Source organism: Colwellia psychrerythraea (genome assembly GCF_000764225.1).
Taxonomy (GTDB): domain Bacteria; phylum Pseudomonadota; class Gammaproteobacteria; order Enterobacterales; family Alteromonadaceae; genus Colwellia; species Colwellia psychrerythraea_D.
Map to the genome: position 1 here is coordinate 1 of NZ_JQED01000029.1, position 57,671 is coordinate 57,671.

Here is a 57,671-nt window from a genome sequence, read left to right on the forward strand (position 1 = left end):
TCACCCGTCCGCCGCTCGTCATCTTCTAGCAAGCTAGAAATGTTACCGCTCGACTTGCATGTGTTAAGCCTGCCGCCAGCGTTCAATCTGAGCCATGATCAAACTCTTCAATTAAAAATCGTTTGTGATGTACCGCTTACCGAAGTAAACAAGTAACATTTGCTCAATGAATTCTGTCGTGATATTTATCCGAAGATAAATATCGCATTACATATATAAGTATATATTTATCTGTGTGACATCATCATTAAGCGTTTTTTGCTTCCAAAGGAAACTAAGTAAAACAACTGTAATGTGAGTGTCCACACAAATTGCATGATAACTAATTGTTAAAGAAAACGTTTCGATTGAAACGTTAGGTAAGAGTCGCATTCGCTCTTAACCTTGGCTACTTTAAGTAGCGTCATTCGCTGCTCTCGCCCCGAACTGGATGCGTATAATACGCTGCAAAATCTTGATGTCAACGTTTAATTAATTTAATTTGAAAAATTAATTTCTCTTATTAATAATTAGACATTAACCTTATTAATCAACCTTAATAAAGCAGTGATTAACTCATCAAAACGTCCACTTGGTTAAGGTTTTTGCCTTAGCCCCTTGGAACTGGAGCGGATTGTAGAGAGTTTTTAGTTTTGATCAAGTGTTTTTTCACGCAATCTACAATTATTTGTTTGATCGATTAATTATCAAACAAAAACATTCTCTCAAAAGTGAGGTTCAGTTAAATGAAGTCGGAAAAATTATTTATAAGTCTAACGAAAATACTACATACAAAGGCCACCATCTATTTCTATGACACGACCGGTGAAAAATTCGTTTTCGAAAATATATTTTGCCGTGTGAGCAATTTCTTCAGCCTCACCTAAACGCCCAACTGGTTTCATTTTCTCCAACCTATCCCGCATTTCTGGTTTCATGGCATCAGTCATAGCGGTGCGTATTACCCCAGGAGCAATAGCACCAACACGAATACCATGACGACCGAGCTCCCTTGCCCAAGTTGTTGTCATTGCTACAACACCAGCTTTTGCTGCGGCATAGTTAGTTTGTCCTATATTACCGCCACGAGCTATTGAAGACATATTAATAATAACGCCTTCTTTGCTCCCTTCTATCATATGTACAGCTGCTTCTCTACCGCATAAAAAGACCCCTGTTAAATTGACATCGATAACTGATTGGAAGTTTTGTAAAGACATTTTTTTACTGACAACACCATCTTTTGCCTTAACAAACATTCCATCACGTAATATACCCGCATTATTCACTAAACCATCAATACCATTAAAATCTTCATTAATTTGTTGAAATACTTTTTCAACTTCCTCTTCTTTACTTACATTTGCAAGGTAGTAATTTACTTTAATGCTTTCAAAGCCTGCAGATATGACTTGCTCAACACTTTCTTTCAGTTGCTGCTCATTTAAATCGATCAACGCAATATTTGCCCCCGATTTTGCAAAACTAATAGCCATAGTCAAACCTAAACCTTGACCCCCACCTGTAATTACAATCGTTTTATCTTTTAATTTCATTATTCTCTACTTCTTGTTTATCAAATATATTAAGAATACCGAATAGATCTTCTCTACTGGTTATATTACCTAGACATTTTTATAAAATTAGCTTTTAAATGGCCATCTCTATTTAAGTTGACTATCTAACGATACTTTCATCGTCAAAGTTGCCCTTTAGTTATTATAAAAATACTAATCTCTCTATCTGTTTTTAACCATTTAAGTTTCATGTTGCGCTATAGGATTAATAAAACATTCAAATTTTTGAAATTTAGGAGAGTTTAGCTAGAGGATGAGACGCTTTTGACCAAGATGACTCAAAAAACCAATTAAGTACGTTACTATCAATCGCTCCAATTGATGGATATTGCCACTGAGGCCGATTATCTTTATCGATTAGTAATGCTCTAACGCCTTCTGAAAACTCACCAAAGTATCCACATTTAACCGCTAAGTCTAATTCCATACGAAAACAATCTGCTAAGGCCATACCTTTGCCTTTATTTAATTGTATAAAGGCTAATTGTGCACTTAAAGCACTGCCATTTTTCAATGATTTCTGCGCTCTATTAAACCACTTATCTTCTGTTTGAACACCTAAGATCGCAGCCAAAATTTCAGTTAAGTCTTCATTATTTGTCAAGGTACCAATTAAAGGTTGATGTTCTTTTAACACAGACACAGGTAATTTATTCACAGAGTTTTGCTCAAACTCTTGTAGTAATTGTGAAGTTTTATCGTGATTTAACGGGATTGTTTCTCCCCAGTTAATCATTTTAAGTTGGGTTAGTAAGTTGTCTTTGTGTTGTTGCTCAACAAAGTAATCTGCGAGTTGACAATATTTAGCATCCGCCGCATTAATAGATGCCCCTGTTAATGCCAAAAACAAACCACAACCTGACGGCATTTTATTAAGAAAATAACTGGCACCAACATCAGGAAACAAACCAATACTTATTTCTGGCATAGCTATACGCGAACTTTCGGTGACAACACGATGACTTGCACCTACAAGCATACCTAATCCGCCCCCCATAACAATACCACTTCCCCATACTATAAAAGGTTTGTTAAACGTATGAATTAAAAAATCTAACTGGTATTCTTGTGTAAAGTATCTTTCAATTTCTGGCGCAAACTTATTGTCTTCATTTAGTTTATCCGCAATATTTCCTGTACTGACATTCTTTGTCAATGCACTGTTTTTCATTGCACTGTATAAATGAACAATATCCCCACCAGCACAAAATGCTTTATCACCTTCGCCCTGCAAAAATACTGCAGCGATGTCTTGTTGTTGCTGCCAAGCGACTAATTTGGGATAAAGTAGAGCTACCATATCGCTACTTAATGCATTAAGTGATTTAGGTGAGTTAAGGGTAATTAGCCCAATTTTCTTTCCATTATCACAATCAACTTCTTGAAAAATAACTACATCAATCATAATTTTCCCGTATCGAATTCTATTTTATTGTTAAAATAGCCACACTGTTTAAGTTATCAAACAAATTTATCCGTATTTATAATCAATTATTAGCTCTCTATTTAGTCGATCATCATTCGTGGAAATATTTAATACTAAACAGTTCTTGGCAATCAGCTACTGATTTTGGATATAACAAACTTATCAATAACTTCTAGCCTAATGAAACACCTTGCTCTCACCGGTTAAAGTTGTTCAATGTTAAGTTATCGACATCGAATTAACGAAAAAAGTACCCATTGACGTTAATCAATGAGTACTTTTGATACTTAAATTGAATGATAAAGTGAGTAAAATTAATAACTACAGCATTTCTAATGCGATTGCTGTCGCTTCACCACCACCAATACAAAGAGAAGCAACACCTTTAGATAACCCTTTATTTTTCAATGCATGAATTAAAGTTACCATAATGCGCGCGCCACTAGCACCTAATGGGTGACCTAAAGCACAAGCACCACCATTAACATTAACTTTCTCAATATCTAATGACAGGTTTTTAACTGCTAACATAGTTACCATGGCAAACGCTTCGTTGATTTCAAATAAATCAACATCAGCTGTTGTCCAACCAGCTTTGTCTAGCAATTTATTCATCGCACCAACTGGTGCGATAGTAAATTCTGCAGGAGCTTGTGCGTGAGTGGCATGAGCAACAACTTTACACAGAGGTGATAAACCGCGTTTTTCAGCTTCTGATAATTTCATCATTACCAGAGCTGCTGCACCGTCTGAAATTGAGCTCGAGTTGGCTGCGGTAATGGTTCCGTCTTTCTTAAATGCTGCACGTAAAGATGGAATTTTGTCTGGGCGAGCATTACCTGGCTGCTCATCGGTATCAATAACGGTTTCTTTACGTCGATTCACTACAGTAATAGGTGCAATTTCATTTTTAAAAGCACCGGATTCAATCGCTTGATTTGCACGACTTAATGAACGAATAGCAAATTCATCCATTGCTTCACGAGAAAAACTAGCTTCATCAGCCGTATCTTGGGCAAAACATCCCATAGATATACCGTCATACGCATTTTCTAGACCGTCTTGCATCATGTGATCGATCACTTGACCATGCCCCATGCGTAAACCTGTTCTTACTTTTGGCAAAATATAAGGTGCATTACTCATGCTTTCCATTCCACCAGCAATAGCAACATCGATAGAGCCTGCAAGTAATGCATCATGTGCTTGCATCGCGGCTTTCATGCCTGAGCCACATACTTTATTGATTGTGGTACACACTGTTGATAAAGATAAATCAGCAGCAATGGCTGCTTGCCTTGCAGGTGCTTGTTTTAAGCCAGCTGGCAAAACACACCCCATAATAAGTTCATCAACTTGATCGCTGGCTAGATCAGCTTCGTGTATAGCAGCTTTTATTGCGGTAGCACCTAAATCAGGTGTCGTTACCGGGGACAAACAACCACCAAAGCCCCCCATAGGTGTTCTAACAGCGGAAACAATAACAATAGGATCTGATAATGACATTGAACTCTCCAGTTTCTAAATGATAATAAGTTTAAATAAATTCGAAAAAATTGATAGCTTAGCCTAACCTAACACTTAAGTTTACGTCAACGTAACTTTAGTAGTAGCCCTAGCTAATACTAATCACGTTTATCGTGGAATAGTTATTAATTGTTTTTATTGAATAGAAATAATTAAGGAAACTAACGAATATCAGACTAGCTCAAAACTTACCCTTTACGTTAACGTAAACTTATTATAAGATAAATCAATAAATAGTTTTAAGATGAGAAACACGAGTAAAAAATGACCCAAAAAATTAGCCAAGCTAAATACTCTATTAGCGACTTATCAAAAGAATTTGATATCACTACACGCAGCATTCGTTTTTATGAAGATCAAGGGCTAATCTTTCCTGCACGTAAAGGACAGACAAGAATTTACAATCAAAGAGATAAAGTTCGATTGAAGTTGATTCTTCGTGGTAAACGACTTGGTTTTTCACTAGCAGAAACTGGCCGTTTGTTTGAACTATATGATGTTGATAAAACCAGTGCCACACAGTTAAATACCATAATGACTTTAATTAATGAAAAGAAAAATGATTTAAAGCAACAACTTGAAGATATAAATGCAATATTAATTGAACTAAATGATTTAGAGGATAATTGTAAAACTACCCTCAAAACACTCGAAAATACTTAATCGCAACAAACGTTTTATAAAATACAACTAAACCCATTTAATCGTTACTAACTCAGCACTGCCATGCGGGAATGAGTTTCACTAAAAGGATAAAGCATGATTTCAAAATTCAGCTCACTTAACTATAACTTAGGCGAAACCGTGGACATGATCCGCGAGACTGTCAACGCTTTCGCCCGTGATGAAATTGCTCCGCGAGCAGAACAAATAGATATTGATAATGAATTCCCTGCTGATCTATGGAAAAAATTTGGCGAAATGGGCCTTTTAGGTATGACCGTTGAAGAAGAATATGGCGGATCAGGTTTAGGTTACTTAGAGCATATTGTTGCTATGCAAGAAATCAGCAGAGCTTCAGCATCTGTCGGTTTAAGTTATGGTGCTATGTCAAACTTATGTCTAAACCAACTACGTAAAAATGGCTCCCATGAGCAAAAATTAAAATACTTACCAAAACTTTGTACTGGCGAGCATGTTGGTGCACTTGCTATGAGTGAACCAAATGCCGGATCAGATGTTGTAAGTATGAAACTTCGCGCTGATAAAAAAGGTGATAAGTATATTCTTAACGGCAACAAAATGTGGATAACCAATGGTCCAGATGCTGATGTTTATGTCATTTATGCTAAAACAGATATCAGTGCGGGTTCAAAAGGTATTACTGCTTTTATAGTTGAGCGTGATTTCCCTGGTTTTTCTCGCCATCAGAAACTAGACAAGTTAGGTATGCGTGGTTCAAATACTTGTGAGTTAGTTTTTCAAGACTGTGAAGTACCAGCTGAAAATATTTTAGGCGCTGAAGGAAAAGGTGTTCGGGTATTAATGTCAGGATTAGATTACGAGCGTGTCGTTTTATCAGGTGGCTCTCTAGGCATCATGGATGCTTGCATGGATTTAGTTGTACCTTACATACACGACAGAAAACAATTTGGTCAATCCATTGGTGAATTTCAATTAGTACAAGGTAAAGTAGCTGATATGTATACTCAAATGAATGCTGCTAAATCTTACGCTTATATGGTTGCCCAAGCCTGTGACCGCGGCGAAACCACTCGAAAAGATTCTGCCGCCGTTATTCTTTATGCTGCGGAATTAGCGACTAAAATGGCTCTTGATACAATCCAATTACTTGGGGGGAATGGTTATATCAATGAATTCCCAGCGGGTCGTTTGTTACGTGACGCTAAGCTGTATGAAATAGGTGCTGGTACGTCCGAAATTCGTCGCATGCTAATTGGCCGTGAATTATTCAACGAATCTAACTAGTCATTCATCTAGTTGCTGTACCGTCTAATTAATTCGTAAAAAGTTTTCATTGATTATCATCAATGCCGTGCTTTTCCTTTTATTAAATCGTACAGCTTAAAGTTGAATCATGACTAATTCAGTGACAAAAAAAGTAACTTCTGTAGTAAGTAATTAAACAAATATTGAGTTAACCAGTAATTGTTTAGTTTGCCGCGGTTTAATTCAAATACAAGGCAAAAAAAGCAAAGTTGACGATAGTCAATGAGCATTTTTAGACGCAGTAGTTGAGTTAAATCGCAATAAAATAAATGATTACTATCAAATAAAAGGCTCTCTCTCGTGGCAAAAATAATAAGTAAGATAAACACTCGCAGCCAAGGTTTCTTAGACAATGCTGCACATATGCAAACTCAAGTTGATGATTTACGTGAAAAGCTCAGTGAAATCAAACTTGGTGGTGGCGAACGCTCTCGTGAGCGACACATAGGGCGTGGTAAGTTATTACCGCGAGACAGAGTAAATGCCTTACTTGATGATGGTTCAGCTTTTTTAGAATTTTCTCAACTTGCTGCCTATAAAGTTTATGAGGATAACGTACCTAGTGCCGGTATTATTACTGGTATAGGCCGCGTATCTGGGCAAGAGTGTGTTATCGTTGCCAATGATGCCACGGTTAAAGGTGGAACTTATTATCCACTAACGGTGAAAAAGCATCTTAGAGCGCAATCTATTGCGCAAGAGAACAACTTACCTTGTATATATTTAGTTGACTCTGGAGGCGCAAACTTACCTAATCAAGACGATGTATTTCCAGATAAAGAACACTTTGGTCGGATATTTTTCAACCAAGCAAATATGTCAGCCAACAACATTCCTCAAGTTGCTGTTGTTATGGGCTCATGTACTGCCGGTGGCGCATATGTTCCAGCAATGGCTGATGAGTCAATTATTGTTAAAGAGCAAGGTACTATATTTTTAGCTGGTCCACCTTTAGTTAAAGCCGCTACAGGTGAAGTTGTTAGTGCAGAAGATCTTGGTGGTGCAGATGTACATTGCCGTACTTCAGGTGTAACCGATCACTATGCGCAAAATGATAATCATGCGCTTGAAATAGCACGTTCTGCCGTTAAAAACTTGAACCGAGTAAAACCGGTAACAATAGACTTCAAAGAAGTTGTTGAGCCCGCCTACCCAAGTGACGATATCTACGGCATTATCCCTAAAGATACTCGTCAACCATTTGACGTGCGTGAAATTATTGCACGTATTGTTGATGGCAGTGATTTTAATGAATTTAAAGCACTTTATGGCAATACATTAGTTTGCGGATTTGCCAGTATTTTTGGCTACCCCGTTGGCATTGTTGCCAATAATGGTGTGTTATTTGGTGAGTCTGCTGAAAAAGGCGCTCACTTTATACAACTATGTGCACAACGAAAAATACCCTTAGTATTTCTGCAAAACATTACCGGATTCATGGTTGGTAAACAATACGAATCAGGCGGCATAGCAAAACATGGTGCCAAAATGGTTACCGCTGTTGCTACGGCACAAGTGCCTAAATTTACCATTTTAATTGGTGGCAGCTTTGGTGCCGGTAATTATGGTATGTGTGGTCGAGCCTATGACCCTCGTTTTTTATTCATGTGGCCAAATTCACGTATATCCGTGATGGGTGGCGAACAAGCTGCAGGCGTTCTGGCACAAGTAACACGTGATAAAAAAGAAAAACTAGGGGAAAGTTGGAGCGAAGCCGACGAACAAAAATTTAAGCAACCAATCATCGATAATTATGAACACCAAGGTCACCCTTATTACGCCTCAGCCCGTTTATGGGATGATGGCATAATCGACCCTGCGGATACTAGACAAGTATTAGGTTTAGCTATTTCAGCTTCATTAAACAAAACAATTGAAGAGACCAAATTTGGCATCTTCCGTATGTAACCGTACTTAATTACAGAAATAACAAGAGTAAAGCGGACTTATTATGAATACCAATAACGACACGGTTTTGTTAGAAGTTGATGAGCAAGGTATTGCCACAGTTACTTTGAACAATCCAGAGAAACACAATGCTTTTGATGATGGCGTCATTAAACAATTAACTGATATTTTTAATGATATTAGTAATCGAGATAATGTAAGCATTATGATTTTAGCTTCAAACGGCAAAAGTTTTAGTGCCGGTGCTGACTTAGGTTGGATGAAACGTATGGCAAGTTACTCCTATGAAGATAACTTGAAAGACGCCAACGCCTTAGCGCAAATGTTAAAAGCATTAAACTTTATGCCACAAACAACTATAGCCAAAATTCAAGGCGCCGCTTTTGGTGGCGCAGTTGGTTTAGCAAGTTGTTGCGACATTGTAATCGCAAGTACTAAAGCAAGTTTTTGCCTTAGTGAAGTAAAATTAGGCTTAATACCTGCAACTATTAGTCCTTACGTTGTTGATGCTATAGGCTTAAAAGCCAGTCGCCGTTACTTTCAAACGGCCGAACGTTTCTTTAGCGATAAAGCACAATTACTTGGCTTGGTAGATGAGGTCGTCGCACCTGAGCTGTTAGCTGAAGAGGTCAATACTATGATCACCAAGTTATTAGCAAATGGCAGTCAAGCAAGACGACAAGCCAAAAAACTAAGCCAAGATGTTGCCTTTCAAACCATTGACGATAACTTACTCAAAGACACCAGTGAGCGTATAGCAGCTATTCGCGTGTCAACTGAAGGACAAGAAGGTTTAACGGCCTTTTTCGAAAAACGAACACCTAATTGGTAAAAGTAATTATCAATGTTTCAGTTGCTCAGTGATATTAAGTGATACTAAAAGAATAAAAGGATATACAAATGTTCAGTAAAATTTTAATTGCCAACCGTGGTGAAATTGCCTGCCGTATTATTAAAACAGCCAAAAAAATGGGTGTATTAACCGTTGCCGTTTATTCCGATGCCGACAAAGACGCATTGCATGTGCATATGGCCGATGAAGCCGTTTACATTGGCCCTTCACCATCACGCGAAAGTTATTTATTAGGTGATAAAGTCATTGCTGCGGCTAAACAAACTGGTGCTCAAGCCATCCACCCCGGTTATGGCTTTTTATCTGAAAATGCTGACTTTTGTCGTAACTGTGCCGCTGAAAATATCACTTTTATTGGACCGCCTGTTGCCGCTATTGAAGCGATGGGCTCAAAATCAGCAGCTAAAAACATTATGGAAGAAGCTGATGTGCCATTAGTGCCCGGCTACCATGGAGATGATCAATCACGCGATATCATTAAAAAAGCTGCTGATGACATGGGTTATCCTGTCCTGTTAAAAGCTACCGCTGGCGGCGGTGGTAAAGGCATGCGCCAAGTATGGAGTGAAGGTGAATTCGATGAAGGTTTTGCCGCTGCAAAACGTGAAGCGATGTCATCATTTGGTGATGACACTATGTTAGTTGAAAAATACTTAACACAGCCTCGACATGTTGAGATTCAAGTATTTTGTGATAATCACGAGAATGCAGTGTATTTATTTGAACGTGATTGTTCAGTACAGCGCCGCCATCAAAAGGTCATTGAAGAAGCTCCGGCTTTTAGCATGAGCGAAGAGTTACGCGCTAAGATGGGAGAGTCGGCCATCAAATCAGCCCAAGCTATAGGCTATCAAGGTGCTGGAACCGTAGAGTTTTTACTTGATATTGACGGCTCTTTCTATTTCATGGAAATGAACACCCGCTTACAAGTTGAACATCCCGTGACGGAAATGATCAGTGGACAAGATTTAGTGGAATGGCAATTGCGTGTCGCCGCGGGTGAAAACCTCCCTAAAACACAAGAACAACTAGTGCTCAATGGACATGCCTTCGAAGCTCGTATTTATGCCGAAGATGCAAGTAACGACTTCTTACCGGCAACCGGAAAACTGAGCCTATTAAAAACACCTCTTGAGAGTGAACATGTACGTATAGATACAGGTGTTCGTCAAGGCGATGACGTTAGTGTCTATTATGATCCAATGATTGCTAAATTAATTGTCTGGGATGAAAGTCGTGAAAAAGCGCTACAACGCTTAGCAAAAGCATTAAGTGAATACCGTATTAATGGCGTAACAACCAACATTGATTTTCTTTACAACCTAGCAACTTCAGCACCTTTTCAAAATGCTGACATTGATACCGGATTTATTGAGAAAAATCATGATTTAATTTTTCATAACGATGATAAACCACTGGTCAACGAACTGCCAATCGCCGCTTTATTTCTTGTTCTATCTAAAAAAAGCAACGCAAAACAGCAAGCACAGCAAAGTAACGACCCGTACTCTCCTTGGTTTAGGGCTAATGCGTGGCGCTTAAATGAAGCAAATTTACATACGTTAGTATTGGCACACAATGATACAGAATACACAGTAACGGTTGAACAAAAACGCCAAGCCAATGATGCCTATTATTCAATTAACGTAAATGGTGAAAAGTTTGATTGCCAAGGTGAGATATTAACGACACCACATAATGATGACACTATCGTTGCAACGATTAACGGACACCGTAGCCAAACGACCTTTAATCACTTTGAAAATAGCATTAGTTTATATAGAGCTAATGGCGTATTTAACTTTACCCATATACAGCCAGACTGTGGCCAGCATAGTGAAGATGATAGTCATGGTGGTTTAGCTGCACCAATGAATGGCACTATGGTGAGTGTGTTAGTTAACTCTGGTGAACAGGTGAGTAAAGACCAACCATTGTTAATTATGGAAGCGATGAAGATGGAACATACGATCAAAGCGCCAGCAAACGGTACTATTGATGAAGTGTTTTTCCAAGTGGGCGACATGGTCGATGGTGGCGCTGAGTTATTAGCATTCTCGGCTCAAGAAAATAGCAGTGAAGGATCGAATTAATCATGTTATCAAACACATTACCACAACAAGTAAAAATTGTTGAAGTTGGTCCTAGAGACGGTTTACAAAATGAAGCGATCGCAGTTAGTGCTAGTGATAAAATTCAGCTAATAGAAAAACTCAGCGATGCTGGCATTAGTTATATTGAAAGTGGCAGCTTTGTTTCACCTAAATGGGTGCCACAAATGGCAACATCTACTGAAGTATTTGAAAAACTTACTCGCGATCAGACTGTAACCTATGCAGCTTTAACACCTAACATGCGGGGTTTTGAAGCAGCATTGGCTGTCAATGCTGATGAAGTTGCTATCTTTGGCGCGGCTTCTGAAAGCTTTAGCCAAAAAAACATCAACTGCTCTATTGAAGAAAGCCTTGAGCGCTTTGCCCCTATTATGGCAGCAGCTAAAAATGCGAATATCAAAGTTCGTGGTTATGTTTCTTGTGTACTCGGCTGCCCTTATGAAGGTGATATAGATCCAGAACAAGTCGCAATAGTTGCAGAGAAACTTTTTGCTATGGGTTGTTATGAAATTTCCTTAGGTGACACCGTCGGTGTGGGTAATCCTGCAAGCGTAACAAAGATGATACAAGCCGTTAGTGCCCGTGTACCAACAGATAAACTAGCGGTGCACTTTCATGATACCTATGGACAAGCGTTAACCAATATTTACGCTGCGTTGCAATTGGGTGTCAAGGTGGTCGATAGTGCTATTGCAGGTTTAGGGGGTTGTCCTTATGCTAAAGGTGCATCAGGTAATGTTGCCACTGAAGATGTTGTATATATGCTTAATGGTTTAGGTATAAATACTAATATCGACTTTAAAAAGTTACTGCAAGCAGGTTGGTTCATTAGTAATAAATTAGGTAAAGCACCTATTTCTAAAGTATCCAATGCTTATTTAGCAAAAGTTTCAGAAGAATAGTAATTTCTTCGCATGGAGAGAATGAAGGTAAAGTCAATTATTATAATAATTCATTATATTATTACGTCTTTCTCTCTGTTAATTTTTTATAAAATATCAAACCAAGTGAGGAGAATAATATGGCAGGATTTGACAAAGTAGTGTCAAGCTATGAGGAAGCCATGGCTGGACTAACAGATAACATGACCGTTATCGCAGGTGGTTTTGGTTTATGTGGTATCCCAGAAAACTTGATCAGTGAAATCAAACGCAAAGGTACCAAAGGTTTAACCTTAGTTTCTAATAATTGTGGTGTCGATGATTTTGGTTTAGGTGTTTTATTATCTGATCGACAAATAAAGAAAATTGTTGCTTCATATGTTGGTGAAAATGCTGAATTTGAACGTCAAATGATGGCTGGAGAATTAGAAGTTGAGCTTACACCACAAGGTACGCTTGCCGAAAAGATGCGTGCTGGAGGTGCTGGTATTCCTGCTTTTTACACAGCAACAGGTGTTGGTACGCCAGTAGCTGAAGGTAAAGACGAACGAACATTTAATGGTCGTGACTATATTTTAGAAGAGTCCATAACCGGTGATTTCGCCATTGTCAAAGCGTGGAAAGCTGATAGATATGGTAATTTAGTGTTTAGAAAAACCGCACGAAACTTTAATCCTATGGCGGCGACTGCAGGTAAAATCACGGTTGTTGAAGTAGAAGAAATAGTTGAAGTTGGTGAGCTAGATCCCGACCAAATTCATACACCAGGTATTTATGTTGATCGCCTAATTTTAGGCACTTTCGAAAAACGTATAGAACAGCGCACTGTTCGTGCATCTTCAGCACAAGGAGCAAAATAATGGCATTATCAAGAGAACAAATAGCTCAACGTGTTGCGCAAGAGTTAAAAGACGGTTACTACGTTAATCTAGGTATAGGTATCCCTACCCTAGTGGCAAACTATGTACCAAAAGGCATTGAAGTGATGTTGCAATCAGAAAATGGCTTACTTGGAATGGGACAATTTCCAACTGAAGAAAACATAGATGCCGACCTTATTAATGCAGGCAAACAAACTGTCACTATGGCAACGGGCGCATCTGTCTTTGACTCAGCAGAGTCATTTGCCATGATACGAGGCGGCCATGTAGATTTAACTGTGCTTGGTGCATTTGAAGTGGACGTAAATGGGAATATAGCATCATATATGATCCCAGGAAAATTAATCAAAGGCATGGGTGGCGCTATGGATTTAGTCGCTGGCGCAGATAATATTATTGTCACCATGACGCATGCTTCTAAACATGGCGTATCAAAACTACTTAATAGCTGCTCATTACCGTTAACCGGTAAAGGTTGCATTAAAAAAGTGTTAACTGATTTAGCTTTCATCGAAATTAAAGAAGGTAAATTTCATTTATTAGAACGCGCTCCAGGTGTTTCAGTAGAAGAAATCATTAAGCTAACTGAAGGTGAACTTATTGTGGCTGGTGATATTCCCGAGATGAAAGTTTAAACACAAACACCATTTATTTTCAATTTAAATATAAAGTTATAATTTAGTACATTAGTTGCAACTTCCTACTACTTTAGTTGCAATTAAACTGATATTTAGCGATACTTATTTTTGACAAAGAAAAGGCAAGGCACGCGAAAACGTGTTACGCAAAACCACCGGTCTAAGGGTAAAGTTTAATTATTTAAACTTTACCTATGACAGCGGAGTCACCTCGTTAATAGGTACATCCCGTGGTTTTTTCTTTTATTAACTCCATTATTAAGGTTTATAAAATGAAAAAATTATTAATAGCTTCAACCATCACAGCTTTAACAATAACATCTGCACTAACGACACCAAAAGCACAAGCTGCTGACATTGCGACAAGTATATGTGAGTACGTGGCAGCTGATGACAAGAAACGCATGCGTTCATTTTTAAAGACTAATAAACTAAAAATTCGTCGTATTTTCGACAATATTCAGTGTAATGGTAAGAACTTATTAGAGTTTGCATCAACCTCTGGCTCAGTAAAAACTGGTTCTTTGATGATTTCAAAATTACCAAAGAAAGTAGTTTCTGCTAATCTAGCTGTTCTTCAAACTGGATCGCAACCATTGATAGATGCTGCCAACGCTCGCGTTAGCAGTTAAAATAATTATTTAAAGTAGATGTTAATACCTTTTAGCAATAAAAACGGATGAGTAAAAGCGATACTATTTAATAATTCTATGTCATTTTAAAAAAGCCAGCTTTGCTGGCTTTTTTTTGTCCAAAATATATTAGATATATTGGTAATTATGAATTAACTTCCTAGCGAAGTACCTCAAAAGCACTTACACTTAAGTCATTGACCTTGATTAATAAATAGCGCAGTTCACACTGTTAAAAATAAAAATATTATTAGTTATGACACTAAAAAAAAATTACTTAAATAGTAAAAATGCTCTGGTACTTACTGGCGGCGGCGCTCGCGCAGCCTATCAAGTTGGTGTTTTGTCAGCCATCTCTAAATTTATCCCTAGAAATCATGGCATCCCATTTTCAATCCTGTCTGGTACTTCTGCTGGTGCTATTAATACTACCTCATTAGCTTGTTATGCATCCTGCTTTCAATTAGGTGTAAAAAAATTAGAGTGGGCTTGGAAAAATTTCAATATATCAAGTATCTATCATAGTGATCCAGTTAACGTATTTAGTCATATAAGCCAAGGTATGTTAGCAAGTTTCCAAGCTGACTATGCTAACAAGAGCCCCCGCAGTTTGCTCAACAATGCTCCGCTTCGAGCACTTCTAAACCAAATTCTCGATTTTAACCGTATAGATAACAATATTACACGTGGCTACTTGTCTGCCGTGTCCATTACCGCATCAAGTTATAGTAATGGAGATTCCATTAGCTTTTATCAATCAGATGGCTTAGCCCTACCTTGGTCACGTGTTAAAAGGCGTGGTGAACTGTGCCAACTAAACACTGAACACTTGATGGCTTCTGCTGCCATTCCAATGGTATTTCCTTCGGTGAAGATTAAAAATCAACATTTTGGTGATGGCTCAGTACATCAACTTTCTCCTTTGAGTCCAGCGATTCATTTAGGGGCAAAAAAAATATTTGTCATTGGGGTAGATCAACCTAAAGAATTGAAAAAGACACGGGAAGATATGCCTCATCCGCCAAGTTCTGCAACTATTGCTGGTCATCTACTCGATTCTATTTTTTCTGACACTATGCACAGCGATCTCGAGCGCATGGCACGAATAAACGACACACTTAAATTAATATCAGCTCAAAATAGAAAAGAAAACGAAGGATTACAGCACATCGACAGTTTTGTCATTAATCCCAGTCATGATTTTAACGAAATTGCCGCACAGTATTATTACGATTTACCATTAACTCTACGTATACTTTTACGTAGCGCCGGCATAGGGAATAATTCTGAATCGAGTATTATTAGCTACATATTATTCGAAAAGAACTTTTGTGGTGAGTTAATCAAGTTAGGTTTCGCTGATGCAATGGAGCAAGAACAAACTATTCGAAAATTTCTTAATATTTGATCAGCCTGAGTTGAAACTTTAACCGGCAATCTTGCCATTACTCGCAGTGGCACCTTAAGGACAATCCGTGTGCTACCGAGTAGATTGTCCTATCTTTCCTTTGCTTTTTCGAACGAATAGTAATGTAAAAAATATATAAATTAAGGTATTACTTACCTTCTTGTAAATAATGCTCTGCCTTTTCAACGCCTCTAGGTTTACCACGAATAATCAGAGTATCTTGAGATTGTAAAAGCGTACTTTGCTCTGGGGATTCACATTCAATTTCACCTCGGCGTAAAGCAATGACATTGACTTTCATTTTTCCAAGATTTAAAGAATCAATGCTTTTGCCACAACCAAAGGAGTCATCATTAATCAAAATCGCATGAGCAAATTCAATTCGATCCATGGCTTGAGGACTCATGTCCGTGTGTTCTCCCTGAAAAAAACCATGCAAGTGATTGTAATGATTTTTTCGTTCTTTTTGTACTCGACGCATTATACGAGAAAATGGCACTCCCGTAAGAGACAATACTTGCGAAACTAACATTAAACTGCCCTCTAAGCTTTCCGGCACAACCTCATTGGCCCCCGCAGTTTGTAACACATCAAGCTGATCATCATTACGAGTTCTCACCAAAATAGGCACATTTTCATTCATACTTCTTATTTTTTGAATCACTTCAAGCGACTGTTTATCATCACCAAAAGCAATGACAACTAACTTAGCTTTTGATAAATGCGCAGCATTAAGTACTTCAGTTTGTCTAGAGGAGCCAAAAAGTACTTTCTCACCTGCTTCTCTCGCTTTTTGAGTGCGAAGTGGGTCAACATCAATAGCAACAAAATCAATTTCATCTTGTTTCAAAAAACGGCTGACAGTTTGACCAACACGTCCAAAACCACAAATGACCACATGATTGTCTAATACTTTATTTTCAGGTAATTGTGATAGTTCGAGCGAGTCAGCTGACTTTTCTCGACTAAAAAATAGTGCCCAAGACCTAGCGTTGTTGATCATAAATGGTGTAATTGCCATACTAATAACCCCAGCACCCAATAGCATAGAAGCAACATCTGTTGGCAATATTTGACTTTGATTTGCTAAAGCAATTAATACAAAACCAAATTCCCCCATTTGCGCCAACATTAAACCTGATGCCCACGCATCTTTACTGGCTTCGCCTGCTTTGATTGCCAAGGTTTTAATGACTATAATTTTGACTAACATAAAGCAGAGCATTAAGCCTAATAAGCTAAAGGGTGATGAAATCAATAAACTCACGTCGAGTTTCATGCCTACCGTAATGAAAAACAACCCGAGCAAGATATCTCGATAAGGCCTAATATCAGCTTCAAGTTGATGCTTGTATTCACTTTCACTCAACATCATGCCAGCAAGAAATGCACCTAACGCCATTGATAAACCAAACCATTGAGTAAAAGCAGCAGCGAGTAAAGTGACCAGTAAAGTTGTTAAAACAAAGAGCTCATCAGTTCGCACTTGTGCAATGATGTTAAATATTTTAGGCAGTAACCACTTGCCAATAAGTAACAATAATGCAACGACCACGACTCCTTTCACCATCGCGAGCATTAACGCCCATGCCATAGAGCTTTGACTATCCATCGCCAACATAGGAATAATAATTAATAACGGGACAACGGCAACATCTTGAAAGAGTAAAATGGCGACTGAAATTTGACCTGACTTTCGTTTCATGGCTCCCGTTTCACTTAACTGCCTGATAACAATAGCGGTAGAAGACAAGGCTAGTATGCTACCAACAACAAAAGCCTCAGAGAAGCTTAAACCAAAAATAAGCCCCGCAATAATGAAGACAAGCAACGAGATCCCAACTTGCAAACTGCCAACGGATACCACTAAGTGTCGCATAGCCATCAATCGGGGTAATGAGAATTCAAGTCCTAAGGTAAAGAGTAAAAAAACAATACCCAATTCGGCAAAGTGATCATAATCGACTTGGTCATGAACTATGTTTAAACCGTGTTGACCAACAATCATTCCTGCGATTAAATAAGCTAAAATAGCCGGCAAATTCAGTCGACGAAATAACCATACAACAAAGACAGCACAGGTTAAAATCGCAAGTATTTCTAGATAACCGCTCACAAAACTTCCTTTAATTTACTTTGATAACATATAGGTGCAGTCAATAACACTGCTAGTACTTGAGTGATTGCCAAGCGGCAAGATATTGCCGTCAACTCCAGAACTCAAGTGTGTAGTTAGTAATAACTCATAGTTTACCTAGCCTTAAAGTATATTAGCAATAACAAAAAACTACCTAACCAATAGTTAATATATTTCATTTAGAAAATGACGCGAATTAATCAATTAACAACTAACAATTATTTAAGTGGTACGCTTTTTGCTTTTATCATTATAGATAAAAAAATACCGTCAATTTATGCTCTTAGCGCAATACTGCTTTGTCGATTGGCGTGACAAAATAAAGTTTATGAGGTTGTTGTATGCAAACATTAAACGTACTTGATAATAGGTTTTCTCCTTTCAATACCTATAGTACATTAAGCACAGATACACTTGTTGCTGAAACTTTTACTGACACCGTTTTTGATAAACGTCAAATGTTAGCACTGATGACTCAACTGCAAACAACTCTAGATATTGATGAACTACTTAATATATTTGCAATAGAAGCAACTCGTTTTGTCGATTTTTCGGGGCTATATTTTAAAAGCCAGAGTTTGAATACAGTGCTTCCGGGCAGTAGAAAAGCTAAAAAAGAGCAACGTTTTGAGTTAAAAGTCGATAATAGCTTTATTGGTACACTCAGCTACGGTATTAACAGCCCTATTAGTTTGATCAACTTTAAAGTTTTAGAACAACTTCATCAATGCCTGTTGTATCCCCTTAAAAATGCTATTGCTTATCATGCAGCGATACAACTTGCTATGCAAGATGGTTTAACAGGCCTAGGAAATCGTCGATATTTTGACGAACAATTGAAACGATCAATGCATAATGCTAATCGGCACCATAGCTTAGTCGGTTTAGTTTTAGGTGACTTAAATAAGTTTAAAGCGATTAACGATACTTATGGTCATATTGCTGGCGATAATGTTTTACAAGAATTCGCTAATGTTTTACGTCTATGCACTCGTGACTCAGACAGTTTGTTTAGATTTGGTGGTGATGAGTTTGCCATTATCGTCGAGAATGCTAACGACACGGCTTTAACCATTATTGAGAATAGGATAAATCTTGCATTAGCTGATAATGCTCAATTGAATAAATACCAACTAGGTTGCAGCATCGGATCAACGTTTATGAATAGAGCCGATAATGAACTAAGTTTTTTTGAGCGTGCCGATGAAATACTCTACCGTAGAAAAATGCAAGTATCTGCTCACTTAAGTGTTGTATAAACTAATAAAATAGAAAGTACAGCAAGAAGTCATTACGACTTTATAGCAACGAGTGTTTTAAAAGCCTCTTTGCGCTCTTGTGGGCTAGCGTTAACCAATAAACGACAAAAACGGATCGTTTGGGCGAATGTTTTATCATTTACCTCGCCATTACCCAAATGTTGTAAAACAGCGGTAACATAGTATTCATCTAATAAAAATATCTTCGCATAGTGATTAATTGCTTCAGTTAAGGAGGGGTATATCACATCGTCAAAACTGAATGTCTTTACTTCAATTGTTTCGAGAGTAGCCTCTTCCAATTCAATACCATTTACGACAAGTGGCCAGCTTAAAAAACTTACTCGAGTCTTTGCCACTTCATACATAAACCAAGCACTTCGAGCAAATCCTGCAAAGTTTCCTTGTTCAAATTCACTTGTGGCTAATTCTTCCTTTGTCCAATTAACTCCAATAGCAAGATCTTTAGCGTAACGCGTCAGCAGTTTTTTCTTTACGTGACTATTGACCGCTAGAATGTTTTTTTCTTTAGCTTTATTGGCAAATTGCTGGCACTCGTGGCAGCTAGGAATGGAAACCGCAGGTTGTGAACGAGAAAGTGACAACTTTTCATCGCTCTCATAAGTACAAGTAACACTATAAGTTCTGAAAATAAAAAACACATGGCTGGGCTCACCACAAAACCAGCAACAATGCCTTTTGTCAAAAGGCGTTTCTGTCATTAATACAGAGGTGGTCACAGGTTTTCGTGGCATATAATTAACATATTCGTTAGTTAAACCTTAGCGTTTTTTCTGAATTTTATTATTATATTTACTGTTAGTTCGTGCCGCTTTATTTTTATTTAACTTTTTACTTTTTACATCTTTTTTCGCTAAACTCTGATTCTTTTCTTGCGTTGCTCGGTACCTATTCTTACTATCGCGCTTCACCGCTGCTTCTTGATAATCGTCAGCTTCTTGGCGATTAAATTCGTAACCAGGGGCTATGATACGTTCAAATTTTCGTTCTATTAATTGCTCAATGTTTTCTAAAAAGCGCTCATCTTTAGGGCTGACTAAAGAAATAGCCGTACCTGACTTCCCTGCTCTTCCTGTACGACCAACACGATGAACATAATCTTCAGCCAAAAACGGTAAGTGAAAATTAACAACATAAGCAAGATCGGGTATATCTAAGCCTCGCGCTGCAACATCAGTGGCCACTAATACTCGTACTTTACCTTCACTGAACTGTTCCAATGCTTTATTTCTTGCTCCTTGCGTTTTATCACCATGACATAATGCTGCTTTTATTCCATCAAGCTTCAATTCTTTTGCTAGAGTATTTGCACTTTCTTTAGTTCCTGCAAAAACAAGCACTTGCTGCCAATTATTAACGCCAATAAGTTCTGAAAGTAATTCTCGTTTACGTAGTTCGCTAACCCAATAAACGGCTTGTTTTATTTTACCTGACGTTGTATTTTGTTTAGCTACACTGATTGTTTTAGGTGACTTAAGCAACTGATTAGCTAAGGATTTTACACGCTCTGAAAAGGTTGCAGAAAACATTAATGTCTGATGTTTATGCTTGATTGTTATCAACAATTTTTCAATATCTGTCAAGAACCCCATATCTAACATACGATCAGCTTCATCGAGTACGAGAAATTTAACTTGTGACAAGTCAACATTACGTAAAGCTAGATGTTCAAGCAAACGACCCGGTGTGGCAACTAAGATATCGAGGCCTTGCTTTAACATATTTGTTTGAGATGCCATTTTTCCACCACCGTAAACGACACCACTTTTTATCGGTAAGTACTGGCTAAACTGTTCGATGTTACTAGCAACTTGATTAGCAAGTTCACGGGTTGGCGTCAAAATCAATGCTCGTATGGCTTGTCCAGAAGCACTTCTTTCATTAACAGAACCTTCATCTGTAGAAGAGGAACTCTTGGCAGCATGGTTTGCTTTTGCAATAGTTTCTAAAATTGGCAAGCTAAAAGCAGCCGTTTTACCTGTGCCTGTTTGGGCGCTTGCTAAAAGGTCAACACCTTGGCGAATAACAGGAATGGCTTCTTGCTGTATTGGAGTTAAATTTTTATAACCGCACGCCTTAACTGCTTTTAGTAAATCCGCTGATAAGCCAATTGCATCAACACTCATATGTCACCTAAACCCTAAATAAATTTGTAAACTACTGAAATTGCATAATTGCCGCGGATTATAATACAAATTACCGTTAAAAGCTGAACTAGTCTTGAAAATTATAGATAGATTAACAGAGGAAGTATTTTATAGATGGGTTTTGTTAACATTATCAATTTACAAACACCGCAAAAGATAATAAAAGTTTGTAAATAGTTTAAAAGTAATGGTTATATCATTGCTTTGCTATTACATCGCCTTGCTTCTCCTACTAGAATGTGGATTAACAAAACGTGTAATGAGCAAACTGAAAATGTTGCTTAACAGTTAAGCATCATCGAAGAGACAAAGGTTCAATGTTAGTAATTGGTGCACCGACACCCGCGGCTACATAAGGGATTACTCGCTCAATAACGCCTGCTATATCTAACTCATTATCAAAATCATTTTGAGCAATATCTATCAGTGCTTCACTTGAAGACATGGTAAAGACGATAGTGCCCATGGTAAAATGTAAACGCCAAAATATTTCTTCAGCAGTTAATTCAGGGTAAGCTATGTTAACGGCTTTAGTAAAGTTAGTGAAAACATCTGGGTATTGTGTTGTTAAAAACCATCTTAAAAAGCCCTGACTGTCAGTATAACCACGCCCTAATAGTTGCAAGAAAGTACTAGTACCATTCTCTTTAAAATCATTCAGGTGTAGTAATGGTCCTATAAAAGCAGAAAATACTTCGTGTAAGGTTGGTTTAAGTTCAGCTTGGCAAATGAGTGAAAGCGCAGACTCCAATCTGGGAGAGAGTTCATCCATATAGCGTGACATAACAGCTTTAATCAACTCTTTTTTAGAGCCAAAATGATAATTTACCGCCGCTAAATTAACATTAGCTTGACTCGTAATTTCTCTTAAGGAAGTGCCATTAAAGCCTTTATTGGCAAAAAGTACATCGGCTGCATCTAATATTTTATTTTTAGTACTCATAAGTCAACTTCTACTGCTTACTGTTTTAATTATTTTTACATTTAGCATATAAACTAAACAACTAGTTTAAACACCTGTTTAAAATAGCGTACTCTTTGTAAATAGGTCAAGCTTTTAAAAAACGCCGAACCAAATTTTTTCAAATTTTATTATACACCAACTCGATTACATATCATTACGGTATCTATACAGTAAAACACTGATGAAGCATTTATTATGTACTCAGTTTCTAGCAAAGGTTCATTTATAAAACACTTTGCCTTGTTAACTCCCTAGTATTTCATAGTGATTATTGTTTTTGTTTACTATTCCTACCCAGTTTCATGTTGTAGTTTGCTCATTCATTTAGAATGAGCTTTTTTTTGCCTTCTTTCTCTTAAAGTAGCTAATTTTTCAAAATGTGTTGTGCCTTACTAGCGCTACAAATCGTTACCGTATCTATACAGTAAAACACAGGGTAAGCATTTATTATGTACTCAGTTTCTAGCAAAGGTTCATTTATAAAACGCTTTGTCTTGTTAACCCCCTAGTATTTCATAGTGATTATTGTTTTTTGTTTACTATTCCTACCCAGTTTCATGTTGTAGTTTGCTCATTCATTTTGAATGAGTTTTTTTTTGCCTTATTTCTCTTGGAGTAGCTAATTTTTCAAAATGTGTTGTGCCTTACTAGCGCTACAAATCGTTACCGTATCTATACAGTAAAACACAGGGCAAGCATTTATTATGTACTCAATTTCTAGCACAGAGTGAATTCCATAACGCTCTGTTCTTGTTAACTCCCTAGTATTTCATAGTGATTATTGTTTTTGTTTACTACTCCTACCCAGTTTCATGTTGTAGTTTGCTCATTCATTTAGAATGAGCTTTTTTTTGCCTTATTTCTCTTGGAGTAGCTAATTTTTCAAAATGTGTTGTGCCTTACTACCGCTACAAATCGTTACGGTATCTATACAGTAAAACACAGGGCAAGCATTTATTATGTACTCAGTTTCTAGCACATAGTGATTTCCATCCCCCTCTGTTCTTGTTAACTCCCTCATATATCATTGTTTTTGTTTATGATTGTTTTTATATCTCAACTCAGTTTCATGTTGTAGTTTGCTCATTCATTTTGAATGAGCTTTTTTTTGCCCTAATTTTGAGCTGCAATTTCCTAAGTAACTATTTTTCTTATAATCTTTGTATCAAGCACACAATTTTATATACTAACTTCACCTAACAACTGCTCTTCAATAATGATTATAAAATGAAAAATATTACAAAAACATTTAAGTTTACAGGTCTCGCATTAGTGATTGCTGCTTCTTTAACGGCATGCAATCAGGAACCAAGCCAGCAAGCCTCGGTAGAAAAGGCAACTAAAGCTAGTGTACAAACCACATTAACAGCAAAAGATGCACAAACATTCTTAGATGAGGTTGCCAAAGAAATGGTGACGTTAAATCTAGAAGGTTCACGTGCTGCCTGGATTTATGCTAATTTCATCACAGAAGATACCGCATCATTAGCAGCTGAAGCTGATCAAAAGTCTACCGACGCTGGCGTTAGATTCGCTATGCAAGCAGCGACTTTTGATGACGTAGAGGTTAACGCAACACAACGTCGCCAATTAAATTTTTTAAAGCAAAGCTTAGTGATGCCTGCACCACAAGATGCTAAAAAATCAGCTGAATTAGCTACGATAGGCGCAAAACTTGGCAGTATTTACGGTAAAGGCAGCTACACCACTAAAGCAGGTGAGAAACTCAGCTTAGGCGATATGACCTCAACAATGGCTAACTCTCGTGATTATGATGAGTTACTTGAGATGTGGAGTGGCTGGCGTGAAGTTAGTCCTGAAATGAAGCCTCTTTATACTCGTCAAGCAGAGCTTGCTAACGAAGGTGCCAAAGGTTTAGGTTATCAAGATTTAGGCGCAATGTGGCGTTCTAATTACGATATGCCTGCCGACGATTTCGCGAAAGAACTCGATCGTTTATGGGGACAAGTTAAACCTTTATATGATGACTTACATTGTTATGTGAGAAGTGAATTAGGTGAAACGTACGGTACCGATAAAGTTGCTCAAGACAAACCTATTCCAGCACATTTATTGGGTAACATGTGGGCTCAGTCATGGGGTAACATTTATGATTTAGTTGCGCCAGAAGATGCCGATCCTGGTTATGATGTAACTAAGCAATTAGCTGTGCATAACTATGACGAAATAAAAATGGTCAGAGGCGCAGAAAATTTCTTTACCTCATTGGGCTTTGATGCTTTACCAGAGACTTTTTATACTCGCTCATTGTTTACAAAACCTGCCAATCGAGATGTTACCTGCCACGCTAGCGCTTGGGATCTTGATGCCAAAGATGATATTCGCATTAAAATGTGTATCCAAAAAACGGGTGAAGAATTTAATGTCATTCACCACGAATTAGGGCATAACTTCTATCAACGTGCTTACAAAGACCAACCGGTATATTTCCAAAATAGTGCTAATGATGGTTTCCATGAAGCAATTGGCGATACCATTGCTTTATCTGTTACGCCTAAATACTTAAAAGAAATTGGTTTAATTGATACTATTCCTGATGAGTCAAAAGATATTGGCTTATTAATGAAGCAAGCTCTTGATAAAATAGCCTTCATCCCATTTGGCTTGATGGTTGATCAATGGCGTTGGAAAGTTTATTCAGGTGAAATCGCTCCTGAAAACTACAACACCTCTTGGTGGGAGTTACGCGAGAAGTACCAAGGCGTAGCAGCACCAATAGATCGTGATGTTAATGCATTCGATCCAGGAGCTAAGTATCACGTACCTGCAGGCGTTCCTTATAGTAGGTATTTCCTAGCACACATTCAACAATTTGAATTCCATCGTGCATTATGTGAAATATCAGGTAATACGGATCCAATTCACCGTTGTTCAATCTATAACTCGAAAGAGGCTGGTACTGCACTTAATACCATGTTAGAAATGGGTTCAAGCCAGCCATGGCAACAAGCTTATAAAGTTGTTACAGGTAATGAGCAAATGGATGCAACTGCTATATTAGATTACTTTGCCCCATTACATGTATGGCTTAAAAACAAAAACCAAGGTAAACAATGTGGTTTTTAAGTTTCATTATTAAAAGGTGAACTACTTTATATTGGCAGTTAACATTATCTAATTAGCTGCTTATAAAGAAAAAGCCCCGTTATCTAGAGGTATTAACCAATGATCACGGGGCTTTTTTATTGCTGTAGATAAGTCAGAAGTAAATAAGAGACTTAATGCTTTTTCCTTAAAACACTAACTCATATGAACTAACATATGACTTGGCTTCTCTAGGAATGACTTCCATAGGTTACAAAAACGAGCAATAGTTCCACCATCGATCACACGATGATCACCAGACCAGCTTACTTGCATAATACTGCGTGCTTCGACATCACCTTGTTCATTAAAACGTGGTAATTTTTGTAACTTACCTAATGCAACAATGGCTACTTCTGGTTTATTGATAATGGGTGTTGCCACAGTGCCACCTATTGCACCAATATTTGAAATAGTGATAGTGCCACCTTTGAGATCCTCGCTGGCAACTCGCCCACTTCTAGCATCATTGGTTAAGCGCATGATATCGTGAGCTAAATCTAAGATTGATTTAGTTTGTACCTGTTTAATATTAGGTACAAGTAAGCCGACCTTAGAATCAACTGCCATACCAATGTTATGGTCATTAAAATAAGTAAGCTCTGTGCAATCATCATTTACTTTTGCATTAACCACTGGGTATTCTTTAATTGCTAATGACATCGCTTTCATAAAGAATGGCATCATAGTTAACTTAATATCTTGCTTAGCGTAGACTTCTTTTAACTCGCCACGTAACTCAATAAGCTCCGTTAAATCAATCTCTTCACAATAAGTAAAGTGTGGGATCGTACTGACACTATTTTGCATCGCTGTTGCCATCACTTTTTTAATGCCACGAATAGGCTCGACACTTGTACTTCCCGTTGCAACAGTAGAAACAACACTCGAGCCATTTTGACTATGAGCAACAACATCATCTTTATAAACTCGGCCTTTTTTACCACTGCCTTCAACTTGATGGATATTAATATCAAGTTCACGTGCGACACGCCTAACCGCAGGGCTTGCCAATGCTTTACCATTATCAGCTTTAGCATTAGTTGTTTCGCCTTTTTCTGAGGGTGAAACAACCGATGGTGCTGGCACTTCTTTAGTCACAGACTCAGTGTTAACTTCAGGCTCAGAATTAACTGCTACAGTATCGCTAGTGCTATCACCTTCTGGTGTCATAGCAAAAAGTGGTGAATGCACTTTAGCAATCTCACCTTGTTTATAATAGAGCTTTTCCACAACGCCTGAATGCATCGCGGGAATTTGCACTAATGCTTTATCTGTCATTACATCAGCTATAGGCTGATCTTCAACAATAACTTCACCTTCCTTAACTAACCATTCGACGAGCTCACACTCAACGATGCCTTCACCAATATCAGGTAATATAAAATCAATACTCATGTTCTGTGTCCTGCTAATAAGGGTTGTAGTTAATAATTAACGCTCTTTATGATTGCTTCATATACTTTTAAATGATCGCTAACGTATTCTTTTTCTAACGCTAATGGATAGGGTGTGTCTAGGCCACATACTCTCGCAATTGGTGACTCTAAATGTAAAAAGCATTCACTTTGAATCGTTGCAGCAATTTCACTAGCAAATCCAGCTGTTAATGGTGCTTCTTGACTGATAAGTAAACGCCCTGTTTTCATAACAGACTTACTAATCGTCTCTACATCCCACGGTAAAATTGTCCGCAAATCAACAACCTCACAGGAAATACCATCATTACTAGCCATTTGGGCTGCTTTTTCAATAATCTCCATTTGTGCGCCCCAAGCAAGTAAAGTGATATCAGTACCCGTCTGAACCACTTCAGCTTTCCCTAGTGGTAATTGATAATCTTCTTCAGGTACCTCACCAATCGATGCCCGATACAAGCGCTTTGGTTCAAAAAATATCACTGGGTTATCATCACGAATAGCAGCAAGTAATAAACCTTTAGCTTGATAAGGGTTACGTGGGATAACCACTTTTAAACCGGGAGTATGAGCAAAATAAGCTTCTGGTGATTGACTATGATACAAGCCCCCTGCAATACCACCACCGTATGGACTACGGATAGTTAGCTTTCCAACATTAAATTCATTGCCGCTACGGTAACGGAATTTAGCCGCTTCATTAACAATTTGATCAAAGGCTGGAAAAATATAATCAGCAAATTGAATTTCAGCAATAGCAACACTACCTTGAGCAGCTAAACCATTTGCAAAACCGATAATCCCTTGCTCTACTAGCGGTGTATTAAAGCAACGTGCTTTGCCATATTTTTCTTGTAGGCCACTTGTTGCACGAAATACACCACCAAAATGACCGACATCTTCACCAAAACAAACCGTGCTTTTATCATCAGCCATGGCAATATCAAGTGCACTATTAATTGCGTGTAATAATTTTATTTGCGCCATGATTAAAATTTCCCTGCTGCTGTCGTTGAGTAAGCTACATAAAAGTTAGTGGCAATTCCACACACTCGGTTAATATTCATTGGGGACATAATTAAAATTTCCCCGCAGTAAATGGGTAAGCTTCTGGGTATTTATTAACGTGAACTTTGACTTCATCTAACTGCGCTTGTAGCTGTGCAGAAGGCACATCGTAAACATCAGTTATCATGGTATCTATATGCGGTTTATCAACTTTTTCAGCAACTTTTACTGCTGCTAGCACATCTTCTCTATATTTTTCAAACAAGGCGGTTTCTTGTGCTTCATCCCACCAATTTTGTTTTATTAACCAGTTCTTCATGCGTAAGATAGGATCATGACTTTGCCATTTAGCTTCTTCTTCCTTAGTACGATATCCAGATGGGTCGTCAGAAGTGGAATGTGCGCCAAGACGATAAGACATCGCTTCAATTAACACAGGTTTACTTTCTTTTACCGCATAAGCACGAGCAATTTGCGTAGCTTTAAGCACCGCAAGAATATCATTACCATCAATGCGAATTGTTTTAATGTTGTAACCAACACCACGCGAAGCAATGCCATTACCTTTAAACTGTTCATCTGAGGGTGTTGAAATAGCATAACCATTATTTCGACAAAAGAAGATTACCGGAGCTTCTTGCACGGCAGCCATATTTAGACCCGCATGAAAATCGCCTTCCGATGCAGCACCTTCGCCAAAGTAACAGATAGTTACCGCATCAGTACCTTGTAACTTTTGTCCATAAGCATAACCTGTCGCTTGCGGGATTTGTGTAGCGAGCGGTGAAGATACTGTCATACAGTTCAAAGCTTTAGAGCCATAATGAATTGGCATTTGACGACCTTTACCTAAATCACCCGCATTACTAAACAGTTGATTCATTAGATCTTTAAGATCAAAGCCGCGATAAATTAAAGCACCTTGTTCACGGTATTGCATCATGATCATATCTTGAGGTTTTAATCCCGCAGCACCGCCAACGCTAGTTGCTTCTTCACCTAATGCCGTCATATAAAAACTCAAACGTCCCTGGCGCTGTGAAGCAACCATACGTTCATCTAACACTCGATGAAAGGCAAGACTATGATAAATTTTAGTGGCCAATGCTTGATCAATGTCAGGTAAATCAGCATTAGGGTAAGTGATACCATCTTGGTCTAAAATTCTCAATTCTGGAATTTCAACACTAGATCCATCAATAAAAGTAGCTTGATGTACTACTGGTCCATCATTATAAAGTTCTGTGCTCATAATGTTCTCTTCTTTTTACCTTAATCTACAATATATGCGATTAAAGCCTGCGAAAGTTGACTAAATATAGAGAAGCTATATTTAATTAATTTTTAACTACGCTCATGTAATAGTGAGTTGTTAGTAAATAAAATTGGTCTTAGCTAGGCTTGATTATTTTTTTAGTATAGCCAATTTATGCCTATTACTAAGCAAAATGCGCGCTTGATAATGCACTTTGATTGGTAACCATAGATAAATTGACAATGTAAGCCGTAGTAACCTGAATTAAACTTTACCTTCACGTTAACTTACATTCAATAAACGGAGATAATGAGTTGCCATATAAGTCGCAAGAAGTGAGCAACATTCTTTACAGTGGAAGAGATTAAATATAGGAGAGAGATCAAAATAAAACTAAAGAGTTATCACTAACAATAGAAATAACTCTTTAATAGCAACAACTTATAAACCTGCAGTTTTAAATGAAGCACTGACAATCGCCTGTGCCTCACAAATGATCATTTGCAGGTGATTATCATCTATAAAGCTTTCAGCATAGATTTTATATATATCTTCAGTACCAGAAGGGCGAGCGGCAAACCAACCATTTTCGGTTGTCACTTTTATGCCGCCAATAGCTGCTTTATTACCGGGGGCATGTGAAAGCACCTGAAGAATTTTATCTCCAGCAAGCTTTTTCGCTGTGACATCATTGCGCGATAAAGCAGTTAACACACGCTTTTGTTCAAATGAAGCCACGGCCTCAACTCGACCGTAACATGGCTGACCTAACTCTTTTGTTAATTCAAGGTAATACTGGTAAGGGTCTTTGCCGGTCACGGCAAGAATTTCAGCCGCAAGTAAAGTTAGAATGAAACCATCTTTATCAGTGGTCCATGTACTGCCATCACGCGAAAGAAAAGAGGCACCAGCACTTTCTTCACCACCAAAAGCATATCTTGCATCTGCTAAACCGTCGACAAACCATTTAAAACCAACGGGTACTTCAGATAACGGAAGAGAAAGTTGAGTAGCGACCCGATCAATTAATGAACTTGAAACGAGCGTTTTACCTATTTTACAGTGCTTTGGCCAATTTCTATGCGTCATTAAGTAATGAATCGCGACGGCGAGATAATGATTAGGATTCATCAAACCACCCGTAGGAGTTACAATTCCATGTCGATCAAAATCAGGATCATTACCTACACTGATATCAAAATCATCTTTCATGGCGATTAACCCGGCCATGGCATATTTTGACGAGCAGTCCATACGAATTTTACCATCTTTATCTAATGGCATAAAAGCGAAACTAGCATCAACCACTTCATTCACAACAGTAATATCTAACTGATATTGTTCAGAAATTACAGGCCAATAGGCAATGCCTGAACCTCCCAGCGGGTCAACACCAATCTTTATGCCAGCTTTAGCAATTGCATCCATATCAATCACTTGATTAAGCTGTTCAACATAATGGCCAATAAAGTCCTCTTTCTTGAGCAATGATGATTGTAACGCTTGAGGATAAGATAGTTGTTTTACAGCGGTAAATTTTTCTTTAATAATCTCATTAGCACGTTGTTCAATTTCTTTGGTAATGTCACCTTCTGCTGGACCGCCATGAGGTGGATTATATTTAATGCCGCCATCACTCGGAGGGTTATGTGAAGGTGTAATTACAATACCATCAGCGAGGTTTTCAGACGCTGTTTTATTATGGCTAATTATTAAACGGGAAATGACAGGTGTAGGCGTAAAACCTTTTCCCGATAAAGCATCACTTTGGATAACAACATTAACACCATTTGCAATAAGTACAGATATCGCGCTTGCAAAAGCAGGCTCAGATAACGCGTGGGTATCTTTCCCTAAAAAAAGCGGACCATTAATAGAATTTTGCTGGCGATACTCAGCGATAGCCTGACAGATAGCAATAATATGCTGTTCATTAAAGCTTCGTTTGTTTGCACAACCTCGGTGACCTGATGTTCCAAAGCTAACTTGCTCTGCTGCAATGCCTACATCAGGAGTTTGCAAGAAATAGTCACTCACTAACTGACCAATGTTAATTCTATCTTCAGGGCGCACAGGTTTACCGGCACAAGGATGGACACTCATGTTATCTTCCTAATATATATAAGTATTAGCCTAGGCTACTTTCAAAGCTAAAGTAATTCGCGAATTTTTTCTACATCTACATCACTATAGCCCAATGAAATAGAAGCTTTAGTTAACATCATTTTTTTACGAGTAGTGTTAGAATTGGTTATTACCCAGAAAGGGCTTTCTGGGATTTGGCGAGGTTTAGTGCTACTGCCACTCTCAGCTAATTTACTTTCACTATTAGCAAAGTATAAGCGATCACGACCACTTATTTCTGTTACCACAGCAAACTGTTCTGGATGAGCCCGATATAATGCAGCAAGAATCAATAAGAATCGTCCTACAGCACCACGTTGCATCGCCAGTTCTTCTTTATTAATAAAATTAAACACTGTCTCATGGCTTTCAGGAATTACATCAACTACAGTATTGATTTTAGGCTCTTCAAGCTTAGTTGTTTCAGTTTGTACTGCACTCGTTTCAGGCTCAGGTTCAGGAAGTGCTTCCACTCCAACAACTTCTGCAGGTTCGTTAACGGTAACGGTTTCAAGCTTAGTTTCTACACCTAAATTGAGCAAACGGCGTAAAATGGCAGAAGCACTCTCACCAATAAACTGAGTATTGGTGGCAATATATTGATAAAGCTCTTCATCTATTTCGATGTTTTTCATTGTTACCCTTAACTTAAATAATTCGCGAAAGATTATATAGGGAAATGGCGGCTGGTTGAACTCATTTATTTGCAAAAAGTTGTTAAAAATATGACAATATTACCGATTATAGACAAATAAAAATGCACAAGATAATGACAAAACAATCTTCAATACTCAATTATAAGCAAATGGGTACTGGCAAGCACATAGTACTAATACATGGTTTATTTGGTAGTTTAGAAAACCTCAATATGGTCGCAAAGCCACTCTCTCAAGACTACTGCGTTACTAGCGTAGATGTTAGAAATCATGGTGACTCATTCCACGCTAGCACTATGGAATATTCAGAATTAGCGCAAGATATCATCAATTTATTAGAGCATTTACATATTGATAGCTGTGTATTATTAGGCCATTCGATGGGGGGCAAAATTGCTATTCAAGTAGCATTGTTACACCCAGAACGAATTTCCAAATTAATTATCGCCGATATCGCTCCGGTGAGTTATCCACCTCACCATTTACAAATAATAGCCGGATTGCAGGCTATTGATTTATCTAACGTAAAGAAACGAAAGGATGCCGATACTCAACTCGCCCCTTATGTTGATAACGTTGGCGTTAGGCAATTTCTATTACGCAACTTAGCGTTAAATTCTCAGGGGAGTTTTTCCTTTAAATGCAGCCTTAGCAATATAGCCTTGTGTTACCCTCAGATAATGAAAGCCAATGAAATACCTGTAGAGAAAGTTGCATATACTGGTCCCACTCTATTTATTAAGGGGGGAGATTCAGATTATATTCAAGCTAAGCATAGAGATGCTATTGCCTTGCTTTTACCTAATAGCAAAGCAAAAATAATTCAAGGCGCGGGACATTGGCTCCATGCTGAAAAGACCACCGCCTTTAATAAAATAGTCCGAGACTTTATTTAGATTAGGCAGCCAGATCGTTAATTATAAAAGGGAAATTTTATCCGTCACTTTTAGGATCATTGATAAAGATCAAATTGCATTGTATTAACTAACGCTATTATTATTTTGTTAATAGCCACAAATGCTAATGGAATGGCGCAAATGGTGTGCTATAATGCGGCCAATTTTTTTGGCCTTAATGTTTTTTGGCCTTAGTGTAATAAGAAACAAGCAACCACTATGCTAGCAGAACATTTAGAGCTTATTGAGGCAATTGGCCTTAATTTATTTTTCCTTTTTATCTTTGGTTTTATTGGCCTTTCTATTTATGATGTAATGAATAAAAATGATGTGCCAAAAATGGGTAAAGTGGTCGTTTATTTTGTTTTATTTTTAGGCTGTGCGGGCTTTATCGCAAAGGGTATTATCCAGTTTATCTGGGAAAGTCAGGGTGTGGGTTAACTCATGGCAAAAGAAATTAGTGACTTAACCACTATTGACCTATTTAGTGATGAAAAACGTCCAGGACGTCCTAAAACGAACCCTAACTCACGTAGTGTACAGATAAAAATTAATAAACGAAATCAGGTAAAACGTGATAAAAACAAGGGCTTAAAAAGAGTAGAATTTAAAGTCCACTACAGTTTATTCGAACAATTGGAACAATTGGCTGAAACTCAAAAAGTGAGTCGTAGCGAATTAATAGAGTCGCTACTAATAGAGTCATTAGCAGCACACATTAAGTAATATGAAAGCATAATAAGGTAATATTTCATGGCAATCGTAGGTTTATTTTTTGGCAGTGATACAGGTAACACTGAAGCAATTGGTAAAATGATCCAAAAAAAATTAGGTAAGCAAATGGTTGATGTCAAAGACATCGCTAAAAGCACAAAAGAAGAAATCGCAGAATTCGATTTACTTATTTTAGGCATCCCTACCTGGTATTATGGCGAAAACCAATGTGATTGGGATGACTTTTTACCTGATTTAGAAGCAATAGATTTTACTGACAAATTAGTGGCAATCTTTGGCTTAGGCGATCAAGAAGATTACGCTGAGTACTTTTGTGATGCTATGGAGCCATTACGCGATATCGTTGAGAGTAAAGGTGCGATTGTTGTTGGTAACTGGTCAACTGATGGTTATGAATTTGAAGCATCAAAAGCGCTGGTCGATGAAAATACTTTTATTGGCTTATGTATTGATGAAGATAGGCAAAGTGAGTTAACTGAAGCGCGTGTAGATAAATGGCTTGCTCAGTTAAATGATGAAATGTGTCTTGCTGAATTTGCTTAGTAACCTTATTTAAAATAGGGTTATTACTAAAAAAGTCCATTTATTGGGCTTTTTTTTTAGCTTTTACAAACAAAATGAATAATTTCTGCAAAGAACTAAACTAAAGCTTTTCTCTTTATCGATAACCCCCTATAATTTTGTTATTAAATTACTTATCACTTTAGAGACTTAATATGGCTGAACAAAACGAAGAACTAAAAAGAGCTGGATTAAAAATCACCCTACCTAGAATAAAGATCCTGACTATTCTTCAACAGCCAATTAATCAGCATATCAGTGCTGAAGATGTTTATAAAATTTTATTAGAGCAAAATGAAGAAATTGGTTTAGCGACTGTATACCGAGTATTAAACCAATTTGATGATGCTGGCATTGTTACCCGTCACCACTTTGAGGGAGGAAAGTCAGTATTTGAATTAGCTCATAAGGCTCACCACGATCATTTGGTATGCTTAAAGTGCGGTAAAGTTGTTGAGTTTGAAGATGATGTCATTGAACAAAGACAAAGTGATATTGCAGTAGAACATAAGATTAAGCTGACAAACCACAGTTTATACCTGTACGGTGAATGTGAAGACAAGGTTGCTTGTGAAACCTTTAGAAAGAAACATCAATAGAAACACTTATCAATTGAGTTATATTAACAAGTATCTTAATTGAAAATTCTACAAGCTAATAACAAAAACGCTGTGATATAAATATCACAGCGTTTTTTTATGCGGCTATTTTACCTAACGAAATCACTATCTGAGGGAATGATTCGTTATTGCAATTAGGCTTTTTTCAAATAAGCTGACACTAAAACGATACGGGTGCCATTAACTTTGCCTTCAATATGTTCAGGATTATCAGTTAACGAAATACCTCTTACCAAAGTTCCCTGTTTGGCAGTAAAGTTTGCTCCTTTAACTTTTAAATCTTTAATTAAGGTAACGTTATCACCATCTTGCAGCTCAGCGCCATTGCTATCACGGGTTGGTCCATTACTTCGCTCTGCCGCAATGCCCTGCTCTGCCCATGTTTTTACTTCATCTTCGATGTAAATCATATCCAAAGCATCTTGAGCCCAGCTTTCAGTAGAAAGCTTGTGTAGCATACGGTAAGACATAACTTGCACCGCTGGCTCCTGATTCCACATACTATCAGTTAGACAACGCCAATGATTAACATCTAACTCACTTTGCCCCTCAATTTGCGATAAACAATTTTGACATAAGTAAATAGACTGCTGTGCGCTTAGATCACTCGTTGGTGGTACTGGATAAACGGCTAAGGTTTCTGTACATGTGCATAGTTCGCAGCTATTGTTGCTACGGTTTTTTAATGCTTGCTCTGTAGGCATAATTTGTTCCAAAGTAACCGATGTTTAAATGGCGCAATTATACTCTCATCAACCTAGATTTCTATGAAAAAACACGCTTTAACGCTTAATTATCGACGTTTAGCAAAGATACCAACTTCACTAGTTTTGTTCCTAGCTCAGAGCTATCTTTGTAGGATAGGAATAAATAAAATTTTTGCTGGTTTAATTACTCTAAACCAAAAAAATGTGTGCCATTATTATTTTACAAAGATACGCCTATAGGCGAGTTTAAAAGGCTTCTATGCTTCGTTATTGTTTTTGACAAGGGAGATAACCATTCTCAGCAATCAATGCCTTGCTTAAAAGCCTTTTAATTCTCGCTGAGCAGGACGAAACTTAATGAATTTGCTATTAACCCTAGACAATGGCTATTCTTCAATGATAAAACTCGCTAATATTACAAACTTCTTTAGCAGGTTAACCAATGACAAGCGAAAATACACTTAACACATCCTTTATTCAGAAAATAAAGTCGTCCAGTTTGGTGAGCCAAATAATTGTCGCAATTATTTTAGCAAGCGTACTTGCAGTAATTTCTCCTGCAACAGCCAAAGCATTTGGTATGTTCGGTAGCTTATTTGTTAATGCCTTAAAAGCCGTTGCACCTATTCTAGTGTTGGTCTTAGTAACGTCAGCCATCGCTAACCAAAAAATAGATAGCAGTGCTGAATTAAAGCCTATTATTGGCTTATATTTTTTAGGTACCTTAAGTGCAGCTCTAGTTGCCGTGTTTTTAAGCTTTGCATTTCCAACAGAGCTGACTCTAGATCTTGCTGGAGCCACTGCAAATCCACCGCAAAAGCTGACCGAAGTATTGACCACCCTCGCATTTAAAGTCGTTGAAAATCCTGTAACAGCTGTAGCTAACGGTAACTTTATTGCTGTACTTGCATGGGGGTTAGGTCTAGGTTTTTCGTTAAAGCATGCAACCGAGTCAAGTAAAGTGATGGTACATGATTTAAGTGAGGCTATATCTAGTGTTGTCCGTGTAGTAATAAGGCTGGCACCTTTAGGTATATTCGGCCTTGTGGCTAATACAATTGCTACGACTGGTTTTAGCGCGTTAGCTGAATACAGTCATTTAGTTGCCGTGTTAATTAGTGCTATGCTAATTATTGCTTTGATTGTTAACCCTTTCATAGTTTATATGATTACTAAAAAAAATCCTTACCCACTAGTATTTACCTGTATTAGAGAATCAGGTATTACTGCGTTTTTCACCCGTAGCTCTGCTGCAAATATTCCAGTGAACATGGCTTTATGTAAAAAATTAGCCTTACATGAAGATACTTACTCAGTCTCTATACCATTAGGCGCTACCATTAATATGGCGGGGGCAGCGATTACTATTACTGTATTAACCCTTGCTGCAGCCTATAGTTTAAATATCGAAGTTAGCTTTGCTACTGCTATTTTACTTTCAATTGTCGCCTCCATTTCAGCATGTGGCGCGTCTGGGGTAGCTGGTGGTTCACTTTTACTTATTCCATTAGCATGTGGTTTGTTTGGCATTAATAATGATATTGCTATGCAAGTTGTTGCTATTGGTTTTATTATTGGCGTCATCCAAGACTCTGCAGAAACAGCTTTAAACAGCTCTACTGATGTTGTTTTTTCAGCCGCAGCATCACACCATATTACAAATAAATAAAACCAAGCGAGCTGATAACTTCTAGAAACATTCATGTAAAATTTAAAAAAGGCGCAGAGTACCGCTAGGGTTTTTGCGCCTTTTTCAGTTGTATAAACATCATGTTATTACTGGGTATGGTGTATTTGCATCCCAAGTTTTGGATTAGTTTCAATAAATGCTTGGCAAATAAAGTAACCGATCGCTGAGACCAATTCATCATCGTAATATAAAAAAGCAATACGCTTGCGCTGCCATGGCGCAATATTTAACTCTTGCAGCACTTTTTTAACTGTGCGGGAATGCTGCCTAAAATGGGGTAAGCATTTAGGATTTTCATGTCGAAAACGCACACTTACTTGTTGTCCATATTTCGGCAAAACAATGTGAGGAAGTTTTGTACTCGTATCAGCACTTGTCACTGTAGTGGTATTAAAGATTAATTTACCGAGGTTATCTGGTAAAGCCATAACTTTCTGATCAATTAACCCATTACCATTAAACAATATTATTTGTTGGTGCCAGTCGCTAATATCACTAAATTCGGAGGTTAAAAACAAGGTATTTTTGAAACGCCTGAAGACATGCTGTGCAACCTTTACTTGAGGACTTTTATCTTCTCCTGCCTGCAGCTGTTGTCTTAATTGAAATAACTGCTCTGTACTTGGCATCAAATAGTGATGCTGCGCCATAAAAAAACGAATAAGATTGTTAAAGCGTGCTGATGACAGCGATATTAACATATCAACGTGTAAGCTGATGTCACTCGCTTTGCAAAGTAGCAAATCTTGCGCTCCGAGTTCATCTAATAATGCTTGACCCGATAAACAATGGCTGGCACTTCGATTAATGGTGCTATTTATACTAGGCCACCGCTGACGCAACAATGGCATTATTTCTTGTCTGATAAAGTTCCGATCAAAACACGTGTCAAAGTTCGACTCATCTTCCACCCATTGAAGCTGGTGACTGTTAGCATACTCTTCAATTTCTTGACGTGAAATGCTCAGTAACGGACGAACTAATACATGTTGGCCAAGCTGTATCTGCTCAGACATTGCAGACAAACCTTTTAAACCAGCACCACGCTTAAGTGCTAATAAAAACGTCTCACTTTGATCATCGCTATGATGCCCGGTTAATACAATAGACTTTTTTTCTCGCAGGGATTTAAGCGCACTATATCTGGCGTCTCTTGCCAACGCTTCTAAAGAATGTTGAGCTTTCTCTTGCACATTGACGTGTTTAACCACAAGCTTAACTGAGAGCTTAATGCATTCTTTTTCCGCAAGTACCTGCCAACTATCAGCATTTTCACTCAAGCCGTGGTTAACATGGCAAACGGTAATCTCATTGCTGATAAGTCTCTTTTGCCTCAATTGTACTAACGCGTGTAAAAGCACCTGAGAGTCGATGCCCCCACTATAGGCAATAATTAACTCAATGTTTCCATGTATATCAAAAATGTTCTGGAGGGTATGATGAAGAGCTGAAGTTATATGATTCATAAAAAAAAGCCGACAGTAAAGTACTGTCGGCTGAGTTATTTAGCAGTAACCGTATGACATTAATCTATCATAACGCTTCTCGATAAGCTCATCTTTACTCAAGCCTTCAAGTTCTGATAGGTCATTTTTAATTGCATGTTTAAGTTGCGCGGCCATCACATCCATATCTCGATGTGCTCCACCTAATGGCTCCTCAACAATACTATTAATTAAGTCGAGCTCTTTGATACGCTGTGCGGTAATACCCATCGCAGCAGCTGCTGTAGGAGCTTTCTCAGCTGTTTTCCATAATATAGATGCACAACCTTCAGGTGAAATTACAGAATAAGTCGCATATTGCAGCATATTAACTCTATCACCAACACCAATGGCTAAAGCGCCACCTGAACCGCCTTCACCAATCACGGTACAAACAATAGGAACAGTTAAACGTGCCATAACTTTTAAGTTACGTGCAATAGCTTCACTTTGTCCTCGCTCTTCTGCACCAACACCTGGATAGGCACCTGGAGTGTCGATAAAGGTAATGATTGGCATATTAAAACGTTCTGCCATTTCCATTAAACGGAGTGCTTTTCGATAACCTTCTGGACGCGGCATGCCAAAGTTACGCTTAACTTTTTCAGCAGTTGAACGACCTTTTTGATGGCCTATTACCATGACGGGTTTACCGTCTAAACGAGCTGTACCACCAACTATGGCGCTATCATCAGCATAAGCACGATCACCTGCTAACTCATCAAATTCTGTAAAAATTCGTGATAAATAATCGAAGGTATAAGGACGTTGAGGATGGCGTGCCACTCTCGCAGTTTGCCAAGCATCTAAATTTGCGAAGATTTTCTTAGTTTGCTCTTTGTTTTTTTCGCGTAATTGTGCAATTTGATCTTCTATATCAAGATCTAATTCTTGTCCATTATTTACTAACTGTAGCTCTTCTATTTTCGCATCAAGCTCAGCAATTGGCTGCTCGAAATCTAAAAAGTTTAATGACATGCTTATTTACCTAATAAATCTAGTTAATTTTTATAATCGGTTTCACTACTTAACCAAAACACTTTAAGTTTACAATCTTTAGCAATACTTTAAATAAAGCATGCTTACTCAAGATTTTAAGCTAAGTAGTTGTTATTTAAATTCCATGGCGACGCGTTCTTCGCCAAGCAATGTTTTTAATTCGTACAGTAACAAATCAGCCGGCGTTACTCGCCATTGTACGCCTAACTCAAGCATAGCTTGAGCTTCTTCACGCTGATAAAAAACTCTCACTGGACAGGTCCCTTCTTTAAAAGGCGTTAATACCTGAGTAAATTGTTCAATAAAATTATCTGCTATCAAGCTGTTATCAACCTGAACATCAATGGAGCTTAGATAATTTTCTCGCGCATCAGTGATTGTCATTATATCCCGAGCTGTCATTGTATTACCACCAGAATAATCATCAAAGCTGACCTGTCCGCTACAAACTAAAATAGCATCACTTACCAACAATTCTGCAAAACGGTCATAATCATCTGGAAAAAGCCGGATATCCATACGAGCACTCTTATCATCTAGAGTCACTAATGCCCAGCGACGCCCACGTTTATTGACTAAAACTCTGACGCCTATGACTAAGCCTACGGCAACCGCTTGTCTATCTCTTCCAGTAGGTTGCATAGCGACAAGCCGGCTTGATGAATACTTTTTTATTTCACTTAAGTAACGATTTATCGGATGACCTGTTAAATACAGCCCTAACGTTTCTTTTTCACCATCAAGCCAAGCTTCTTCAGCCCACGCTTTAGCCTCTTTAAAAGACTGTCTAGAATCAGTTTGTTCGTCATTAATTAAACCAAATAAATCATTTTGTCCTAACAATTCTGCCTTGGCATGTTGCTCAGCTGCTTTTATCGCTTCTGGCAAGGTTTCAAAGAGCGCCGCACGATTAGCCCCTTGCTCTTTAGTTGAACCAATTTGGTGTTTAGGTCCTAATGAGTCCATGGCACCTGATTTAATTAACTTTTCCAATACACGTTTATTGGTTTTTTTAAGATCTAAACGCGCACAAAAATCAAATAAATCGGTAAAAGGTCCACCCGCTAAACGCGCAGCAATAATCGCTTCAATTGGACCTTCACCAACGCCTTTTACCGCGCCGATACCATAAACAATTTGGTCATGGTCATTGACAGTGAATTTATATTGTCCTGCGTTTACATCAGGTGGTAACAATACAATTTCCATATTGCTACATTCATCAACTAAAGTAACAATTTTCTCAGTGTTATCCATGTCGGCAGACATTACTGCAGCCATAAATGGTGCGGGAAAATGGGTCTTCATCCATAACGTTTGATAAGAAACCAAGGCATAAGCAGCTGAATGTGATTTATTGAAACCATAACCAGCAAACTTTTCAACTAAATCAAATATTTTCATGGCGAGTTCGCCATCTACACCACGTCCTATGGCGCCTTCTTCAAATCCTGCACGTTGCTTAGCCATTTCTTCTGGTTTTTTCTTACCCATAGCTCGACGGAGCATATCAGCACCACCAAGAGAGTAACCAGCTAGTACCTGAGCAATTTGCATAACCTGCTCTTGATACAAAATAATACCATAGGTAGGTTCAAGTACTGGCTGCAAGTCTTCATGTTGCCATGTCTCATCTGGGTAACTAATGGCTTCACGACCATGTTTACGCTCAATGAAGTTATCAACCATGCCCGATTGCAGTGGCCCTGGCCTAAATAAGGCCACTAGAGCGATAATATCTTCAAAGCAATCGGGTTTTAATTTTTCGATTAGAGATTTCATTCCGCTTGATTCTAGCTGGAATACGGCTGTCGTTTTTGAAGCGAGTAACAACTTAAAACTTGCCTTATCTTCCAGATCAATCGCAGCGATATTGATCGGCTCTTTGCCCGCTTTAAGCAACTTAGCATCAGCCATTTCAATGGCCCATTGCAAAATAGTAAGTGTTCTTAATCCTAAAAAGTCAAACTTAACTAAGCCGGCGTCTTCTACATCATTTTTATCAAATTGGGTTACAGGGTTGTTACCTTCATCATCACAATATAATGGCGCAAAATCGGTGATAGTTGTAGGGGAGATAACCACGCCACCTGCATGTTTACCCGCATTACGTGTAGTACCCTCGAGGATACGACACATATCTATAAGATCTTTTACTTCAGAATCTTGTGCATATACTTCTGGTAGCTTTGGTTCTTCTTCAAATGCTTTAGCTAAAGTCATACCGGGTGTAGGCGGTATCAGCTTTGAAATTCTATCAACAAAGCCATACGGATGGCCTAATACTCGACCAACATCACGGATAACCGCTTTAGCCGCCATCGTACCAAAAGTTATAATTTGCGAAACCGCATCTCGACCATAAAGCTCTGCAACATGGTCAATAACTTCATCGCGCCTATCCATACAAAAATCGATATCGAAATCTGGCATAGAGACACGTTCAGGGTTTAAAAATCGCTCAAAGAGTAAATCATATTCTAGTGGGTCGAGGTCGGTAATATCTAAAGCATAAGCAACTAAAGAGCCTGCACCAGAACCACGGCCAGGGCCAACAGGGATATTATTATCTTTACTCCATTGAATAAATTCCATTACGATTAAGAAGTAACCAGGGAAGCCCATGTTATTAACAACTTCAAGCTCAACAGCTAAACGGTCATCATAGGGTTTCCTTATTTCAGCAAAGTCAGGCGCATCAACATCAAAAAGCTGCTTAAGCCTTTTTTCTAAGCCTTTTTCAGATACTTTGATAAAAAAATCATTAATTTCTAGACCTTCAGTCGGGAAGTCAGGTAAGACATACTCCCCTAGGGTCACAGTCACATTACAGCGCTTGGCAATTTCAACACTATTTTCTAGGGCTTCTGGTATATCACTGAACAGTTCACACATTTCCTCTTCACTGCGAAGATATTGCTCAGCGCTATAACGTTTAGGTCGGCGTTTATCATCTAAAGTAAAACCGTCATGGATCGCGACTCGAATTTCATGGGCATCGAAGTCTTCAGGAGAGAGGAACATCACCTCATTCGTAGCGACTACGGGCAGGTTTTCTTTATCTGCAAGTTCTACAGCAAGATGAATGTAGTTTTCTTCATTTTCTCGACCTGTTCTCATTAACTCAAGAAAAAAGCTGCGGTCGAAATGTTGCTGATAAAAACTAACCATTTCATCAACTAACTCAGTATTGCCTTTCAATAAGGCTTTTCCGATGTCTCCTTCACGCCCACCGGAAAGTAGAATTAAACCTTCTTTAAATTCAACTAACCAGGATTTATCAATCACTGCTCTGTTTTGAATATGTCCTCGGGTATAGGCTTTTGAGATAAGTTCAGTTATATTTTTATAACCAATATTATTAGTTGTTAATATAACTAAACGTGAAAGCTCATCTTCCAATTCATCACTTTTTACCCAAAAATCACAACCGATAATAGGTTTAATTCCAGCACCGTGAGCAGCATGATAATATTTGACTAGACCGCAAAGGTTAGTTTGATCAGTTAAGGCAAGTGCTGGCATGTTAAGTTCAACCGCTTTTGCAATAATTGGTTTAACTTTTTTTAGACCATCACACATAGAGAAATCACTATGAACGCGTAAATGGATAAATTTGGGTGGCATAAAAGCAGTAGGCTCTTCCTCTGTAGCGGCTTCTTCACTATGTAAATCAGTCATTGTATGTACCTAATACTCTGGCGACAGGTTTAAAACTTTGTCGATAACAATCCAATACTCCATGCTCAATAATTTTTTCTAAATGGAGTTTGGTTGGATAACCTTTGTGCTTGGCAAAACCATACTCAGGATGACGCTTATCTAAGGCAATCATTTCATTATCGCGGGCAACCTTAGCAATAATCGAAGCTGCACTTATCTCCGCGACTCTGGCATCGCCTTTAACTACCGCTTGGCTAGCTATTTTCGATTCTTGTTGACCTAATTCATTTTTCCTCGTTAAAAAAGTGGGACAACGATTTCCATCAACAAGTACAAAATCAGGCTCAACATCTAAGCCTGCTACAGCGCGTTGCATGGCAAGCATAGTTGCGTGTAATATATTTAAGGTATCAATTTCTTGCGGGGTTGCACGTCCTAGTGACCACGCGATTGCTTTCTCTTTTATTTCAATTGATAGCAAGTTCCGCTTTTTCTCTGACAATTTTTTTGAATCCATCAAGCCTGTGATTGGGTTATCGGGATCGAGAATGACAGCCGCAGTAACGACATCACCAACTAAAGGACCTCGACCAACTTCATCAATTCCCGCAATACAGTAGGCTATCGGGTATTCGAAATCAGGAAAAGCTTGCTTACTTGCCATATTATTTACTCTAGATAAGGTATGCTTATCTTATTCGTTAATTATTATTGTCTAAAAATTAATGAGATAGTACATCAAGTACTGCTTTAGCTGCTTGCTTACTAGCGTCACACTTCAGCTGTTGATGAATCTCATTATAACTGTCATTCAGTTGGCTCTGATCTTGATACAAACGCTCTTTTATCAAAGGTATTATATTGTCAGGACAAACTTCTTTTTGTAATAGTTCCGGCACTAATGTTCTATTTGCTAATAAATTCGGTAGAGAGAACCACTTCAATTTAACTAACCATCGGCCTAATAAATAGGTTATCGGGCTAAATTTGTAACAAATAACCATCGGGCGTTTAATTAGAGCGGCTTCTAAAGTTACTGTACCTGAGGCAGTTAATAGACAGTCACTGGCAGCCATAACATCTTGTGTTTGGTTAAGTACTACTTCGACTATTAAATCAGGTGCTAATTCAGCTTTGAGGGCGTTAAATTGTGCTGTACGTTGCTCGCTGATCATCGGCGCAACAAAAAGTAATTCACTGTCTTGAGCCTGTAGTTGTTTAGCACTTTCGAAGAAGTCTTCCAATAAACGAGATAATTCGCCGCCACGACTACCAGGCATCAGCGCAAGAATTTTTTTATTTTGTGGTAAGCCTAGTTTATTTCTCGCTAAAGTTTTATCACTTTGCATTGGAATATCATCGGCAAGTGGATGACCAACAAAGGTACAAGGAACCTTGTGCTTATCATAAAAAGCTTTTTCAAATGGCAATAAAGCTAAAACCATATTTGTCGCTTTAGCTATTTTAAAAATGCGCTTTTCACGCCACGCCCACACAGATGGACTAACATAATGAACAGTTTTAATGCCATGTACTTTAAGCTTTAGTTCAAGACCAATGTTAAAATCAGGAGCATCAATGCCAATAAATACATCAGGCTTATTAGCAGTAAAAAAATCAGTTAAACTTTTACGAACATGTAATAAACGACGAATTCGTCCGAGCACTTCGACGAGTCCCATGACTGATAATTCGTCCATATTAAATAAGCTTTCAAAACCTAAAGCTTTCATCTTGGGACCGCCAATGCCTACAAATTTCGCATTAGGGTGAGTTTGACGTAATGAAGTGATCAGGCCCGCACCGAGCGTATCACCTGAATGCTCACCAACAACCATAGCAAATACAGTTTGTTGGTGAGCGTTTAGATTCTGAGTAGTCATAGGCGTTAAAAGTACTTAAAGTTAATGATACCTATAGAAAAGGTACTTATATTAACGGCACATGTTTAACGTATTAAGTTTAACGAATGAGACCGCGATTAGATTCTTTGATTGAGTTACAAAATACTTGTAACTCTGCAGATTGTGCTGGCAATTTACTGATAGCGGTTAATGCTTCTTCTACAGAAAGCCCTTGACGATACAAAACTTTGTAAGCGCGCTTTATTGTTAAAATAGTTTCTTTATCAAAGCCACGACGTTTCAAACCTTCACTATTTAAGCCAAAAGGTTTTGCTGGTTGGCCAGAAGCCATAACATAAGCAGGAACATCTTTTAAGATCAAGGCATTACCTGCAATAAAACTATGTGCACCAATGTGACAGAATTGATGAACACCAACCATGCCGCCAATGATAGCATGATCACCAACGTGAACATGACCAGCAATAGAAGCATTATTTGCGAAAATACAATGACTACCTACCATACAATCATGGGCAACATGAGTATATGCCATAAATAAATTATTACTGCCTATTTGAGTAATACTATTATCTTGAATTGTGCCACGGTGGACAGTACAAGACTCTCGAAAGGTATTGTTGTCACCAATAATCAGTTCAGTTGGCTCACCATTATACTTAATGTCCTGACAATCTTCACCAATACTGGCAAATTGGAAAATACGGTTACCTTTACCAATGCGGCTTGGACCATTAATAACCACGTGAGAGCTAATTTCACAGTCATCGCCAATAACAACGTTACTCGCAATATAAGTCCATGGACCTATAGAAACATTTTTACCAATAACGGCACCGGGTTCAATAATAGCTTGAGGATGAATCATATATTAAATCTTCTAAAAGGTAAGTGAGCGAATAAATAATAAATATAAATTTAAACTACAGAGGGCGACGTGCACACATAAGATCGGCAGAACAAACTACTTTACCATCCACTCTGGCTTCACCATAAAATTTCCACATACCGCGACGCTCTTTAATAAATTCAACATGCAAGTGCATTGTATCGCCTGGTAATACAGGCTTTTTAAATTTAGCATTATCGATTGAAGCAAATAAATACATTTCATTATCATCACGCCCTTCTGTACTCTTGAATCCAAGAATACCGGTCGCCTGTGCTAGTGCTTCTAAAATTAATACGCCTGGGAAAATAGCTAACTCTGGAAAATGACCGGTAAACACAGGTTCATTTATTGTGACATTTTTTATTGCATGTAACGTTTTGCCAGGTTCGTGATCAATAACTTTATCAACTAATAACATTGGGTATCTGTGAGGTATTAACGTTTTTATTTCGTTAAGATCGATAGGTTTTTTTACAGTTTCCAAATGAATATCCCTTGTTGGTTAGCGCAGTTAGTTAGAACTTAACTAACTGCCTACTATATTTGCGTCAGCTTCATGTTGAGTGACAGAAAGACTTTGAAGTATTTTACGCATTGGTGGGGGTAATAGCTAGTTTTTAGCAAGTAATTTTTCTAACTCTTTCACTCGTTTAGTCAAACTATCAAGTCGTTTAATCCTGGCATTAGTTTTATGCCATTCTTTATTTGCGACTACAGGCGTACCAGATGAATACACTCCTGCTTGAGTGATACTCTTAGTTACCATGGACATTCCAGTAAAAACAGTGTTGTCTGCAATAGTGATATGACCATTAACAGCAACTAAACCAGCAATCGTACAATTTTTACCTATAACCGTGCTGCCAGCAATAACACTGCAACCTGCTATCGCGGTATTTTCACCAATGATAGCATTGTGAGCAATTTGAATTTGATTATCTAAAATAACACCGTCTTTTATTTCGGTATTATCTAGTGCACCTCGATCAATAGTAGTACTCGCCCCTATCTCAACATGATTGCCAATTATCACGCTGCCAAGTTGTGGGATTTTATGCCATTTATACTCGCCTGGCACAGGTGCATAACCAAAGCCGTCAGAGCCGAGAACGGTGTTAGCTTGGATTAAGCAATGATGGCCAATTTCTACTCTATGATAAATTGTAATATTTGCCCAAAGTGTCGTTGACTCACCTATTTTCACTGCTTGACCAATGAAACAACCCGCACCAATACTCACGTTATCAGCTAATTGCACACCAGATTCAATAACGGTATTAGCACCAACACTGACATTTTCGCCAATAGAAACACCTTCAGCAATCACCGCACTAGGATGAATTCCACAAGAGACTTTCGGTGTGCTATCAAGTAACTGTGCAACAATAGCATACCCCATATAAGGGTTACTCATTACAAGTGCACTCACTTGACAGTCTTCTACTGCATCAGGAGATACAATGACGGCACTTGCTTTAGTTGAGCTAAGTTGCTGCTTATATTTACTATTGGCAAGGAAAGATATTTGTCCTGTACTTGCATTCGCTAAAGTCGCTAAGCTAGTAATTGTAGACTGTGCTTCTTTTTGTTCATCAAGAGCATCCGGCACTATCAACTTAGCATCAAGCTTGATAGCAATTTCAGCTAACGTGTAAGTCATAATTGTGCCTTTACCATTATGAAAGATAAATAATTTATATTACTGATAACTTAATAACTTATTTAAGCTTACTAACTTGCTCTACCACAACATCAGTAAGGCTAGCATCTGGTTTAGCATAAACAACTGCTTGTTGAGAAAGAACTAGGTCAAAATCTTGTTTAACAGCAATTTTATCTACAGCTTGTCGAACTAATGCGATGATTTTATTCGTTTCTTGATTTTGACGCTGAGTAGCTTTGTCTTGTAAAGCTTTACCTTTTACTTGGTATTCTTGGAATAAAGATTTAACTTTTACATTAAGTTCTTCTTTTTCTTTTGCACTCATTAATGAGCCATCACGCTTAAGTTTTTCTTGATAATATTTAATATCTTTTTCAAGCTGAGTAATAACCGCTTTTTCATCTTTAAACTCTGCTTCTAAGCTTTGCATTAATGCAGCTGTTTGCGGTATTTTGCTCATCACTTCTTGAAAGTTAACTACCCCAATCTTTTGATCTGCTGCCATAGCTGAACTTGCTAATAACATGCCAGATGCTGCTACGCCCATAACCATAGTTTTAATAACTTTATTCAACGTTGTTCCCCTTTATTTATTATTTGTTACTTGCCATTTTTACAGATAAATATCTATGTCCGTTAATATAGCAAGATTAATTCATATAACGCAGCTAAAATCTGCGTTTTAAAATGTTTTTCCAATGTTAAAACTAAAGAATGATAAATCATCACCCTCTTCTTCTCTAACAGATCTGGCGAAACTAAAAATCATTGGTCCCATTGGCGAAAGCCATTGCAGCGAAATACCTGCCGAGCTACGAAAACGACCTGGGTCTGAATAGTCATCAATTTTAGCAAACTCTTCTGGTGCTAAATCTTCATAACTTGCCATGTTAAACTCTGTATCCCAAACACTACCAGCATCCCAAAAAATACTTGTACGCACACTATTTGAATAACTTTCATCTAAGAATGGCGTTGGTACTATTAACTCAACACCTGCAAGTGCCATGGCATTACCACCAACAGAGCTTCGTGATACTGCGATAGAGTCATTATCAGGACCTAAACAACAACCTCCACCAGGTAACTGCTTAGGACTACGGTATATTGCACGTGGTCCGACACTGTTGTTTTCAAAACCTCTTAATGAATCTGAGCCACCTGCACTGAAGTTTTCCCAGAAAGGTAATAATTGGTCATTACCATCCACCGTTCCGTAACCATTGGCATAGCCTAACTGCACGCGGGTCAATACTGACCATTTTTGGCTCCGCGTTAATGGGAAGTAAAATTTTGCATCATAGTTTAACTTAAAGTATTGCAAATCAGACTTTGGTGAGGTCATTTTTGCATTAAATCTCTGTTGAGAGCCAGACGTAGGGAAAGTTCCTCGATTGAGTGTACTTCGCGATAGACCCGCATTTAAATCTAAGGTTTTAAAGGCAAGCTGTCCGTCTGGATCATTCGGATCTGCATAAATATCATAGAAGTTCTGAATTTGGTCATACGCTTCTAATTGAGAAATTTGGTTGTATTTCCAACCGACACCAAAGTTTAAACGAAGATATTCATTAACAGGAAATCCCCAGTTAAGACCTAAACCAAACGTTTTATTCTTATATTCAACCAAGTTGGCATTCCCAGCGTCATATTCGCTGTAATAAACTTGACCACCGAGTGAAACAGCATCCACGGTGAAGTAAGGGTCAGTATACGAGATAGTGGCATTTTTTTGATAACTATTTCTCGCTATGTTGAAACCAAGTTGATTACCAGTGCCTAAAAAATTATTTTGTTGAACACCTGCATTTACACTTAATTTGGTTTCTGAGCCATAACCAATACCAGCATTAAATGAGCCTGAAGGTTGTTCTTTGACAGTAAAGTCGATATCGACTAAATCATCTTCCCCTTCAATCTGCTTAGTTTCAAAATCAACGGTTTCCATGTAAGGCAAGCGCATTAGCCATGATTTCGACGATTCAACCACACTGTTAGACAACCAGGCGCCTTCCATTTGTCTCATTTCACGACGTAATACATTATCTGCAGTAACATGGTTACCAGTAAAGTTGATACGATTTACATACACACGCTTTCCTGGATCAATCGATATTGACAATTTAACGGTATGATTTTCATCATCAACTTCAGGAATAGTTCTCACTTTAGGATAAGCATAGCCATATCGCCCAAGGAATTTACTAATCACTTCTTCAGTATAAGTAACCTCAGCACCGTTATATAATTCATCAGCTTGTAATGGGTTTATAGCTCGGATAGTATTTTCAAAACCCGCCATATCTCCGACAAAATCAACCTCACTAATAGTATAAGTCTCACCTTCACTGACATTTAGCGCAATATACACCGCTTTTTTGTCTGGAGTCATTGATACCTGAGTAGAGTCAACCTTGAAACGCAAATAGCCACGGTTAAGATAGTAACTATTGATCGTTTCCATATCCCCTTGTAAGGTCTGCTTCTGGTACCTATCCTGAGCCATAAAGTTCCACCAAGGCGAATCATATGTAAGCTCAATTTTATCTAAAATTTCAGAATCAGAAAAAACTTCATTACCAACAATATTAATTTGCCTGATTGCCGCGGAATCTCCCTCGACAAAAGAAAACTCTAGATTTACTCGGTTTCGCGGTAAGTGTGTAACTTTTGCGGTAACTTTTGCATTGTACTTACCAACACTGTGGTAGAAGTTCTCTAACCCCATCTCTATGCCGGATATAACTGTACGGTCAAGGGTTTCACCTACACGTATATTACTGCCATCGAGACTCTCTGTTAGCTGTTCATCCTTAAGGTCGCTATTGCCATCAAAAAGTATTTCACTAATAGTTTCTCGTTCTCTGACGCGATAAACCAGTCGGTTTCCATCACGGTAAACTCTAATATCATTAAAGTGACCTGCTTGGTACAAGGCCTTTATAGATTGAGAAATTCGAAAGTCATTGAGTTCATCACCGACATTGAACGGAATATGCGTTAACGCAGCACCTAAAGCAACACGTTGCAAACCTTTGACCTCAATGTCTTCAACTTGAAAACTAGATGCAGCTTGGGCATATGGTAGTGATGTTCCTAGCGTACCTAAAAGTAGGGCTAAGGCAATTTTTTTCATGATCATATATTATAAACTTCGTTACTTCTTTTTATAAAAACGGTTAGCTACACACTTAATCTAATGCGGTGACTCTAACACTAGACTGAATTCATTCGATAATTCAATGCTAGTAATAGTAGAGTGTTAAGGCATAAACCTTCAGACTAGCCTCTTCGACTTTCTTTATCCTTCCTTTGAAATCTCATAAAGCCTTATAGCACTAAAGAGCGTATCCTTTCATTCAATTTTTAACGTAAAATGTTGCTTAATATCTTTTCTTAAAATTATTCTGTTACTTCACTTTTACACGTTTTTATAAGTGCAACAACGGCAATAATGGGTGACGTCATTTAACTTAACACTCGACTAAAGTCATTAAATAGCCCTATAGCCATCAACATTAATAACGCCAAAGCCCCAATTTTAAATCCCGCCTCTTGGGCTTTTTCTGATACTTCTCTACCAGTAAAAAGCTCTATAAGATAATAGAGTAAGTGTCCGCCATCAAGTACCGGGAGCGGTAAAAGGTTAATTATTCCTAAATTAATACTAATTAAAGCTAAAAAGCCTAGAAAGTATACAAAGCCATGACTTGCGCTATTACCTGCACCTTGTGCAATTCCTATTGGACCACTGAGATTTTTTACCGAAACATCACCAGTAATCAACTTGCCTATCATGCTAAATGTTAAACTTGTTAAATCCCAAGTTCGTTGAGCACTTTCTTTGAATGAGTCAATAGGTCCATAACTTAATTCAATTAATAATGACTTAGGCCATGCATCAACTCTAGGTGCAACACCAATATACCCTATGGCTTTCCCAGCTTGTTCAATTCTGCTTGGAATGACGATGAGTTTGAGTATTTCACCATTACGCATTGTGGTAATTGCGACATCTTTATTAGGATACTGCTTTATCTCTTTAGCAAAGGCTTCCCAACTATCAGTCAATACATCATTAACAGCAATAAGTTTGTCGCCAACTAACAACCCAGCCAATTCTGCGGGACTACCTTCCGCTACGGCAGCTAGCTCATTGTGAACTTTAGGTCGGTAAGGCGTAATACCTAAACTTGTTAACGCCGACATTTCGTCGGGCGAAAATTGCCAATCACTCGTATCTAAAGTAACGCTAGAAATATACTGACTATCAGTTTTTTTAGTGCTAATTGTTATTTCTTTGTTGCCAATTTGTCCAATAAGTGCAAGGTTAACATCTTGCCAGTCTCGTGTTCTCTTGCCCGCGATACTAATAATTTCGCTGTCTTTAGGTAGATTAGCTTCCGCAGCAATAGTGCTGGGCACAATATCACCAATCATTGGTTTCACGCTAGGAACACCAATAAGGAACATAATATATAAAGCGATTAGCGCAAAAATAAAATTAGCTAACGGGCCTGCGGCAACAATTGCAATACGCTGGTAAACTGTTTTAGCGTTAAAGGTTTTACCTTTATCTTCAGGTTGAACCTCATCAACGCGCTCATCTAACATCTTGACATAGCCACCTAAAGGTATCATTGCCAATATATATTCAGTGCCGTCCTTTCCTCTTTTTCGCCATAGGGGTTTGCCAAAGCCAACTGAAAAGCGCTCAACTTTGACACCATTTTTCCTAGCTACCCAAAAGTGGCCATATTCATGTACGGTAACAAGGATACCTAAAGCAATAACAAAGGATGTTAGGTTCCACAAAAAGTCCATCATGTTAAATATTACCCTGGCGCGATACTGTTTCTGCTTGCATGAAATCTACTAATAATTTTTCGGCAAATGAACGTACTTGCTTATCTAGGGCAATAACCTCATTAATATTATCTACCTTTTGTGAGACAAATTTTTTCACAGAAGTTTCATTTATTTTATAAATATCAGTGAATTTTATTTTTTCGTCTAAAAAAGCTGCAACAGCAACTTCATTAGCAGCATTGAGGGCAGTACAAGCGGCCTGACCTTCTTTGCAAGCTTCAATGGCAAGCTTTAGGTTAGGATACCTTTTAAAATCAACAGCTTGAAATTCAAAGGACGTGGTATTAAAAAAGTCTAATGGCGCTACACCAGACTCAATGCGATCTGGAAAACTTAACGCATGAGCTATGGGGGTACGCATATCTGGATTACCCATTTGTGCGATGACAGATCCATCTTTGTACTGAACCATTGAATGTATTGTACTTTGAGGATGCAACACAACTTGAATATCTTCTGCCTCAACATTAAAAAGCCACTTAGCTTCAATAAATTCAAGGCCCTTATTCATCATAGTGGCTGAATCAACAGATATTTTTTGCCCCATATCCCAATTAGGGTGAGCGCATGCTTGTGAAGGAGTAACTGATTCTAAGGTATCGATTTCTCTTGTTCTAAAAGGCCCACCAGAGCCTGTTAATAATATCTTACTGATGCCATTAGCAAGGAGTTCGCACTCCCCGACTTTAGCTTGTTGCTGTGATGGCAAACATTGAAAAATAGCATTGTGTTCGCTATCTATGGGTAGGAGTTCTGCGCCAGAGGCTTTAACTGCAGCCATAAAAATAGCGCCGGATGTTACCAAGGCTTCTTTATTTGCTAATAACACACGTTTCCCAGCATTAACAGCGGCTAGTGTCGGTAACAAACCAGAGGCGCCAACAATAGATGCCATCACGGTATCGGAAGTTTGACACTCAGCAATATCAACTAAAGCCTGTTTACCACTTAATACTGAAATTCCATTAATATCTGCATCAGCTAGTTTTTGGATAAGTAGAGCAGCATGTTTGCTTGATACTAATACAACTTGTTGAGGTTTAAATTCGAGACACTGCTCAAACATTACATCAACGCTAGTATACGCAGCTAAACTAGTCACTTGAAAACGCTCTGGATGAAGCCTTACTACATCGAGCGTACTACAACCAATTGAACCCGTTGAACCTAATATACAAAGTTGACGTTTCGACACACATTTACCCCAATTAATTTATCAAAATGCTAGAAAATATAGTGATTATCAAGCAAGTAATATGTAACAAAGAGCAAAAACAGGTGCTGTTGCCGTGAGACTATCTATTCGATCTAAAATTCCGCCGTGACCAGGTAATATAGTACCACTATCTTTAACACCAGCTTGGCGTTTAAACATACTCTCAGTTAAGTCACCTAACACAGAAATAGAGGTTATCAATAAGGTAACGATTAAAGCAGTCATAAACTTATCACTTGACCACTGCAATGAAAATCCAACTATCACGGTTAATATGCTGGCACAAACTACACCACCTAAAAAACCTTCTATGGTTTTACCAGGGCTAACATTAGGCATAAGTTTTCGTTTCCCCAGTGACTTTCCGACAAAGTAGGCACCAACATCGGCACTCCAGACAAGCATAAACAAGTACATCAATAACTGTGCACCTTGAAACTCATCTAAGAGGTAATTATTAGTACGCAAAACCATAAACGCTAGCCACGTAGGCACTAAAGTTAGGCAACCAAATAAGGCAATTATAAATTTATTGTTTGCCCAAAAACGACTCGACTTAGGATATAAAAACATTAATAAAGCAGCAATTCCCCACCAGAGCACACTTAACCATAGTATTGACGTTATTTCATATTGTACGCCCGTTATCACTAACCAAGTTTCATCAACGGGTAATAAAACCCATAACGCAGCTATTATTGCACTCGTCACTACCACATATGCCAAACGTTGCATGGTATCAACCAATCCCATAAATCGAGCCCATTCCCAAGAGCCAATACCAACAATCGCCATTAATAGAAGGGCAAAATAGTTAATTGGCAAATAGAAAATAGCTGAGATTGCAGCTGGTGCTAATATTAAAGCCGTTATAATTCGTTGTTTTAACAAGGGCTACCCTTTTTTAGTAATGGACTATACGCTAGTCAGGCAAACTCTGAGGCGTATTGCTCGGTTTGCTATTATTAATTATATTTTATCAATTATTTTTTAATAATTATGTTTTTTCGTTTCGTGCTTGCTCGCCTGTTTTGCCAAAACGGCGTTCTCTGTGATCAAAGCAGTTTAAGGCTTTTAAAAATTCTACTTCATTGAAGTCAGGCCATAGCGTATCGGTGAAATAAAGTTCTGCATAAGCAGCTTGCCATAAGAGAAAATTACTAATGCGATAATCACCTCCAGTGCGGATAAGTAAATCTAGTGTCGGAAGGTTTGCTAAACAAGTTTCTCCGTTAAGAGTCTCTTCATTGATATCGTCAAGAGACATTGTGCCTTGCTTGACACTACTCGCTAGTTTCTTCGCTGCTTGAACGATATCCCAACGGCCACCATAATTTGCCGCAATAGATAAAACCAAACCGGTATTTCCTGCAGTTAGCTGCTCTGATTTAGTAATATTTTTTTGTAGTTTTTCAGAAAAGCGACTGAGGTCACCTACTACTTGAAAGCGAATATTATGTTTATGCAAGCGCTTAACTTCTTTTGTTAACACATACATAAATAAGTCCATTAAAACACTCACTTCTTTTGCCGGTCGTTGCCAATTTTCGCTACTAAAAGCAAACAGGGTCAATGCCTTAACATTAGACTTTCGTGCAGTCGCCACAACTTGTCGTACTGACTCAACCCCAGCTTTGTGCCCAGCAACTCGCCCTTTTCCTTGTAATTGAGCCCAGCGACCATTGCCATCCATGATGATAGCAACATGTTGCGGGATATTTTTATTCTCAGATTGCCCAATTAAAGCTTCGGTATTTTCCACTTAACAATTTTCCATTAATTATTTAAGTCATCAAACTTATAAGACGTTATGAATAAAAAACGCCAGTTGGCTAAAAAGCAACAACATGGCGTTTGGTATTACATTTACTTATATTTCCATTAGTTCCGCTTCTTTCTTCACAAGTACTTCATCTACTTGTTTTACGAAAATATCTGTTATTTTTTGAATAGAATCTTCAGCTTGATGATGCTCATCTTCACTAATTTCTTTTTCTTTTAACAGACTTTTAAAATCAGAGTTTGCATCACGACGAATATTACGGATAGCAACTTTTCCGCCTTCAGCTTCACCACGAACAACCTTAACAAGATCTTTACGACGCTCTTCTGTAAGTGGCGGTAAAGGAATGCGAATTAATGTGCCATTTGATTGTGGGTTTAATCCTAAGTCAGATTTTAAAATCGCCTTTTCAACAGCACCGATCATACCTTTATCAAAAACAGTAATTGAAAGGTTACGTGCATCGGGGACCGAGATATTACCAACTTGGTTTAAAGGGGTATCCATGCCGTAATATTCTACAACAATGTTATCAAGTAACGAAGCATGAGCACGGCCCGTTCTGATTTTATTTAAGCTAACTTTTAAAGCTTCAATGCTTTTACCCATACGTTCTTGAGCATCTTCAATTATTTCATCTATCACGTTAATTTTCCTAAATATTATAAGTTAACGTAAATCAAAATTAATATTCTGATTTACTTACTATTAGCTTTGACTTAAGTCTCAAAACGTTATTTGTGTGTAATTACGGTACCTTCACTATCGCCCATAATAACTGATTTCAACGCACCTGGTTTATTCATATTAAAGACACGAATAGGGATATTGTGATCTCGTGCTAAGGTAAAGGCCGCTAAATCCATTACTTTCAACTCTTTATCTAAAACTTCATCATAGCTAAGCTCATGGTAAAGCTCGGCTTCTGGATTTTTTACTGGGTCTTCAGAATAGATACCGTCAACTTTAGTCGCTTTTAAAACAGCGTCAGCTTCAATTTCAATACCACGTAAACAAGCAGCAGAGTCAGTAGTAAAAAACGGATTACCTGTCCCGGCTGAAAAGATCACTACGCGGCCAGACTTTAACAAACTGATTGCATTTGCCCAATTATAACGTTCACAAACACCCGCTAAATCGATTGCAGACATCAAGCGTGTATTTACAAAGGCACGGTGAAGAGCATCTCGCATTGCAAGGCCATTCATCACAGTAGCAAGCATACCCATTTGGTCGCCGACAACACGGTTCATACCTGCTTCAGCCAAACCAGCACCACGAAATAAATTTCCGCCACCGATAACTAGGCCAACTTGGATGCCCATCTCTACAAGCTCTTTTATTTCTTGAGCCATGCGATCAAGTACTTTTGGGTCAATACCAAAACCCTCTTCGCCCATCAGTGCTTCACCACTGAGTTTTAATAGAATTCTTCGATAAGCAGGTTTTGGATTAGTTGTCATAGGGAGAAATTCCTGTCGCGGTTAGAGTAATAAAATTTAAGCAAAAAAATAGCCGAGGTCAAAAGACCGCGGCTATTTTAATACGTTTAGCCCACACACGATAGTCTAAACTGAAAAAACTCTATTTTTATTATGTAAATATTGAAGAACGATAATTTAAAAGGGCTAAAAATAATACAATACAAGATGGTTTTAATTGAGATTTACCTTCTCTTAAGTAGACAATTTTAAAACAATGGCCATTTTCAATGAAGTTCTCTTCAAAAAACAGTTTGCTATATTATAGGCATAAAAAAACGCCTACCTAGGGTAGACGTTTTTTGATCATTCAACAATTTATAAAGCGATTATAAAACCGCGTATAAAAGTGAATTATGCTTTAGCAGCAGCAATTTGCGCTTCAACTTCAGCAGCAAAATCTTCTTCTTTTTTCTCGATACCTTCACCAACTTCTAAACGTACGAAGCTAGTAACAGTAATACCTTTCTCAGCAAGAACAGCACCAACTGTTTTCTTAGGTTCCATGATGAAAGCTTGACCTGTTAAAGAAACTTCACCAGTGAATTTCTTCATTCGACCAGTAACCATTTTCTCAGCGATTTCTTCAGGCTTGCCTTCATTCATCGCCATTTCGATTTGGATGCGTTTTTCATTAGCAACAACATCAGCTGGAACGTCATCTGGCGTTAAGAATTCT

48 protein-coding genes, 1 rRNA gene and 1 riboswitch (1 of these 50 running past the window's edge) are annotated in these 57,671 nt (G+C 38.1%); of the genes, 18 read left to right on the forward strand and 31 right to left on the reverse strand.

The window, feature by feature from the left end:
• From ND2E_RS0121550 to ND2E_RS10685, 4 genes are all read right to left on the reverse strand, one after another.
• Positions 1–114, reverse strand: a 16S ribosomal RNA gene (locus ND2E_RS0121550); the annotation flags it as partial.
• Between the two features lie 650 nt (positions 115–764).
• Positions 765–1,535: an SDR family oxidoreductase gene (locus ND2E_RS10695; RefSeq protein ID WP_033093923.1), complete on the reverse strand. Its 771-nt coding sequence runs from the start codon at positions 1,533–1,535 to the stop codon at positions 765–767.
• A gap of 253 nt (positions 1,536–1,788) precedes the next feature.
• On the reverse strand, positions 1,789–2,961 hold the full coding sequence (locus ND2E_RS10690) for an enoyl-CoA hydratase/isomerase family protein (protein ID WP_033093924.1): 1,173 nt from the start codon (positions 2,959–2,961) through the stop codon (positions 1,789–1,791).
• Between the two features lie 342 nt (positions 2,962–3,303).
• Positions 3,304–4,488 carry an acetyl-CoA C-acyltransferase gene (locus ND2E_RS10685; RefSeq protein ID WP_033093925.1) on the reverse strand — a complete coding sequence of 395 codons (1,185 nt, stop codon included), beginning with the start codon at positions 4,486–4,488 and terminating at the stop codon, positions 3,304–3,306.
• 285 nt (positions 4,489–4,773) lie between these two features.
• Between ND2E_RS10685 and ND2E_RS10680 the strand changes: the two genes are divergently transcribed.
• From ND2E_RS10680 to ND2E_RS10635, 10 genes are all read left to right on the forward strand, one after another.
• The gene (locus ND2E_RS10680) at positions 4,774–5,172 is read left to right on the forward strand and encodes a MerR family transcriptional regulator (RefSeq protein WP_033093926.1); all 399 of its coding nucleotides are present in this window, start codon (positions 4,774–4,776) and stop codon (positions 5,170–5,172) included.
• Between the two features lie 96 nt (positions 5,173–5,268).
• Entirely contained in the window at positions 5,269–6,438 is a 1,170-nt protein-coding gene (locus tag ND2E_RS10675; protein WP_033093927.1) for an isovaleryl-CoA dehydrogenase, read from the forward strand.
• A 321-nt stretch (positions 6,439–6,759) separates the two neighbouring features.
• Positions 6,760–8,367 carry a carboxyl transferase domain-containing protein gene (locus tag ND2E_RS10670; RefSeq protein ID WP_033093928.1) on the forward strand — a complete coding sequence of 536 codons (1,608 nt, stop codon included), beginning with the start codon at positions 6,760–6,762 and terminating at the stop codon, positions 8,365–8,367.
• Between the two features lie 43 nt (positions 8,368–8,410).
• Positions 8,411–9,199, forward strand: a complete 789-nt coding sequence (locus tag ND2E_RS10665; RefSeq protein WP_033093929.1) for an enoyl-CoA hydratase/isomerase family protein — start codon at positions 8,411–8,413, stop codon at positions 9,197–9,199.
• Positions 9,200–9,267: 68 nt separating this feature from the next.
• Complete coding sequence (locus ND2E_RS10660) at positions 9,268–11,313, forward strand: acetyl/propionyl/methylcrotonyl-CoA carboxylase subunit alpha (RefSeq protein ID WP_033093930.1); 2,046 nt, start codon at positions 9,268–9,270, stop codon at positions 11,311–11,313.
• A gap of 2 nt (positions 11,314–11,315) precedes the next feature.
• Positions 11,316–12,236: a hydroxymethylglutaryl-CoA lyase gene (locus ND2E_RS10655; protein ID WP_033093931.1), complete on the forward strand. Its 921-nt coding sequence runs from the start codon at positions 11,316–11,318 to the stop codon at positions 12,234–12,236.
• A 119-nt stretch (positions 12,237–12,355) separates the two neighbouring features.
• Positions 12,356–13,075 (forward strand): CoA transferase subunit A, encoded by a 720-nt coding sequence (locus tag ND2E_RS10650; RefSeq protein ID WP_033093932.1) that lies wholly within the window; start codon positions 12,356–12,358, stop codon positions 13,073–13,075.
• The gene (locus ND2E_RS10645) at positions 13,075–13,731 is read left to right on the forward strand and encodes a 3-oxoacid CoA-transferase subunit B (protein ID WP_033093933.1); all 657 of its coding nucleotides are present in this window, start codon (positions 13,075–13,077) and stop codon (positions 13,729–13,731) included. Before ND2E_RS10650 ends, ND2E_RS10645 begins: the two co-directional genes overlap by 1 nt.
• A gap of 114 nt (positions 13,732–13,845) precedes the next feature.
• A riboswitch (cyclic di-GMP riboswitch) is annotated at positions 13,846–13,948 on the forward strand.
• Positions 13,949–14,006: 58 nt separating this feature from the next.
• Entirely contained in the window at positions 14,007–14,366 is a 360-nt protein-coding gene (locus ND2E_RS10640) for a DUF3718 domain-containing protein (RefSeq protein ID WP_223303608.1), read from the forward strand.
• 256 nt (positions 14,367–14,622) lie between these two features.
• Positions 14,623–15,774, forward strand: a complete 1,152-nt coding sequence (locus ND2E_RS10635; RefSeq protein ID WP_033093935.1) for a patatin-like phospholipase family protein — start codon at positions 14,623–14,625, stop codon at positions 15,772–15,774.
• Positions 15,775–15,922: 148 nt separating this feature from the next.
• Here the strand turns inward: ND2E_RS10635 and ND2E_RS10630 are convergent, their stop codons facing one another.
• Positions 15,923–17,890 (reverse strand): monovalent cation:proton antiporter family protein, encoded by a 1,968-nt coding sequence (locus ND2E_RS10630; protein WP_033093936.1) that lies wholly within the window; start codon positions 17,888–17,890, stop codon positions 15,923–15,925.
• A gap of 362 nt (positions 17,891–18,252) precedes the next feature.
• Between ND2E_RS10630 and ND2E_RS10625 the strand changes: the two genes are divergently transcribed.
• Positions 18,253–19,170 (forward strand): GGDEF domain-containing protein, encoded by a 918-nt coding sequence (locus ND2E_RS10625; RefSeq protein ID WP_033093937.1) that lies wholly within the window; start codon positions 18,253–18,255, stop codon positions 19,168–19,170.
• Between the two features lie 32 nt (positions 19,171–19,202).
• Here the strand turns inward: ND2E_RS10625 and ND2E_RS10620 are convergent, their stop codons facing one another.
• From ND2E_RS10620 to ND2E_RS10610, 3 genes are all read right to left on the reverse strand, one after another.
• Positions 19,203–19,925 carry a hypothetical protein gene (locus ND2E_RS10620; RefSeq protein WP_033093938.1) on the reverse strand — a complete coding sequence of 241 codons (723 nt, stop codon included), beginning with the start codon at positions 19,923–19,925 and terminating at the stop codon, positions 19,203–19,205.
• 27 nt (positions 19,926–19,952) lie between these two features.
• Positions 19,953–21,317 (reverse strand): DEAD/DEAH box helicase, encoded by a 1,365-nt coding sequence (locus ND2E_RS10615; protein WP_033093939.1) that lies wholly within the window; start codon positions 21,315–21,317, stop codon positions 19,953–19,955.
• Between the two features lie 316 nt (positions 21,318–21,633).
• A complete protein-coding gene (locus tag ND2E_RS10610) occupies positions 21,634–22,281 on the reverse strand; it encodes a TetR/AcrR family transcriptional regulator (RefSeq protein WP_033093940.1) in 648 nt (215 codons plus the stop codon).
• A gap of 1,248 nt (positions 22,282–23,529) precedes the next feature.
• On the opposite strand from ND2E_RS10610, the gene ND2E_RS10605 reads away from it, so the two are divergent.
• Positions 23,530–25,389 (forward strand): M2 family metallopeptidase, encoded by a 1,860-nt coding sequence (locus ND2E_RS10605; protein ID WP_033093941.1) that lies wholly within the window; start codon positions 23,530–23,532, stop codon positions 25,387–25,389.
• 174 nt (positions 25,390–25,563) lie between these two features.
• Here ND2E_RS10605 and ND2E_RS10600 read toward each other — a convergent pair whose 3' ends face one another.
• The 5 genes from ND2E_RS10600 to seqA all read right to left on the reverse strand — a co-directional run bounded on the left by ND2E_RS10600 (position 25,564) and on the right by seqA (position 31,847).
• The gene (locus ND2E_RS10600; protein ID WP_033093942.1) at positions 25,564–26,805 is read right to left on the reverse strand and encodes a dihydrolipoyllysine-residue acetyltransferase; all 1,242 of its coding nucleotides are present in this window, start codon (positions 26,803–26,805) and stop codon (positions 25,564–25,566) included.
• A 29-nt stretch (positions 26,806–26,834) separates the two neighbouring features.
• Positions 26,835–27,812, reverse strand: coding sequence for an alpha-ketoacid dehydrogenase subunit beta (locus ND2E_RS10595; RefSeq protein ID WP_033093943.1), 978 nt, complete (start codon positions 27,810–27,812; stop codon positions 26,835–26,837).
• Positions 27,813–27,903: 91 nt separating this feature from the next.
• The gene (locus ND2E_RS10590) at positions 27,904–29,085 is read right to left on the reverse strand and encodes a thiamine pyrophosphate-dependent dehydrogenase E1 component subunit alpha (RefSeq protein WP_033093944.1); all 1,182 of its coding nucleotides are present in this window, start codon (positions 29,083–29,085) and stop codon (positions 27,904–27,906) included.
• Positions 29,086–29,529: 444 nt separating this feature from the next.
• Positions 29,530–31,191, reverse strand: a complete 1,662-nt coding sequence (gene pgm, locus ND2E_RS10585) for a phosphoglucomutase (alpha-D-glucose-1,6-bisphosphate-dependent) (RefSeq protein WP_033093945.1) — start codon at positions 31,189–31,191, stop codon at positions 29,530–29,532.
• A 47-nt stretch (positions 31,192–31,238) separates the two neighbouring features.
• The gene (gene seqA, locus ND2E_RS10580) at positions 31,239–31,847 is read right to left on the reverse strand and encodes a replication initiation negative regulator SeqA (RefSeq protein WP_033093946.1); all 609 of its coding nucleotides are present in this window, start codon (positions 31,845–31,847) and stop codon (positions 31,239–31,241) included.
• Between the two features lie 134 nt (positions 31,848–31,981).
• Between seqA and ND2E_RS10575 the strand changes: the two genes are divergently transcribed.
• From ND2E_RS10575 to fur, 5 genes are all read left to right on the forward strand, one after another.
• Positions 31,982–32,764, forward strand: coding sequence for an alpha/beta fold hydrolase (locus ND2E_RS10575; protein WP_033093947.1), 783 nt, complete (start codon positions 31,982–31,984; stop codon positions 32,762–32,764).
• A gap of 219 nt (positions 32,765–32,983) precedes the next feature.
• Positions 32,984–33,205 (forward strand): DUF2788 domain-containing protein, encoded by a 222-nt coding sequence (locus ND2E_RS10570; protein ID WP_033093948.1) that lies wholly within the window; start codon positions 32,984–32,986, stop codon positions 33,203–33,205.
• A gap of 3 nt (positions 33,206–33,208) precedes the next feature.
• A complete protein-coding gene (gene ybfE / locus ND2E_RS10565; protein WP_033093949.1) occupies positions 33,209–33,490 on the forward strand; it encodes a LexA regulated protein in 282 nt (93 codons plus the stop codon).
• Positions 33,491–33,517: 27 nt separating this feature from the next.
• On the forward strand, positions 33,518–34,042 hold the full coding sequence (gene fldA / locus ND2E_RS10560) for a flavodoxin FldA (RefSeq protein WP_011042412.1): 525 nt from the start codon (positions 33,518–33,520) through the stop codon (positions 34,040–34,042).
• A 173-nt stretch (positions 34,043–34,215) separates the two neighbouring features.
• Positions 34,216–34,659, forward strand: a complete 444-nt coding sequence (gene fur, locus ND2E_RS10555) for a ferric iron uptake transcriptional regulator (protein ID WP_033093950.1) — start codon at positions 34,216–34,218, stop codon at positions 34,657–34,659.
• A gap of 155 nt (positions 34,660–34,814) precedes the next feature.
• Here fur and ND2E_RS10550 read toward each other — a convergent pair whose 3' ends face one another.
• Positions 34,815–35,384, reverse strand: coding sequence for a PhnA domain-containing protein (locus ND2E_RS10550; RefSeq protein ID WP_033093951.1), 570 nt, complete (start codon positions 35,382–35,384; stop codon positions 34,815–34,817).
• 445 nt (positions 35,385–35,829) lie between these two features.
• On the opposite strand from ND2E_RS10550, the gene sstT reads away from it, so the two are divergent.
• On the forward strand, positions 35,830–37,056 hold the full coding sequence (sstT, locus tag ND2E_RS10545; RefSeq protein WP_052056542.1) for a serine/threonine transporter SstT: 1,227 nt from the start codon (positions 35,830–35,832) through the stop codon (positions 37,054–37,056).
• 107 nt (positions 37,057–37,163) lie between these two features.
• Here sstT and tilS read toward each other — a convergent pair whose 3' ends face one another.
• From tilS to tsf, 17 genes are all read right to left on the reverse strand, one after another.
• On the reverse strand, positions 37,164–38,543 hold the full coding sequence (tilS, locus tag ND2E_RS10540) for a tRNA lysidine(34) synthetase TilS (protein ID WP_052056544.1): 1,380 nt from the start codon (positions 38,541–38,543) through the stop codon (positions 37,164–37,166).
• Between the two features lie 39 nt (positions 38,544–38,582).
• On the reverse strand, positions 38,583–39,539 hold the full coding sequence (accA, locus tag ND2E_RS10535) for an acetyl-CoA carboxylase carboxyl transferase subunit alpha (RefSeq protein ID WP_033093952.1): 957 nt from the start codon (positions 39,537–39,539) through the stop codon (positions 38,583–38,585).
• A 132-nt stretch (positions 39,540–39,671) separates the two neighbouring features.
• Positions 39,672–43,187 carry a DNA polymerase III subunit alpha gene (dnaE, locus tag ND2E_RS10530; protein WP_033094163.1) on the reverse strand — a complete coding sequence of 1,172 codons (3,516 nt, stop codon included), beginning with the start codon at positions 43,185–43,187 and terminating at the stop codon, positions 39,672–39,674.
• Between the two features lie 46 nt (positions 43,188–43,233).
• The gene (gene rnhB, locus ND2E_RS10525) at positions 43,234–43,887 is read right to left on the reverse strand and encodes a ribonuclease HII (RefSeq protein ID WP_033093953.1); all 654 of its coding nucleotides are present in this window, start codon (positions 43,885–43,887) and stop codon (positions 43,234–43,236) included.
• Between the two features lie 58 nt (positions 43,888–43,945).
• Positions 43,946–45,106 carry a lipid-A-disaccharide synthase gene (gene lpxB / locus ND2E_RS10520; protein ID WP_033093954.1) on the reverse strand — a complete coding sequence of 387 codons (1,161 nt, stop codon included), beginning with the start codon at positions 45,104–45,106 and terminating at the stop codon, positions 43,946–43,948.
• A gap of 79 nt (positions 45,107–45,185) precedes the next feature.
• On the reverse strand, positions 45,186–45,956 hold the full coding sequence (lpxA, locus tag ND2E_RS10515) for an acyl-ACP--UDP-N-acetylglucosamine O-acyltransferase (RefSeq protein WP_033093955.1): 771 nt from the start codon (positions 45,954–45,956) through the stop codon (positions 45,186–45,188).
• A 55-nt stretch (positions 45,957–46,011) separates the two neighbouring features.
• Entirely contained in the window at positions 46,012–46,464 is a 453-nt protein-coding gene (gene fabZ / locus ND2E_RS10510; protein ID WP_033093956.1) for a 3-hydroxyacyl-ACP dehydratase FabZ, read from the reverse strand.
• A 126-nt stretch (positions 46,465–46,590) separates the two neighbouring features.
• Entirely contained in the window at positions 46,591–47,640 is a 1,050-nt protein-coding gene (gene lpxD / locus ND2E_RS10505) for a UDP-3-O-(3-hydroxymyristoyl)glucosamine N-acyltransferase (protein ID WP_033093957.1), read from the reverse strand.
• Between the two features lie 58 nt (positions 47,641–47,698).
• Positions 47,699–48,217 carry an OmpH family outer membrane protein gene (locus tag ND2E_RS10500; RefSeq protein WP_033093958.1) on the reverse strand — a complete coding sequence of 173 codons (519 nt, stop codon included), beginning with the start codon at positions 48,215–48,217 and terminating at the stop codon, positions 47,699–47,701.
• 108 nt (positions 48,218–48,325) lie between these two features.
• Entirely contained in the window at positions 48,326–50,785 is a 2,460-nt protein-coding gene (gene bamA, locus ND2E_RS10495) for an outer membrane protein assembly factor BamA (RefSeq protein WP_033093959.1), read from the reverse strand.
• A 326-nt stretch (positions 50,786–51,111) separates the two neighbouring features.
• Positions 51,112–52,470, reverse strand: a complete 1,359-nt coding sequence (rseP, locus tag ND2E_RS10490) for a sigma E protease regulator RseP (RefSeq protein WP_033093960.1) — start codon at positions 52,468–52,470, stop codon at positions 51,112–51,114.
• Between the two features lies 1 nt (position 52,471).
• Positions 52,472–53,707, reverse strand: coding sequence for a 1-deoxy-D-xylulose-5-phosphate reductoisomerase (gene ispC, locus ND2E_RS10485; RefSeq protein WP_033093961.1), 1,236 nt, complete (start codon positions 53,705–53,707; stop codon positions 52,472–52,474).
• A 48-nt stretch (positions 53,708–53,755) separates the two neighbouring features.
• The gene (locus tag ND2E_RS10480; protein ID WP_033093962.1) at positions 53,756–54,619 is read right to left on the reverse strand and encodes a phosphatidate cytidylyltransferase; all 864 of its coding nucleotides are present in this window, start codon (positions 54,617–54,619) and stop codon (positions 53,756–53,758) included.
• A gap of 106 nt (positions 54,620–54,725) precedes the next feature.
• Positions 54,726–55,490: a polyprenyl diphosphate synthase gene (gene uppS / locus ND2E_RS10475; RefSeq protein WP_033093963.1), complete on the reverse strand. Its 765-nt coding sequence runs from the start codon at positions 55,488–55,490 to the stop codon at positions 54,726–54,728.
• A 108-nt stretch (positions 55,491–55,598) separates the two neighbouring features.
• Positions 55,599–56,156, reverse strand: coding sequence for a ribosome recycling factor (gene frr / locus ND2E_RS10470; RefSeq protein ID WP_033093964.1), 558 nt, complete (start codon positions 56,154–56,156; stop codon positions 55,599–55,601).
• Positions 56,157–56,245: 89 nt separating this feature from the next.
• Positions 56,246–56,974 (reverse strand): UMP kinase, encoded by a 729-nt coding sequence (gene pyrH / locus ND2E_RS10465; RefSeq protein ID WP_033093965.1) that lies wholly within the window; start codon positions 56,972–56,974, stop codon positions 56,246–56,248.
• A 372-nt stretch (positions 56,975–57,346) separates the two neighbouring features.
• Positions 57,347–57,671 carry the end of a translation elongation factor Ts gene (gene tsf / locus ND2E_RS10460; protein WP_033093966.1) on the reverse strand. Its footprint extends 512 nt past the window's final position, so the window shows 325 of its 837 coding nt (coding positions 513–837); the start codon falls outside the window, past its right edge; its stop codon occupies positions 57,347–57,349.

Excerpts from the sequence above, each read along its gene's own strand:
- ND2E_RS10695 (WP_033093923.1), bottom strand. The coding sequence starts at position 1,535 with ATGAAATTAAAAGATAAAACGATTGTAATTACAGGTGGGGGTCAAGGT.
- ND2E_RS10690 (WP_033093924.1), bottom strand. The coding sequence starts at position 2,961 with ATGATTGATGTAGTTATTTTTCAAGAAGTTGATTGTGATAATGGAAAG.
- ND2E_RS10685 (WP_033093925.1), bottom strand. The coding sequence starts at position 4,488 with ATGTCATTATCAGATCCTATTGTTATTGTTTCCGCTGTTAGAACACCT.
- ND2E_RS10680 (WP_033093926.1), top strand. The coding sequence starts at position 4,774 with ATGACCCAAAAAATTAGCCAAGCTAAATACTCTATTAGCGACTTATCA.
- ND2E_RS10675 (WP_033093927.1), top strand. The coding sequence starts at position 5,269 with ATGATTTCAAAATTCAGCTCACTTAACTATAACTTAGGCGAAACCGTG.
- ND2E_RS10665 (WP_033093929.1), top strand. The coding sequence starts at position 8,411 with ATGAATACCAATAACGACACGGTTTTGTTAGAAGTTGATGAGCAAGGT.
- ND2E_RS10660 (WP_033093930.1), top strand. The coding sequence starts at position 9,268 with ATGTTCAGTAAAATTTTAATTGCCAACCGTGGTGAAATTGCCTGCCGT.
- ND2E_RS10655 (WP_033093931.1), top strand. The coding sequence starts at position 11,316 with ATGTTATCAAACACATTACCACAACAAGTAAAAATTGTTGAAGTTGGT.
- ND2E_RS10650 (WP_033093932.1), top strand. The coding sequence starts at position 12,356 with ATGGCAGGATTTGACAAAGTAGTGTCAAGCTATGAGGAAGCCATGGCT.
- ND2E_RS10645 (WP_033093933.1), top strand. The coding sequence starts at position 13,075 with ATGGCATTATCAAGAGAACAAATAGCTCAACGTGTTGCGCAAGAGTTA.
- ND2E_RS10640 (WP_223303608.1), top strand. The coding sequence starts at position 14,007 with ATGAAAAAATTATTAATAGCTTCAACCATCACAGCTTTAACAATAACA.
- ND2E_RS10635 (WP_033093935.1), top strand. The coding sequence starts at position 14,623 with ATGACACTAAAAAAAAATTACTTAAATAGTAAAAATGCTCTGGTACTT.
- ND2E_RS10625 (WP_033093937.1), top strand. The coding sequence starts at position 18,253 with ATGCAAACATTAAACGTACTTGATAATAGGTTTTCTCCTTTCAATACC.
- ND2E_RS10620 (WP_033093938.1), bottom strand. The coding sequence starts at position 19,925 with ATGCCACGAAAACCTGTGACCACCTCTGTATTAATGACAGAAACGCCT.
- ND2E_RS10615 (WP_033093939.1), bottom strand. The coding sequence starts at position 21,317 with ATGAGTGTTGATGCAATTGGCTTATCAGCGGATTTACTAAAAGCAGTT.
- ND2E_RS10610 (WP_033093940.1), bottom strand. The coding sequence starts at position 22,281 with ATGAGTACTAAAAATAAAATATTAGATGCAGCCGATGTACTTTTTGCC.
- ND2E_RS10605 (WP_033093941.1), top strand. The coding sequence starts at position 23,530 with ATGAAAAATATTACAAAAACATTTAAGTTTACAGGTCTCGCATTAGTG.
- ND2E_RS10600 (WP_033093942.1), bottom strand. The coding sequence starts at position 26,805 with ATGAGTATTGATTTTATATTACCTGATATTGGTGAAGGCATCGTTGAG.
- ND2E_RS10595 (WP_033093943.1), bottom strand. The coding sequence starts at position 27,812 with ATGGCGCAAATAAAATTATTACACGCAATTAATAGTGCACTTGATATT.
- ND2E_RS10590 (WP_033093944.1), bottom strand. The coding sequence starts at position 29,085 with ATGAGCACAGAACTTTATAATGATGGACCAGTAGTACATCAAGCTACT.
- pgm (WP_033093945.1), bottom strand. The coding sequence starts at position 31,191 with ATGAGTGTCCATCCTTGTGCCGGTAAACCTGTGCGCCCTGAAGATAGA.
- seqA (WP_033093946.1), bottom strand. The coding sequence starts at position 31,847 with ATGAAAAACATCGAAATAGATGAAGAGCTTTATCAATATATTGCCACC.
- ND2E_RS10575 (WP_033093947.1), top strand. The coding sequence starts at position 31,982 with ATGACAAAACAATCTTCAATACTCAATTATAAGCAAATGGGTACTGGC.
- ND2E_RS10570 (WP_033093948.1), top strand. The coding sequence starts at position 32,984 with ATGCTAGCAGAACATTTAGAGCTTATTGAGGCAATTGGCCTTAATTTA.
- ybfE (WP_033093949.1), top strand. The coding sequence starts at position 33,209 with ATGGCAAAAGAAATTAGTGACTTAACCACTATTGACCTATTTAGTGAT.
- fldA (WP_011042412.1), top strand. The coding sequence starts at position 33,518 with ATGGCAATCGTAGGTTTATTTTTTGGCAGTGATACAGGTAACACTGAA.
- fur (WP_033093950.1), top strand. The coding sequence starts at position 34,216 with ATGGCTGAACAAAACGAAGAACTAAAAAGAGCTGGATTAAAAATCACC.
- ND2E_RS10550 (WP_033093951.1), bottom strand. The coding sequence starts at position 35,384 with ATGCCTACAGAGCAAGCATTAAAAAACCGTAGCAACAATAGCTGCGAA.
- sstT (WP_052056542.1), top strand. The coding sequence starts at position 35,830 with ATGACAAGCGAAAATACACTTAACACATCCTTTATTCAGAAAATAAAG.
- tilS (WP_052056544.1), bottom strand. The coding sequence starts at position 38,543 with ATGAATCATATAACTTCAGCTCTTCATCATACCCTCCAGAACATTTTT.
- accA (WP_033093952.1), bottom strand. The coding sequence starts at position 39,539 with ATGTCATTAAACTTTTTAGATTTCGAGCAGCCAATTGCTGAGCTTGAT.
- dnaE (WP_033094163.1), bottom strand. The coding sequence starts at position 43,187 with ATGCCACCCAAATTTATCCATTTACGCGTTCATAGTGATTTCTCTATG.
- rnhB (WP_033093953.1), bottom strand. The coding sequence starts at position 43,887 with ATGGCAAGTAAGCAAGCTTTTCCTGATTTCGAATACCCGATAGCCTAC.
- lpxB (WP_033093954.1), bottom strand. The coding sequence starts at position 45,106 with ATGACTACTCAGAATCTAAACGCTCACCAACAAACTGTATTTGCTATG.
- lpxA (WP_033093955.1), bottom strand. The coding sequence starts at position 45,956 with ATGATTCATCCTCAAGCTATTATTGAACCCGGTGCCGTTATTGGTAAA.
- lpxD (WP_033093957.1), bottom strand. The coding sequence starts at position 47,640 with ATGACTTACACGTTAGCTGAAATTGCTATCAAGCTTGATGCTAAGTTG.
- bamA (WP_033093959.1), bottom strand. The coding sequence starts at position 50,785 with ATGATCATGAAAAAAATTGCCTTAGCCCTACTTTTAGGTACGCTAGGA.
- rseP (WP_033093960.1), bottom strand. The coding sequence starts at position 52,470 with ATGATGGACTTTTTGTGGAACCTAACATCCTTTGTTATTGCTTTAGGT.
- pyrH (WP_033093965.1), bottom strand. The coding sequence starts at position 56,974 with ATGACAACTAATCCAAAACCTGCTTATCGAAGAATTCTATTAAAACTC.